Genomic DNA, 55,758 nt, shown 5'->3' on the forward strand with positions numbered 1-55,758 from the left:
CCTATCAGGCGAAAGTGGGGCAGGGCGTGTCCGGCGTGCAGTTTCGGCGCGCCACGCTCAAACTGGAGGTCGAGCCGCAAATCATGCCGGACGGCAGAGTGGTGCTGGACCTCGACGTCGCCAAGGACAGCGTCGGCGAGCAGACCGACGCCGGGCCCGCGATCAACACCAAACACGTGCAAACGCGCGTCGAAGTCGAAGATGGTGGTACGGTGTCGATCGGCGGAATTTACGCGACCGACGACCGGGACGATGTGACGCGAGTGCCGGTCCTGGGCAAAATACCGGTTTTAGGCGCGCTTTTCCGCCATCGGGCCCATCGGGACCAGCGCAGTGAGCTGGCAGTTTTCATCACGCCGCGCGTCGTTCAGACAAATTAGGGGCACGCTGCCGCCGCTCTCCAGCGGCGGCCTGCAGGCTCGACAAGGCAGCCGCTTTGCCAGTAAGCTGCGGCACGAACCATACCGGATTAGCCAGAGGAACACCGTTGCAAGCGCGGGACGCACACGCCAATGTATTTTTTGTAGGGCTCATGGGGGCAGGCAAAACCACCGTGGGCCGGGCCATTGCGCGCCGTCTCGATCGCCCGTTCTTCGATTCCGACCATGAAATCGAGGCGCGTACGGGCGCGCGCATCCCGGTGATCTTCGAGCTGGAAGGCGAAGCGGGCTTTCGCGATCGCGAAGCGCACGTGATTTCCGACCTGACCGGGCGCGACAATATCGTGCTCGCCACAGGCGGGGGCGCGGTGCTACGGCCGGAAAACCGCGAAGCGCTGCAAAATCGGGGCGTGGTGATCTATTTGCGCGCCAATCCGCACGATCTGTGGCTGCGCACCCGGCGCGACAAGAATCGCCCGCTGTTGCAGACTGAAGATCCCAAAGCGCGCCTCGAGGCGCTATACGAAGTACGCGATCCGCTATACCGGGAATGCGCGCACTTCGTGATCGAAACTGGCCGGCCTTCGGTCAACGGACTCGTCAACATGGTTCTGATGCAGCTCGAGATGGCCGGCGTCGCCAAACATCCTGCGTCATAATGGACCGTATGATTACCGTCAATGTCGAACTGGGCGAGCGCGCCTACCCCATCCATATCGGTGCCGATCTGATCGGCCAGACCGCATTGTTCGCGCCGCATATCGCCGGCAGTTCGGTCACCATCGTCACGAACACCACGGTCGACCCGCTGTACGGCGATAAGCTGCGTGCCGCGTTGGCGCCGCTCGGCAAGCAGGTCTCCACGGTCGTTTTGCCCGACGGCGAAGCGTACAAGAACCTCGAAACCCTCAACCTGATTTTCGACGCGCTGCTGGGCTCGCGCGCCGACCGCAAGACCACGCTGATTGCCTTGGGTGGTGGCGTGATTGGCGACATGACGGGGTTTGCCGCGGCCTGCTACATGCGCGGCGTGCCGTTCATCCAGGTGCCGACTACCTTGCTGTCGCAGGTGGATTCGTCGGTGGGCGGCAAGACGGGTATCAACCACCCGCTCGGCAAGAACATGATTGGCGCGTTCTACCAGCCGCAGGCCGTGATCGCCGACATCGGCGCGCTGCGCACGCTGCCGGCGCGCGAACTGGCAGCAGGCGTCGCTGAAGTGATCAAGACCGGCGCGATTGCCGACGCCGGTTTCTTCAGCTGGATCGAAGCGAACGTCGAGGCGCTCAATCGCTGTGAGCCCGCAGCGCTGGCCGAGGCGGTCAAGCGCTCGTGCGAGATCAAGGCGTCGGTCGTAGCGCAGGACGAGCGTGAAGGCGGACTGCGCGCGATCCTTAATTTCGGCCACACCTTCGGCCACGCAATCGAAGCCGGGCTCGGCTACGGCGAATGGCTGCATGGCGAAGCGGTCGGCTGCGGGATGGTGATGGCGGCGGACCTGTCCGTGCGCATGGGCTATCTCGACGAAGCGGCGCGCAAGCGTCTGGTCAACGTGATCGTTGCCGCACATCTGCCCACCCGTGCGCCTGCGCTCGGCGAGTCGCGTTATGTCGACCTCATGCGGGTCGACAAGAAGGCTGAAGCCGGCGCGATCAAATTCATTCTGCTGAAGCGTTTCGGTGAGACGCTGATCACCCAGGCGCCTGACGCCGAGGTGCACGCCACGCTGGCCGCCGCCGTCTAGACCGACACTCGGCAGAGGCTTTGCAGCAAGGCAGCACGTACGAGCGTCACGAGGCGCCGCCCATGTTTCGGAGAATCCGGTGACTGACAGGCGCAGCGACGATGTAAAGCATGACCCGGCAGGTGCGCCAGTGAGCGGCGTGCCGTCGCAGGAAGCACTCGAAGCGCATCTCGCGCCGTATGCGGCGCGGTCTGCTCAATCGCGCGGCCGCCGCTATCCCGAAGCCGCGCCCAGCGCACGCACTGAATTCCAACGCGATCGCGACCGCATTGTCCATTCGACGGCGTTTCGCCGGCTCGAATACAAAACGCAGGTATTCGTGAATCACGAAGGCGATCTGTTTCGCACGCGACTCACCCATAGCCTGGAAGTCGCGCAGATCGCCCGCTCGGTGGCTCGCAACCTGCGTGTCAACGAAGACCTCGTTGAAGCCATTTCACTTGCGCACGATCTCGGGCATACGCCGTTCGGCCACGCGGGTCAGGACGCGCTGAACGAATGTATGCGCGAGCATGGCGGCTTCGAGCACAATCTGCAAAGCCTCGCGGTGGTCGACGATCTGGAGGAGCACTACGGCGCGTTCAACGGCCTGAATCTCTGCTTCGAAACGCGGGAGGGCATTCTCAAGCACTGTTCGCGTGAGAATGCGCGGCGCCTCGGCGCGCTCGGCGAGCGTTTTCTGGAGGGGCGGCAGCCTTCCATCGAAGCGCAGATCGCCAATGTCGCTGATGAGATCGCGTACAACAACCATGACGTCGACGACGGCTTGCGCTCCGGTCTGCTCACGGTGGAGCAGCTTGCCGAAGTGGAGCTATGGCAAACGCACTACGTGGCGGCGCGCGGCGACTTTCCGCAGATAGAAGGGCGCCGGCTGATTCACGAGACGGTGCGCCGCATCATCAATACGTTGATCGTCGACCTGATCGATACGACTTCGCTCAATCTCGCAAAGCACGCGCCGGCTTCGCTGGACGCTGTGCGCGCCGCACCGCCGCTGGTCGCGCATAGCGAAGCAATCGCCGCGCAGGCGGCGGCGCTCAAGCGGTTTCTGTTCAAAAACCTGTACCGGCACTATCGCGTGATGCGCATGGCCAATAAGGCGCGCCGCGTGGTGGCCGGTCTGTTCGATGCGTTCACCGAAGATTCGCGGCTGTTGCCACCCGGTTATCAATCGACTGACGCGTCGCAGCAACCACGCCTGATCGCCCATTACATTGCGGGCATGACCGATCGATACGCGGTGAAGGAGTATCAGCGGCTGTTCGTGATCGACGACAACTGAGCGGGTCTGCGCCGGCGGGCGTCGGCGCAAAAAGGCCGCCGCGATGGCGGCCCGTCGCGCCGCTCGTTACAACAACCCGCCTAGCGCAGCCGCGACGCGAACAGCGCACCCGCGATCAGCGCAACGCCGCCGACGATCGCAATCGTCTGCCAGGGGTTTTCGTGCACGTAGTCGTCGGCGTCGGCGATCGCCACTTCAGCGCGCTCGCGCATGGCTTCGCGGGTGTCGTTCAGGCGCTCGCGAGCGGTGTCGAGCTGCTTGCGCAGTTTGCTGCGCAGCGCCACTGCATCCGCCTGAGTGCCGTCCGCCAGAGTGGATTCGAGTTCTGACATCAGCGTGCGCAGTTCACCTGCGATATCTTCGGCCGCGTGGCGGCTATGGCGAGCGATACGCCGCGCACGGCGGCTGGTGGTGGTCCAGGATTCGCCGAGGGCGTCTCGCGTGTTCGGAAGTGTTGTCATGGTCGCTCCGTCGATGAGGATGAAAAAGGTCCCACGCTGGCAGAGAGACACACGTCGCCACGCGGGAAACACTTCGAGAGCGCAACTTCGGTGCCAAACCCAAAGTCCCTATGCACCGTGGCGCGGCGCTCCATTCCTCAGCAGATATTGCACGAGCCGGCCCGCTTGCTGGTCAAATTTACAAACGCGCACTCGCACCTGCCCCGCCGGACGATCGTGGCACACCGCGAACAGCCCTTCGACGCTCACCCAATGAAAAACGCCGTCATTGGATCATGACAGCGTTGTCCAAGCCGCGAAAATTCGACTACCCTAACTAAACGGCCCCAATTTCGAAACGCGTTAGAAACGGTAACCGATGTTGACGTAGGTAACGATCGGGTTCAGCTTGATCTTGGTTTGCGATTGCACATTCAGCGTGCCGACCGGCGTGTTTGCGGCGGTGCTCAGCTTGGCGGTCGTGCTGAGCGGCAGGTACGACACCGAGACGCCCGCGAACCAGTGCTGGTTGAACGCATAGGTGAAACCCGCATTAAACACCGGCTCCCACGAACTATCCGTACTGACGCTGGTCGGACCATGCAGTACGTTTGCCTCGAATACGCCATTGGTGATCTTTTCGTCGGTGAACCAGATGCGGCTTACACCAACGCCAAGATACGGGCGGAACGTGGCGGTCGGGGCGTTGAAGTAGTACTTGAACAGCAGAGTCGGGCTCCACTGTTTCGCCTGACCGAGCTTGCCGAATTGGGAGAGGCTGCCCGAGCCTTCAAGGTCGAACGAAGGCGGATAGCCGATCACGAATTCGGTGGCGATGTGATCGGTGATGAAGTAGCCAGCGGTGAAGCCAATAGTGTCGGCTGAACTCAGCGATGCGCCGGTGTTGGCTTCGGTGATATTGGTCGGGCTGCCGCCAATGCTTGTCACTTTCAACGGGTCGCTACTCGATTGAGGCGCAAGATGGAACCAGCCTGTCGTGACGTAAAAGCTTCCGGCCGATTGCGCGTGCGCTGCCGTTGTCATGCAGGCTAGCGCCGCGATCCCCGTTACGGCCTGTTTTAATTTCATATGTGCTCCTCCAAAAAAGGCCCGCTCATTATGACTACAACGTTTGAAACAAACCATACGCGGCGGTTAGAGCTTTCTCCCTAGGCTCCGCGCGGTTTCTGGCTTAGCCGCGCTGCGCCGAACCCCGGGCGCACGCGGTTCTTCGGACCTTCGGGTATGTACCAACGCGACTATTGGATACTCCAGCATGGCACGGCTTGCACGTCTCTATGTCCCTGACCAGCCGCAGCACGTCATCCTCCGTGGACTCGATCAGCAGCCCGCATTCGTCGACGACCAGGACTACGAGCTTTTCATCGACTGTTTAAAAGCGGCTTCACGCGACCATCACCTGTCCATCCACGCGTACGCGTTGATGCCTGGCTCCGTTCAACTGCTCGTTACGCCCACGGAGGAGTCGAGCCTGCCGAAGGCAATGCAGGCGGTGGGGCGCCGCTACGTGGCGCACTTCAACCGGCGATACGCGCGCCGCGGCACCCTGTGGGAGGGCCGCTACCGCGCCACGGTCATTGAAGGCGAGCGGTATTTCCTGCTGGCGAGCCGCGTGGTCGAGATGTCGCCGGTGCGCGCCGGGCTTGTAAGCGCGCCCGAGGACTACCGCTGGTCGAGCTACCGCCATCACATCGGCCTCACGCTCGACAGCCTGATCACCGACCACCCGTTGTACTGGTCGCTCGGCAACACGCCGTTCGAACGGCAACGTGCCTACCGTGAGCTGTGCGAGCAACCGCTCGACGAGCGTGAAGCCAGTCAGCTTCAGCAGGCCACCCTGAAAGGCTGGGTTCTGGGGAGCGACACCTACCGCGAATGGGCGGCGCGGGCCGCCAACCGGCGCGTTTCGCCGCTGCCGCGCGGGCGGCCGCGCAAGGTCCGCGAAACGCCGCAGACGCAATAAAGCGTTCCGCATCAAAGGGCTACACCCGAAACGGCATCTTCGCATGCCGTTTTCTTTTGCACCTTTTTGATATGGCACCAATAAAAAATAGCCGCAATGCACCAACTTGATAATTGGGGTTCGAACATCACGTTTTATTTGCTATTACGTTGATTCGTCGCGTATATTCCGAATTCCGGCACTTTTGGCACGCGTAGCATTCAAGCGTACTGAGTCGCCGACGCGGTTGCGGTCCGCACTGCGGCAATAGAAAAACGGTTTTAACGGCCTGTCCGGCCCCTCACAGACGGTGTCCCCATGAACGACCACCAGCAACCGACTCATCCGGTTCCCGCCGCGCAAGGTCTGTACGACCCGCAAAACGAACATGACGCCTGCGGCGTCGGCTTCGTCGCTCACATCAAGGGCAAGAAAAGCCACGAGATCATCGAGCAAGGCCTGAAGATTCTCGAGAACCTCGACCACCGGGGCGCCGTCGGCGCCGATCCGCTGATGGGCGACGGCGCGGGCATCCTGATCCAGATTCCGGACGGTTTCTATCGTGAGGAAATGGCCAAGCAGGGCGTCGTGCTGCCGCCGAACGGCGAGTACGGCGTCGGCATGGTCTTCCTGCCGAAGGAACATGCATCGCGTCTCGCCTGCGAACAGGAGCTGGAACGCACGGTGAAGGCCGAAGGCCAGGTCGTGCTGGGCTGGCGCGACGTGCCGGTCGACCACACCATGCCGATTTCGCCCACCGTCAAGGCGAGCGAGCCGCTGATCCGCCAGATCTTCATCGGCCGCGGCAAGGACATCATGGTGACCGACGCGCTCGAGCGGAAGCTGTACGTGATCCGCAAGACCGCGAGCCACCGCATCCAGGCGCTCAAGCTCAAGCACGGCAAGGAATACTTCGTGCCGTCGTGCTCGGCGCGCACGGTCGTCTACAAGGGGCTGCTGCTGGCGGGCCAGGTCGGCGTGTATTACCGCGACCTGCAGGACGAGCGCACGGTGTCGGCGCTGGCGCTGGTGCACCAGCGCTTCTCGACCAACACGTTCCCTGCGTGGGAACTGGCTCACCCGTACCGCATGATCGCCCACAACGGCGAAATCAACACGGTGAAGGGCAACGTCAACTGGCTGAACGCCCGCACCGGCGCGATCGCGTCGCACGTGCTCGGCGACGATCTGCCGAAGCTGTGGCCGCTGATCTACCCGGGCCAATCCGACACGGCATCGTTCGACAACTGTCTCGAACTGCTGGTGATGGCCGGCTACCCGCTCGTCCACGCCGTGATGATGATGATCCCGGAAGCGTGGGAACAGCACACGCTGATGGACGACAATCGCCGCGCGTTCTACGAATACCACGCCGCGATGATGGAGCCGTGGGACGGCCCCGCTGCGATCGCCTTCACCGACGGCCGTCAGATCGGCGCGACGCTCGACCGTAACGGTCTGCGTCCGGCGCGCTACATCGTTACTGACGACGACCTGGTCATCATGGCCTCGGAAGCGGGCACGCTGCCTATCCCCGAGTCGAAGATCGTCAAGAAGTGGCGTCTGCAGCCGGGCAAGATGTTCCTGATCGACATGGAGCACGGCCGCATCATCGACGACAAGGAACTGAAGGACAATCTCGCCAACGCCAAGCCGTACAAGAGCTGGATCGACGCCGTGCGTATCAAGCTCGACGAAATCGAGGCGAAGGCCGAAGACGTCGCGACGGAACGCCGCGAAGCCGCTGCTTTGCTGGATCGTCAGCAGGCGTTCGGCTACACGCAGGAAGACCTCAAGTTCCTGATGGCGCCGATGGCGCAAGCCGGCGAAGAAGCCGTCGGTTCGATGGGCAACGACTCGCCGCTGGCGGTCATGTCCAACAAGAACAAGACGCTCTATCACTACTTCAAGCAGCTGTTCGCGCAAGTCACGAACCCGCCGATCGACCCGATCCGTGAAAACATGGTGATGTCGCTGGTGTCGTTCGTCGGTCCGAAGCCGAACCTGCTGGACACGAACAACATCAACCCGCCGATGCGCCTCGAAGTGTCGCAGCCGGTGCTCGACTTCAAGGACATCGCGAAGATCCGCGCGATCGATCAGTACACCGGCGGCAAGTTCAGCTCGTACGAACTGAACATTTGCTACCCGGTAGCCTGGGGCAAGGAAGGCATCGAAGCGCGCCTGGCTTCGCTGTGCGCGGAAGCCGTCGATGCGGTCAAGTCCGGCTACAACATGCTGATCGTGTCGGACCGCAAGACCGACCGCGACAACGTCGCAATCCCGGCATTGCTGGCCACCGCCGCGATCCACACGCACCTCGTCCAGCACGGTCTGCGCACGAGCGCGGGCCTCGTCGTGGAAACCGGCTCGGCGCGCGAAACGCACCACTTCGCGTTGCTCGCGGGTTACGGCGCGGAAGCCGTGCACCCGTACCTCGCAATGGAAACGCTCGGCCAGCTCGCGGCCGGCCTGAAGGGCGACCTGTCGGCGGAAAAGGCGGTCTACAACTTCACCAAGGCAGTCGGCAAGGGCCTGATGAAGGTCATGTCGAAGATGGGCATTTCGACCTACATGTCGTACACCGGCGCGCAGATTTTCGAAGCGGTCGGTCTGTCTGAAGGCCTGGTGTCGAAGTACTTCAACGGCACCTCGTCGAAGGTCGGCGGTATCGGCCTGTTCGACGTCGCGGAAGAAGCGATCCGTCTGCATCGCGACGCGTTCGGCGACAACCCGGTGCTCGCGAACATGCTCGACGCGGGCGGCGAGTACGCCTATCGCGTGCGCGGCGAAGAACACATGTGGACGCCGGATGCGATCGCCAAGCTGCAACACTCGGCACGCAGCAACTCGTACCAGACGTACAAGGAATACGCGCATCTGATCAACGATCAGACGAAGCGCCACATGACGTTCCGCGGCCTGTTCGAATTCAAGTTTGATCCGACCAAGGCGATCCCGCTCGACGAAGTGGAATCGGCGAAAGATATCGTCAAGCGTTTCGCCACCGGCGCCATGTCGCTGGGCTCGATCTCGACCGAAGCCCATGCAACGCTGGCTGTGGCGATGAACCGCATCGGCGGCAAGTCGAACACCGGCGAAGGCGGCGAGGACGTGAATCGTTATCGCAACGAACTGCGCGGCATTCCGATCAAGAACGGCGACACCATGAAGTCGGTGATCGGCGACGAAGTGATCGTCGACATTCCGTTGAAGGACGGCGATTCGCTGCGCTCGAAGATCAAGCAGGTGGCGTCGGGCCGTTTCGGCGTGACGGCGGAATACCTCGCGTCGGCTGATCAGATCCAGATCAAGATGGCGCAAGGCGCGAAGCCGGGCGAAGGCGGTCAGTTGCCGGGCCACAAGGTGTCGGAATACATCGGCAAGCTGCGTTACTCGGTGCCGGGCGTCGGACTGATTTCGCCGCCGCCGCACCATGACATCTACTCGATCGAAGATCTGGCGCAGCTGATTCACGATCTGAAGAACGCCAACTCGGCGGCCAGCGTGTCGGTGAAGCTGGTATCGGAGTCGGGCGTCGGTACGGTTGCGGCCGGTGTCGCCAAGGCGAAGGCCGATCACGTCGTGATCGCCGGCCATGACGGCGGCACGGGCGCGTCGCCGCTGTCGTCGGTGAAGCATGCCGGTACGCCGTGGGAACTGGGTCTGGCGGAAACGCAGCAAACGCTGGTGCTGAACCAGCTGCGCGGCCGTATCCGCGTGCAGGCCGACGGTCAGATGAAGACCGGCCGCGACGTCGTGATCGGCGCGCTGCTCGGCGCGGACGAATTCGGTTTCGCGACGGCGCCGCTCGTCGTCGAAGGCTGCATCATGATGCGCAAGTGCCACCTGAACACCTGCCCGGTCGGCGTCGCGACGCAAGATCCGGTGCTGCGTGCGAAGTTCCAGGGCCAGCCGGAACACGTCGTCAACTTCTTCTTCTTCGTTGCGGAAGAAGCGCGCGAAATCATGGCGCAACTGGGCATCCGCAAGTTCGAGGACCTGATCGGTCACGCCGAACTGCTCGATATGAAGAAGGGCGTCGAACACTGGAAGGCGAAGGGTCTCGACTTCTCGCGCGTGTTCTATCAGCCGCAGGTTTCGGCTGAAGTCGCACGCAAGCACGTCGACGTGCAGGACCACGGTCTTGATCGCGCACTGGATCACGTGCTGATCGAGAAGGCGAAGGCCGCCATCGAGAAGGGCGAGCACGTCTCGTTCATTCAGCCGGTGCGCAACGTGAACCGTACGGTCGGCGCGATGCTGTCCGGCACGATCGCGAAGAAGTACGGCCACGACGGCCTGCCTGACGACACGATTCACATCCAGTTGAAGGGCACCGCAGGCCAGAGTTTCGGTGCGTTCCTCGCGAGAGGCGTGACGCTGGATCTGGTTGGCGACGGTAACGACTACGTAGGCAAGGGCCTCTCGGGCGGCCGCATCATCATCCGTCCGACCAACGATTTCCGCGGCAAGTCCGAAGAAAACATCATCTGCGGCAACACGGTGATGTACGGCGCGATCGAAGGCGAATCATTCTTCCGCGGCGTTGCGGGCGAGCGTTTCTGCGTGCGTAACTCGGGCGCGACGGCGGTTGTCGAAGGCACGGGCGACCACGGTTGCGAATACATGACGGGCGGCACGGTGATCGTGCTCGGCGAAACGGGCCGTAACTTCGCGGCCGGGATGTCGGGCGGTATCGCTTACGTGTATGACCCGGACAACACGTTCGCGGGCAAGTGCAACAAGTCGATGGTCGCGCTCGATCCGGTTCTCCAACAGGCGGAACAGGAACGCACGGTCGACAAGGGCTTGTGGCACAGCGGCACAACCGACGAAGCCCTGCTGAAGGGTCTCATCGAACGTCACTTCCAGTTCACGGGTTCGCCGCGTGCGAAAGCGTTGCTGGAAAACTGGGATGCGTCGCGCCGTCAGTTCGTGAAGGTGTTCCCGACCGAATACAAGCGCGCGCTGGGCGAAATGGCAGCGAAGAAGGCGAACAAGGAAGTCCTCGCCGCTTAACGCCTTCGCTGATCATCAGCACAGCAGACGTCACACTTAGCCGTACCCGCCGCTCGACTACTCGATCATTCGACGCGCGGCGGGTGTAGATCACCTCACCTGATACAGATAGAGAAGAGAACCACATGGGCAAGGCAACCGGTTTTCTCGAGTTCGAGCGCCGCCACGAGGCGTACGAAGCTCCGCTCACGCGTGTGAAGCACTACAAGGAATTCGTCGCGGCACTGACTGACGACGAAGCCAAGATTCAAGGCGCACGTTGCATGGACTGCGGCATCCCGTTCTGCAACAACGGCTGCCCGGTGAACAACATCATCCCGGACTTCAACGACCTGGTGTTCCATCAGGACTGGAAGACCGCGATCGAAGTGCTGCACTCCACGAACAACTTCCCCGAGTTCACGGGCCGCATCTGCCCGGCGCCGTGCGAAGCGGCGTGCACGCTCGGCATCAACGACGACGCGGTCGGCATCAAGTCGATCGAACACGCGATCATCGACAAAGCGTGGGCCGAAGGATGGGTCGCGCCGCTGCCGCCGAAGCACAAGACCGGCAAGAAGGTCGCGGTAGTCGGATCAGGCCCCGCCGGTTTGGCCGTCGCGCAGCAACTCGCGCGCGCGGGGCACGATGTCACTGTGTTCGAGAAGAACGACCGCATCGGTGGTTTGCTGCGTTATGGTATTCCTGACTTCAAGCTGGAGAAGTGGCTGATCGACCGCCGCATGCGCCAGATGGAAGCCGAAGGCGTGACGTTCCGCGCCAACGTGTTCATCGGTAAGGCGGATTCGCTGCCGGCATACATCGGCAACACCGCGAAGGAAACCATCACGCCGGCCGAGCTGAAAGAGCAGTTCGACGCGGTCGTGATCGCCGGCGGTTCGGAAACGCCGCGCGATCTGCCGGTGCCGGGCCGCGAGCTGGAAGGCATTCACTACGCGATGGAATTCCTGCCGCAGCAGAACAAGGTCAACGCCGGCGACAAGGTCGCGAACCAGTTGCTCGCCAAAGGCAAGCACGTGGTCGTGATCGGTGGCGGCGATACGGGTTCGGACTGCGTCGGTACGTCGAACCGTCATGGCGCGAAGAGCGTCACGCAATTCGAACTGCTGCCGCAACCGCCGGAAGAAGAGAACAAGCCGCTCGTGTGGCCGTACTGGCCGATCAAGCTGCGCACGTCGTCGTCGCATGACGAGGGCTGCTCGCGCGATTGGGCGGTGGCGACCAAGCGTCTCGAAGGCAAGAACGGCAAGGTCGAGAAGCTGATCGCCGCGCGCGTCGAATGGAAGGACGGCAAGATGCAGGAAGTGCCGAACTCGGAATTCGAAATGAAGGCCGATCTGGTGCTGCTGGCCATGGGCTTCACGCAACCGGTGTCGCCGGTGCTCGAAGCATTCGGTGTCGACAAGGACAACCGTGGCAACGTGCGTGCGTCGACTGAAGGCGACAAGGCGTATTACACGTCGGTGGACAAGGTCTTCACCGCGGGCGATATGCGCCGTGGCCAGTCACTGGTTGTGTGGGCGATCCGCGAAGGCCGTCAGTGCGCACGTTCGGTCGATGCGTTCCTGATGGGTCATTCCGAACTGCCGCGCTAACGTAACGTCTCCGGCTGGTTTCCGCGTCTTCAACGCGCAAACCAGCCACTACTTGCAGGATGTGGTGGAGACGACAAAGCGGTAAAAACAAAGCCGGGCACCTGAGAGGGTGACCCGGCTTTTTAATTGTTACTTCCGATAGCGCGCCAACGTCAGCCCTTCCAGATCGATCTCCGGCGTGCGCTGCGTAATCAGATCCGCGACCACGCGGCCTGAGCCCATCGACATTGCCCAGCCCGTCGAGCCGTGCCCGAGATTCAGCCACAGATTGTCCACACCAGATGGCCCGAGCAGCGGTGCGCCGTCGGGCGTCATTGGCCGGCGACCCACCCAAAAGTGTGCGGAGGTCGGATTGGCCGCATGCGGAAACCAGTCCTTGAGCACTTTCATCAGCGTCTGCAAGGCCTGCTCTCGCAAGGTCGTCTGGCGGTTGCCGAGCTCCGCGGTGCCGGCCACGCGCAGGTTGTTGCCAAAGCGCGTGATCGCCGTCTTCAGTGACTCGTCCATCAGTGCCGCATGCGGGGCTTTTTCATCGTCGGTGACCGGCAGCGTCGCCGAATAGCCTTTGACCGGGTAGAGCGGCACCTTCACACCGAGCGGCGCGAGCAGTGCCGCACTGTCGACGCCTAGCGCCACCACGACCGCATCCGCTTGCAATGTCTCGCTACCGCGTTCGCTCTCGACATGCACCGCGCGCACCGTGCCGCCTCGCACATCGAGCGAACTGACCCGCGTGTCGAAGCGAAACTGCACGCCGTTGCGCTCGCAGATCGCGCGCAACTCGCGGGTGAAGCGGGCGCAATCGCCGGCTTCGTCGTCGGGGAGATAGAGACCTGAGAGCGGCGTCTGACGTGCCCAGCGCAAACCCGGCTCGATCTCGACGCACTGCGCTGCACTGACTTCACGATGCGCGATGCCCGCGTCGCGCAGGACCGCCAACGCCGGTTGCGCGAGCTCGACGTCGTACTCGCTGCGGAACAATTGCAGATAGCCCTGGCTGCGGCCATAGTCGAACGGGTGACGGCCGCGGAATTCGTGCAGGCACTCGCGGCTGTAATAAGCGATGCGCTGCATGCGCTGCTTGTTGACGCGAAACCGTTCGAGGTCGCATTCACGCAGCCAGCGCGCGATCCAACGCCATTGAGCCGGATCCAGGGTGGGGCGGAAAATCAGCGGCGAGGCGGGCTCGAAGAGATACTTGAGAATCTTCGCCGGCATGCCGGGCGCAGCCCACGGTGTTACATAGCCCGGCGCGATCACGCCGGCATTGCCGAAGCTGGTGGAGAGCGCGACGTCCGGCTCGCGCTCGATCACGGTGACGTCGCAGCCTTGCTGGCGCAGATAAAACGCGGTGGCGACGCCAATGACGCCGCCGCCCAGAACAATCGTTTTCATGGTTGTGTACAGCGATTTCAGGCGGCAGGGCTGGTCGCGCCGAGCACTTTGCCCTTGGTTTCCGGCAGACACACCGCGGCGACAATCACCAGCAGATAGCCCGAACCGGCGACGATACCCATCGCCTTAACAAGCGTCATGGTTTGCGACAGTGTACCCACCAGGATCGGAAAGAACGAGCCGAGACCGCGGCCCAGGTTGTAGCAGAAGCCTTGGCCCGAGCCGCGGATCGCATTCGGATAGAGCTCCGACAAATACGCACCAACGCCCGCGAAAATTCCTTGCACGACGATACCGAGCGGGAAGCCGAGCGCGAGCATCATGCCGTCGGTGATCGGCAGCATTGTGTAGACCATGCCGAGCACGAACGAGCCGATCGCGAACAGCACGAACGACGCGCGCCGGCCGATCTTGTCGCACAGAATCGCCCCGACGATATAGCCGGTGAACGAGCCGACGATCAGCACGATCAGATAGCCGCTGGTATTGAAGACCGACAGATGGCGCACGGTTTTCAGATAGGTCGGCAGCCAGGTGGTGATCGCGTAGTAGCCGCCGAGCATGCCGGTGCACAGCACGCTGCCGAGCAGGGTGGTTTTGAGGTGAGGGACGGAGAAGATCTGGAGGAAGTGCGAGGTATCGAAACCGCTGTCGCGCGCGCGGCGTGTTTCGAGAAAGATGTCAGGATCGCTGACATTGCGGCGAATGTAGAAGATCCACAACGCCGGCAACAGGCCGATCCAGAAGCAGGCGCGCCATGCGACCTGTTCCGGCAGCAGCGCGAAGAACGCCCAATAGATGATGGCCGCCGCGGCCCAGCCCACGGACCAGCTGCTCTGCACGGTGCCGACAGCTTTCGCGCGATGTTGAGGTGAACGGATGGTTTCAGCCATCATGATCGTCACGACCGACCATTCGCCGCCGAAGCCGATGCCTTGCAGCGTGCGGGTGGTCAGCAACTGCCAGAACGAGTGGGTGAAGCCTGACAGGCAGGTGAAGATCGCAAAGGTGGCAATGGTCCACTGGAGCACACGGACGCGTCCGTAGCGGTCGGCCAGAATGCCGGCGAGCCAGCCGCCGATCGCCGACGAAATCAGCGAACTGGTCGCGATCATGCCGGCTTCGCTTTTGGTCATGCCCCACGTTGCGATCAGCGTCGGGATAAGGAATGAGTAGATCATGAAGTCGAACGCGTCGACTGCGTAGCCGCCGAAGCCAGCGTAGAGGGTGCGGCGTTCGCGCTGGGTCAGTTCGGTGAACCATTGGAGAGAGGGCATGTTTTTTTGTGTTCTCCAGGCGGTTTTTGCCTTCCGGCGGCTTGATCGGGGGTTTTTTGTATTCTAAGGGGATGAGGTGTTGTGCGGCCAGTTGTGGTCAAAAATGGCGATGGAGTAAGCAATTTCATTCCGGTTCATTACCAACTACTACGAAGTAACCCGAAAAAAATTATTCGCCGTTAAACTGCGCCGGCAGCACTCAAGCTGGGAAAGTCCTATTCACGTCCGCACCCGTCATCCTTAATGTACGCAACCGCAAAAACCTGCTCGCCATCCCGTCGCTCCGCGAGTATGCCTTTGCGGGCTTATCAATCGCGCCGCGCATTCCTGAAATCTTCGGCAAGCGTGTTGCTGCTCTCCGGCATGGGCAGTTCGCTGCTGTCGGCTTGCGGGGGCGGAAATCTGGACGCCGATCAGCCGGAAACACCGCGCCTCGCCTCGGTAAGTAACTTCCGCGATGTGGCGGGCGCGGCTGCCGGCTATCCCACGGTTGACGGCAAACAGATGCGCCGCGGCGCTTTTTACCGCGCGAACACGCTGACCTTGAGCGCCGCCGACACGATCACGATCGACAAACTCGGCATCGCCTCGGTCTACGATCTGCGCACGCCCGGCGAAATCGCGCGTACCGCGGATATCCTGCCGGCCGGCGCGACATCGCAAGCGCTCGACGTGCTGGGTGTCAGCGACTTTGTCGCGCCAACCTTCGATACGGCAGCTGCCGCCGTCGCTTTCATGGAGGCTGAGGCGCGCGCCTATGTCACCGGCGCCGCCCAGCGAGTCGGCTACGGCGAGCTCCTCACGCGACTCGCCAACGGCGCCGGCGCGCAACTTTTTCATTCCAATGCGGGTAAGGATCGCGCCGGTTGGGTTGCGGCTCTCCTGCTCAGCATTGCCAACGTGCCGCTCGACGTCATCATGCAGGACTATCTGCTGAGCAACGTCTATCTGGCCCAGTCGATCGCGGCGCAGACCGAGACGATACGCGCGCAAAGCGGCGACCTGGTCGCTGCGAGCGAGTCGCCTCTGCTCACTGTCCAGGACAATTATCTGCAAGCGGGGTTCGACCAGGTGCAGGCGAGCTACGGCACGATGGCGAGCTATCTGACACAAGGCCTCGGCCTGTCTCAAGCGACCATTGACGCGTTGCACGACCGCCTCGTCGTCTGACTCGCGCTCACCGCGCCTGGTGCGCTGGTACGCCTGTTATTGCGCGGACCACACCGGCAGGTACAAACGAAAAAAAGTCCGCCCCAAATAAGCGGGCGGACAGAGAAGGGCGGCATCGAGGTTGCCGGGGGCGACTATAAGGCCGCAACCATCACGAAAGGCCATCTGGTAAGGGCGCGTAAGTGCCCATGCTCAACGCCGCTACACCCTTCCCGATCATCCTTACGCGTGTGCCGGCCCAACCGGCAATTCGATCCGTACTTCCAGGCCGCCTTGCACGTGATTGCGCACATGGCAGCGTCCGCCGCGATCGTGCGCGAGGCGCGCGACAATCGCGAGCCCCAGGCCGCAATGACCTTCGCCTCCACGGGCGGCGTCGAGCCGCACGAACGGTTTCATCGCCGCCGCGATGCGGTCGTCGGGAATGCCTGGGCCGTGGTCGCGCACGCTGATGACCCAACGGCTGTCATCGCGCGCCGTGGCGATATCCACCGGCGGTGAGCCGTGCTCGAGCGCGTTGTCGACAAGGTTCGTGACCAGCCGGTCGAGCAAGGTGCGCGGCAGCGTGAACGACGAACCGGCGCGCAGATCGAGCGTGAAGAGCGGTGTCTCGGCGCTGTCGCCGGCGGAAAACTGTTCCTGCAGGAATTCGTCGACTTCGACTGGCGGGCCGGTGTCGGCGGACTGGCCCGCAAACTCCAGAAACTGCTGGACGATGTTGGTCAGCGAGTCGACGTCGCGGATCAGGCCGGCCCGTTCGCTTTCCGCAACCAGGACGCTCGCACGCAGCTTGAGCCGCGTGAGCGGCGCTTTCAGGTCGTGCGCGACGCCGGCCAGCATCACCGCCTGGTCGTCTCCGGCCTCGTTCAGGCGCCGCATCATGTCGTTGAAGGAGCCGATCAGATCGCGTAGTTCGCGCGGGCCTTGAACGGTCACGGGCTCCGGCCGGCCGCCCGAACCGAACTCGCGGGCGGCATCGGCCACGCGCGACAGCGGTCGCTGCATCTGCCAGACCGCGAACAGCGACAGAATCAGCGCGGCCGCCAGCATCGAGACGGATTCGATCACGAAGCGCGGGCGCGGCGGCACGTCTACCGGCACGACAACCCAGTTCGATTTGCCGGGGAACAGCACCCATAGCTGCGGCGGGCGCAGGTCGTCGACGGCGATCTGCGTGCCGGGCGGCAGGTTCTCGCGCAAGTGCCGGCTCAATTCGACCAGCGGACGCTGATCCGGCGTGCGCAGGTGGACGCTCGACGGCATGTTCCAGGTGGGCACGAGGTGCACCCGCATGGCTGGCGCGAGCGCGGCGCCCTTCATTGGCTCGCCGTTGATGGCCTGCAGCACGAGCAGAATGCCGCGTGCGAAGCCGTCGATTTCGTGGCGCGGCGGCTGCATTACCACCAGTACGAACCACCCGGCCTGAATTGCGAACAACACCGCTGCCGACAATAACGCCATTCTGCCGAACAGCGTGTTCAGCGGGTTTCTCATGCGCTTGAGGCAGCCTCGTCGGCGAACGGTGTGCCGTCGGCGTCGGGCACGAATACGTAGCCCTTGCCGCGCACAGTCTGCACGTAGCAGGGATTGGACGGGTCGTCTTCGATCACGCGGCGCAGGCGCCAGATCGGCACGTCGAGGCTGCGATCGCGAAAGGCGAGATTGTCGCGATGCACGAGATCGTGGATCAGCACGCGCGACAGCACTTTGTACGGATTGTTGACGAAAATCTTTAGCAGGGCGAACTCGCTGTCGCGCAGCGGCAGCTTCGAGTCGTCGCGCGACAGTGCGCGCGTGGCGAAGTCGAGTTCGAACGGCCCGAAGCGATATGGCTTGCGGGCTTCCGGCGCGCTCGTGGTGGACGGCCCGCGGCGGCGCAGCACCGTATGGATACGCGCGAGCAGTTCGCGTGGGTCGAACGGCTTGGTCAGGTAGTCGTCCGCACCGAGCGAAAGCCCGACGATGCGGTCGGCCACCGTACCGCGCGCCGTCACGAAAATCACCGGAATGTCGTCGCCGGCGGCACGCAGCGCGGTGAGCGCGCGTAAGCCGTCGGTGTTCGGCATCATGATGTCGAGCACGACGACCGACGGCCGTTCACGTTCGAGCCGGCGTTGCAAATGGGTGCCGTCATGCAGCACTGACGCGTCGAAGCCGTTCGTCTGCAGAAACTTGCAAAGCAGATCGCGCACTACCGGGTCGTCGTCGACGATAAGGACCTGTGGATTCATAACGAAATTTTAGACTGGCACGCGCGGCGCGCGATCGACTGTTTTCTTACCAATGCTTACCCAGGCCCGCGCCGTGCCCGCCGGTCCGGGCGTGAGGCCCGCCACCAAAGGCTCACGGCATATTTCACGGCCGCCCTATCCAACAACGCGCCGGCAATGCACCGGCAACGCGCCGGCAACCCAACCGTAAGGCGTTGGCCCATCTGCCCATGCGCAGCGCGGCGTGGAACTCATTTTGCACCGCTTGAATTTCTTCGGGGAAAGAATCTGTGCGCAATTGCTACTGACGGCAAGGGGGCGCAACGGGTCGTAAGAACCGTGGAAAAGCGCGCGTTCCTTCGCGCATCGCCACTACGTGCGCGGCGAGATGATTCGTCGTGCAGTACGTTGCGCCGCATGCCGAAAACAGCCTAACGCCTTGGGCCCACGGCAGGCGGCGTGAAATCGAAACCTAGCGCCACGCGAGGCTCATCATGACCGTTCATAGCAATCTCAGCTCAACCCGCTTTTCTTCGCTCGCGCCCACGCCGCCAGCGGAAAAACCCGCAGCCCCGACCAACTCGCTGGCCACGCCGCAGACCAGGGAAGCCGCTAGCGAGGCGCCTCCTTCGCTGCCGGCGGGGCTGGTCGGGCATCACGTCAACACGACTGCTTGACGCACCGAGGCCCGTGTGTCGACCTCGAGCATTCCTGAGCGTTTCATCCGTGTCGCTGCGTGGTTGACGCTGGGCGCGGCGCTGCTGCCACTCGGTGGCTGCGCCGTCGCCGCGCTGCCGTGCCGCCTGACGTCGGCCACACTGAAAATCATCCCGGTCGTCGGCCATGCCGCGGCCACCCCGTTCGACATGTGTTCATCCGCGATCGACTGAATCATGACACTCAAACGGTTTGCCTGCGTGGTGGCGCTGCTGGGCGGCGCGTTCTCGATGCTCGCTGCGGCGCAGCCCGTCGTGCGCGAAGCGAACGCGGCTAACGCCGCTAACGCAGCGTCGAAGGCCGCTTCCGCTGACGCACGTCGGCGCTCGCAGGACGCACCGTTTGCGTTTCGCGGTATTGCGCTCGGCATCACGCTCGACGAATTCCGCGCGGGTTCGACCGTGCGCGCTACGCCGATTGGCAGCGTGCCCGTCTGCGAGACGGACGTGCAGGCAGGCGCGCTCGGCATGCGGTTGAAATCGCGCGAGAGTCTGACGGTGGCTTGCCGCTGGGCGCATCGCGCGGACGACGGCTGGGCGGTGTCGCAAGCCGTTGTCGACGGCGCGCCGTCGCTGGAACACGTGCTGCGCTTTGCGCGTGTCGACGGCCAGAGCGCGCTGCGTCTGTACGAGATTTCCTTTGTGATCGACGAAATTACCGCCGAAGACTTGCGCGACGCACTCGCGGACCGCTATGGCACGCCGCGTCTGGTGACGCAAAGCGTGTCGTCATCGGGCGCGCTGCCGGTCTACGTATGGGAAAACGCGGTGAGTTCGATCACGTTGTGTTTTCTGCCAGGCACCCGCAACGGCACGCTCACCTATTTGCTGAAAGGCTCGGACGCATGGGTGAAATCGGTCGTGCGGCAATGGCAGGCGAGCGGCGCCGAGGCGGGGTGATGTCAGGCCTCATCTGTCGCGCTGATTGCGGTCCCATGCGCGGCTCAGATTGCATTGTTGAACTCAGCGTCGGCATCAGGCACGACCGCAAAGTCCGTTTTTTTACCCGGCCGATCCGGCCAAGGAGCATGCATGACTGCGCTACGTCTCACTGTCGCGCTGGGCGCGGCGGCCTGCCTCGCGGCTTGCGGGAGCGGCCAACAGCCGTCAATCGTCGAAACGCCAATGTCGCCGCCGCTCGCGTCGGCGCCGCTGAACGTCAACACGCAAGGTGCGATCTATCAGGCCGGCGCGCCCTTGCTGCTCTACGAAACCCCGCGTGCGCAGCATATCGGCGACGTGCTGACGATCCGCTTGTCGGAATCCTACAGCGGCAACAACAGCGCGACCGCCGCCGCGAGCCGTTCGAGCAGCATCACCGCGACCGCCGCCGATCAGTCGACCAATGCCGCCGCGCGGCTTGCGAGGCTATTCAACATCGGCTCGGCCAGTACTGAATACAAGGGACAGGGCAGCCTCACCGACATCAGCGGCATGACCGGCACGCTGGCCGTGACCGTGATCGGGACGATGTCGACCGGCAATCTGGTGGTGTCGGGTGAGAAGGTGATCGCGATGAGCGGCAATCGTGACCGCCTGCGTTTGTCGGGCATCGTCAATCCGAAGGATATCGAAGCAGGCAATTACGTGGCGTCCAGCAAGGTCGCGAACGCGCGCATCGAGCAGGCCGGCGTGGGGATGGTGTCCGACTCCACCACGATGGGCTGGCTGCAGAGAATGTTTCTGAGCGTGCTGACGTTTTAGCGGCGTGTGCGTGAGATGCGCGAGATGCGTGACACGCCGCGCAGGTTTTCTCAAGTCCGATGCCTCGCGCCGGGTGCTCCCCGGCAAGCATCACGCAAGCGGCGGCGCGTCGCGCTCCGCAGCGCCGATTTCACCGTCCGGCACGAACACGTAGCCGCGTCCCCAGACGGTCTGCACATAGCGAGGCTCGGACGGATCCACTTCGATCAGCCGCCGCAAACGCCAGATCGAGACGTCGAGACTGCGATTGCGATGCACCTCGCTATTGCCGTGCAGTTTCTCCAGCAACTGCGCGCGCGTAAGTACGGTCATTGAGTGCGTGACGAACACCTTAAGCATCGCGAATTCGCTCGAACGCAGCGGAATCCGCTCACCGTCGCGGCGCAATTCGCGCGCCGGAAAATTCACCTCGAAACGACCGAAGCGATAGGGCGCGCGGTGTTCCGGCGCGCTCGGCGCAATCGTGCCGCGTCGGCGCAGGACCGTGCGAATCCGCGCGACCAGCTCGCTCGGTTCGAATGGCTTGCCGAGATAGTCGTCGGCGCCGAGTTCGAGGCCGATCACGCGGTCGATCGGATCGGCGCGTGCGGTCAGCAGGATCACAGGAATATCGTCGCCGGCGACGCGTAATGCGCGCAGCGCGCTAATGCCGTCGAGCTCCGGCATCATGATGTCGAGCACGACCAGCGCGGGACGTTCGTCCTGCAAGCTACGCTGCAGCGCCATGCCGTGTTCGAGCGTGGACACCTTGAAGCCACGCCCCACCAGATATTCGCTGACGAGCTCACGTACGACGGGGTCGTCATCGACGACCAGAATGGATTGGTTCATCCAGGTCATCTTAGTGATCCACGCGAGCGGCGCAAAGCGCGAAACGCTTTCGAATCCTTTCCCGTGTAAGAGAAAGCAAGCAGGCCTTGCGCCTAGTTCGCCAGCGATGTCTGGATGGTCTGCATCGGTTGCCGGGCCAGTTGGGTCTGATCGACCACCATCTTGTCGATCAGGCCATTGAGTTTGGTTGAGGCGGTAGAGAAGCGGTCGGTGTTGAGGCCGCCGGTCTGGTAACGCGCGGTGACGAGAATGCGACCGTGCTGGATTAACGTCAGATCGATGATCGACAGATACTGGATCGTTTCGTCGCTGAACGAACGGCGGCCGTAATCGATTGCGGCGTTGTAGACGAGGCGCGCCTCGCACCCGGCGGGTGAGGTGCCCGGATTGTAGACGTCCGAACGAATGCCGTGCCGGTCAAGCGCAAGCTGCAGCGCCGGCACGAAATCGCCGACCGTCACAGTCTGATTTACTTCGATGCAGACGTTATGCACGTCCGCCGGGCGGCCATTGATGAAGGTCGGCGACGAGTAGTTCGCCGCGATCGCGTAGCCGGCCTGAATCACGGAGCCGGTGGCGTCGGCCGCCGAGATCAGCGTCCACGCGCAGCCGTTCAGACCGCAGGCAAGGGTGGCCGAAGCGGCAAGCCACGCACAAGGCCGCCGCAACATGACCCACGCGGCCATTGGGGCCCGCGTGAAAGCGTAAGCGCGCAAGCTTGGCATAGAGGTCATGATGCGGTGCCTGGTGGCGGTGAGGAAGTGCGGCGAATGACAACGGGTCCCAGCGGAAACGCAGCGGAGCGTGGCAAAAACGGCCCACGCTCAGCGCGTGACGCGCAGGCGCAGCTCGTTTTGCCCTTGCACGCTGGCCGTCACGTTCACGCGCCGGTCTTCGGTGGTCACGATGAAATGCTGACGCGTCGGCGTGTTGACGTCGTGCACCACGTTCGGAAAGCAGGCGGCGATATCGGCGCCGAATTCTTCGAGCGGATCGTTGACGACACCGTCGGCTTGCCAGTGTGCGCGCCAGTGGCAATCGTAGGCATGCGTGTTGGCGCGGCAGTCGTCCATGGCCGATACGCCCGGCAGTTGCGCGGCAGGTTGCGCGTGCAGCTGCTTGAAGTCGGGTGCGTCGACGATGTGTTTGAGCGCGGGGCAAACATCCGCCGGCTCATTGGGCTGGGTGGCTTGCGCAGCGTACGCGGCGCTCGTGAGCAGCAGGGCTGCGCCAAGCGCAAGCGCTGCGCGCTGGGTCAAAGGATAGAAGCGGCGATCGAATGACATGTGCGGAGAGTCCAGTAGCAGTAAGGGGCGGGGCGGGCGGCGCGTGGTACGGCCCGCACGACTATCGTCGCTGCTACAGGGGATTTTCAAAGGGCGGAACAGCTTGCCCGCTTCGCAAATGCTTTCGAACTGTTCTCGCGTGTTTCCGGATGTTGCGGCGCGCTGCCTAACCGAGCGTCAGGCCGCCGTCGATATGAATCACCTGGCCGGTGATGTGACGCGCTTCGTCGGAGAGCAGGAAGGCGATCAGCGCGGCGATATCCGCGGGTTCGGCGACGTGGCCGAGCGGCGTCGCTTCGGCGGCGCGCGTCCACACCGATGCATTATCGGCACTTGGGCCGCGATCTTTACGGGTATAGCCGGGCGCGACGCAGTTGACCGTCACGCCATGCGGCGCAAGTTCGGCGGCGGCGGTTTTGGCCAGTGACTCGATCGCCGCTTTCGCCGCAGCCGTTGCGGCGAACGGCGCATCCACGCGATAGCGATGCGCGACGAAGGAACTGAGCGCGACCACGCGACCTCGCTTCGAGGTTTCCAGAGCGGGCGTCGCACGCTTGACGAGCGCGGCGAACGCGGCCGGCATGGCGGCGAAGGCAGCGCTGAACACATCCGCATCGAGTGCGTTGAGCGTTTGCCGTTGCGCGTGGCCAGCGTTCGCTACCAGCTGATCAAGCGCGCCGAAGCTCGCGAGCGTTTGATGAATCACGTGTTCCGCAGCGCCGCGTTCGGCGAGATCGCCGAACACCGTCGCGCAGCGCGCGCCGTTCGCGCCGCAATCGGCGGCCACTTGTGCAAGACGCTGGCGCGCTTCGTCGTCGGCGCCGCGTGCATGCAGCATCAACGCGGTGCGCGGCGCGGCGATGCGCCGGGCCAGTGCGGCGCCGATGCCGGAGCCCGCGCCGGTGATCAGGACAACCCGATCGGGGCCGGCGTCAGCCATGCCAGTCGTGCTGCTTGCGTCACCGGCGCTGCTCATGTCGCTCGAGTTGCTCATGCTGTTCACGCGGCGATCGGTTCGCCCGAGCGCTCGACGTCGAGCGTTTCGTCATGGAACGCCGCAAGCGATTCGCGATGTGCCACGCTGACGATCGCCGCCTGCGGCAGCCGCTCGGTGAATACATGATAGAGGCGTGCCTCGTTTTCCGAGTCGAGCGCGCTGGTCGCCTCATCGAGGAACAGGTAGTCCGGTTTGTGCAGCAGCACGCGCGCGCCGGCGAGACGCTGTTGTTCACCCGGCGAGAGAATGCGCGTCCAGTGCCCCGATTCCTGCAGACGGTCGGCGTACTCCGACAGGCGGCAGGTGATCAGTGCTTCGCGGCATTCGTCGTCGGTGTAGGTGTCTGCAGAAGACGGATAGGTGAGCGCCGCCTTCAGCGTGCCGATCGGCATGTAGCTGACCTGCGGGATGAACATCATGCGCGCGTTGACCGGTGCGTCGATCGAGCCGTCGCCGAACGGCCACAAGCCGGCGAGCGCACGCATCAGCGTGCTCTTGCCGGAGCCGGACGGACCCCGCACCAGCCAGCGCGAGCCCGGCTTGATCGCGATATCGCGGATGCGCGACAACGGGTTGCCGTTCGGCAGCGCAAGCTGGAGGCCTTCTGTTGTGAGCTGGTCTTCGTCGACGAAATGCAGATTGATGCCGCCATGCGCGGTAGCGGGGGACACCGATTCCTTCAGACGCGGCGCATGCACGATGCGCTTGAATTCACGCAACCGGTTCACGGTAGCGCGCCATTCAACGAGGCTGCCGTAACTATTGATGAACCACGAAAACGAATCGCTGACGGTACCGAATGCGCTCGAGATCTGCATCAGTACGCCGAACGTGAAAGCGCCCGCAAAGTAGCGGGGTGCGGCGACCACCAGCGGAAAGATGATTGCAATCTGGCCGTAGAAGGCCGTCACGAAGGTGAGCCGCTTGGTGTACTTCATCACCTGCCACCAGTTGTCGCGGATGCGGCCGAACAAGGAGTGCGTGTTCTTCTTCTCCGTCTCCATGCCGTCGTAGAAGGCGATCTGCTCGGCGTTTTCACGCAGACGGATCAGACCGAAACGGAAATCCGCCTCGACTTTTTGCGCCTGGTAATTGATCGACACGAGCGGATGGCCGACCTTCTGGATAATCACTGAGCCGACCACCGCGTATAGCGCTGCGGCCCACACCATGTAGCCCGGAATCTGCACCGGCATGCCGCCGAGCGAAACGGTCAGCGCACCGGCCAGCGACCACAGGATCGTCATGAACGAGACCAGCGTGACGACCGTGGACAGCAGATCGAGGGTCAACGAAAGCGTGCTGGTGGCGAGCGATTGCAAGTCGTCGCTGATCCGCTGGTCGGGGTTGTCGGCGAGCCGGTCGCGTTCGATCCGGTAGAAAGCGCTGTCGTGCAACCATTCGTTGAGATAACGCGTGGTCAGCCACTGGCGCCAGCGGAAGCCGAGCATCTGGCGTAGATAGCGGCCGTACACGGCAAGGATGATGAAGCCGAATGCGAGCCCCGAGAACACCATCAGCAGGTGCGGGAAATCGTGCACGTTCTTCGTTTGCAGCGCGTTGTAGAAGTCGGCGCTCCAGCGGTTCAGGCGCACGTTGATCCACACGATGAGCAGGTTTATCACGACGATCGTGATGAGCAGCGCCCATGCCGTTTTTCGTTCTTCGGAAACCCAGTAAGGTTTGATCAGGCTCCATGCGGAGACTTTTTCGTCCGGCGGCAGCGCGGGGCTGGAAGCGGTATTCGGTGTCATGAGCATCCTGGTGAAGTGCTGGCCCGCGTCGGGCGGCCCCAGTCGGGCCGGCCCAACGGCGGGTTTGCGGTGCGTGCCCCGGGCGTCGTGCTCGACGAACGCACGTCCGGGTGAGCGACCGATTCTGGCGCGAAGCCCTTAAGTGAAAATTAATTTCCGCTCTGAGCTCCCGCCTCGATGCCGCTGGCGCGCGGGCGGCCAGGCATGTCACCCGCGCACCAGTGGCATCCGGTCCTGGCATTGTGCCAGAGCGCTGCATCCGGCCGTATTGATGAATCGAAAGATAGTGACGGATCAACGGCGTGTGACGCCGGAGGCCGTTGGTTTGCGGGCGCCGCGCCTTTTATGGTCTAATGACCTTCGACGAAACAGGGGTGCTTTGCCCACAGGCAGCGTGATTTTCACGCAGCGGCGGCGAGGCTGAGAGAGACCCTTTGCACCCGATCCGGGTAATACCGGCGCGGGAAGTTTCCGGAAGCAGCCAGTCTTCCATTCCCCGCCGGGCGGCGTCCGTCATTGGACGTGCTTATTGCCCGGCCGGCCTCACCCGCCGGTTTCGTCCTGGGTACGTGCGTTTTTTTGCCGTACGGAAAGGACTCGATGACCGCCTATTCTTCAGACATGTGTTTTGCTCTTCACCGCGTTTTCGTCGGTTGTGTCGGCGCGCCGTGCTGCTTGAGCGTTGCTTGCCGCTGTAACTCGGAGTGCGTGCGATGAATCGTTTAGCTCAACCCGATTTCGCCGTGCTCGGCGGTGGGCTGTGCGGACGCCTCGTTGCGTGGCGTCTTGCCGGTGAAGGACATCGCGTGGCGCTCTATGAGCGCGGCGATGCCGCGGGTACGCAAGCGGCAGCCTGGGTCGCCGCCGCGATGCTGGCGCCGCTCGCCGAAGCCGCAAGTGCCGAATTGCTGATCACCCGTCTGGGCGCAAGTTCGCTCGACACCTGGCCGCGCGTGCTGGCCGAATTGCCCGAACCGGTGTTTTTCCAGCGCAATGGCACGCTGGTCGTATGGCATCACGCCGACCGCACCGAAGCGCCGCTGTTCGAACGCCGGGTGCGCTCAAACGCGCCTGCCGAGTTGCTCGACGGCGGCTTCGTGACGCTGGCGGGCGCTCAACTCGGCGCCGCCGAGCCCGCATTGGCGGGCCGCTTCAACCAGGGCTGGTTGCTGCCGCGCGAAGGCCAGCTGGATAACCGTCAGGTGTTGACCGCGCTCGCCGCGGGACTTGCCCAGCGTGGTGTCGAAACGCACTGGAACACGCCGGTCGACGATCATGCGCTGCCGGCTGCCTGCATCACGATCGACTGCCGGGGGTTGGGCGCGAAGCCGGTGCTGCCTACGTTGCGTGGCATTCGCGGTGAAGTCGCCCGCGTGCATGCGCCGGGTATCAAGCTGACGCGGCCGGTGCGCCTGCTGCATCCGCGCTACCCGCTGTATATCGCGCCGAAGCAGGACGATCTCTACGTGATCGGCGCGACCGAAGTCGAAGGCGAGGACATGTCGCCCGTCAGCGTGCGCTCGGCGCTCGAGCTGCTGAGTGCGGCGTTTTCCGTGCATCCTGGCTTCGGCGAGGCACGCATCCTCGAACTGAATTCGCAGTGCCGCCCGACTTTGCCGGACCACCGTCCGGCCTTGCTGTGGGATGGCGCGCAGACATTGCGCGTGAACGGCCTGTACCGGCACGGCTACATGATCGTGCCCGAAGTTGCCGACGAAGCTGTGCGCTTCGCCGCAGCGCTGCTCGACGGCCGCATCGGCGACGCCGATGCTTTCGCCGACTGGCAAAATGCCGCGCGCTGGAGCGAGCTGTTTCAACTGGACGCCACGCGGGAGCCGGCATGAGCGTTGCGCGCCTGCGGGTGAAATAACCGCGGGCAAACAAGGGCGCCGTGCCGTTACCGCTATCGATTGAACCGTATTCGAACACCATGGACATTCATATCAATCAGAAGCCGTTGTCGTTGCCCGAAGGCGCGACTGTCGCCGATGCGCTCGCCGCGTTCGGCGCGCGTCCGCCATTTGCGGTCGCACTGAACGGCGATTTCGTCGCGCGCACCCAACATGCGGCGCGCTCGCTGCAGCCGGGCGACAAGCTCGATGTCGTGCAACCCGTGGCCGGCGGTTAAGCCCCGCGCCACGCCTTGCCGGAGACCAGGATTATGCAAATGACTGCCCCCCAAACCGCCGACGCGCTCACGCTCTACGGCCAGACTTTCGCGAGCCGTGTGTTGCTCGGCACCTCGCGCTATCCATCGCTGCAATCGCTGTCCGATTCGATCGACGCGGCGCAGCCCGGCATGGTGACCGTCGCGCTGCGCCGGCAGATGAACGAAGGCGGCGCCGAAGCCGGCTTCTTCGATCTGCTCAAGCGCCACGGCGTGCCGCTGCTGCCCAATACGGCCGGTTGCCTGACCGTCGGCGAGGCGGTGACGACCGCGCATATGGCGCGTGAAATCTTCGAAACCGAGTGGATCAAGCTCGAACTGATCGGCGACGACTACACGTTGCAACCTGATCCGGTCGGCCTGATCGAAGCCGCTACGCAGTTGATCAAGGATGGTTTCAAGGTGCTGCCGTATTGCACCGAAGATCTGGTGATCGGCCGTCGCCTGCTCGATGCGGGCTGCGAGGCGCTGATGCCGTGGGGCGCGCCGATCGGCACCGGCAAGGGCGTGATCAATCCGTACGGCCTGCGCGTGTTGCGCGAACGCCTGCCCGACGTGCCGCTGATCGTCGATGCCGGCCTCGGCGTGCCGTCGCACGCAGCGCAAGTGATGGAGTGGGGCTTCGACGGCGTGCTGCTGAACACCGCCGTTTCGCAGGCAACGCATCCTGACGCGATGGCGCGCGCCTTCGCACTGGGCGTCGAAGCGGGCCGCCAGGCTTTTCTGGCGGGGCCGATGGCCGAGCGCGAAAGCGCGCACGCGAGCACGCCGGTGGTCGGCATGCCGTTCTGGCATCAAGACGGGAGCGCCGCATGACGCAAACTTTGCCTTTGACGGGCCGCGACCTCTTCTGGCCGCCCGCCGATGAACTCACCGAAGCCGCCGAGCGGATCCGCGCCCGCCTGGGCGAGTGGCCGCCGACGCATGCGCCGTGGCGCATCTGCCTGACCGCGCCGGACGAGCCGAACGGCGGCGACCTGATCATCGTCGCCGACGCGCAGCAGCATGGCGAGCAGGTGGCGCGCTGGCAGGTGCAGGGCGCGGGCGTGATCGTCGCCGCCGAGAACGCGGCGACGCTGCATCTGGGCGGCGAGAAATACAGTCTGGAAGGCCATCTGGCGGAAGACTGGATTCCCGCGCTGGCGGCATTTCTGGACTGCGGCTTCGATCCACACGACGCGCTGGTGCTGGCGCTGGCGTGGCGCGACGGCGACGAAACCAAAGCGGACGACGCCTTTCCTGCCGATATCACGCACTTCCCGCGCCTCGCCGGCCTGCCGGCCGCGCCGGCGCAAGCGTTCGCGCGTTGCCCCGACCGGCTCGGTCTGTACCCGGTGCTGCCGACCGCGGAATGGGTCGAACGGGTGGTGGGTTTTGGCGTGAAAACGGTCCAGTTACGCCGCAAATCGGCCGAACCCGCCGACGAACTGAAGCGCGAAATCGCCCGCTGCGTCGCCGCGGGCCGTGAGCACGATGCCCAGGTTTTCATCAACGATCACTGGCAAGCCGCGCTGGAAGCGGGCGCTTACGGCGTCCACCTCGGTCAGGAAGACGTGCATACGGCCGATCTGTCGGCACTTGCCGCCGCCGGCATCCGCCTCGGTCTGTCAACGCACGGTTTCTACGAGATTCTGAAAGCGCTGCACTTCCGGCCAAGCTACATTGCGTTGGGCGCGGTGTTCCCAACCACCACCAAGGTCATGCCGACCGCGCCGCAGGGCCTGAAACGTCTGGCGCGGTATGTCCGCCTGCTCGACGGCGTCGTGCCGCTGGTGGCGATCGGCGGAATCGACCTGCAGGTGCTGCCGGACGTGCTGGCGACCGGCGTGGGCTGCGCGGCCGTGGTGCGCGCTGTGACCGAGGCGGCCGACCCGGCTGCCGCGGTTTCTGCGTTGCAACATGCGTTTACGCAATAATCGCCACGTTCAGTAAAGGGACAGGGCACCTCACGGCAGCATTTCCATGATGGCCCTATAATTCGGCCTTCCGTGTAAAAGGACTGTCAGTTTCGTGTCTTCCTCCCCCGAGACCTTACTCGAGCTGCGCGACGTCGACTTCGGTTATGGCGACCGGCTCGTCCTGTCGAACCTGAATCTGCGCTTCAAGCGCGGCCAGGTCGTCGCGGTTATGGGCGGCTCGGGTTGCGGCAAAACCACAGTGCTGCGCCTGATCGGCGGTCTGGTGCGCGCGCAGCGCGGCCAGATCCTGTTCCAGGGCCAGGACATCGGCGCACAAACGCGCGACGGCCTCTACGCGCTGCGCCGCAAGATGGGCATGCTGTTCCAGTTCGGCGCGCTGTTTACCGACATGTCGGTGTTCGAAAACGTCGCTTTTGCGCTGCGCGAGCACACCGACCTCCCCGAAGAACTGATCCGCGACCTCGTGTTGATGAAGCTCAACGCGGTCGGTTTGCGCGGCGCGCGAGATCTGGCGCCGTCGGAGATTTCGGGCGGTATGGCGCGACGCGTGGCGCTCGCCCGGGCGATTGCGCTCGACCCCGAGTTGATGATGTACGACGAGCCATTCGCCGGTCTCGATCCGATCTCGCTCGGCATCACCGCGAACCTGATTCGCGCGCTGAATCAGGCACTTGGCGCGACGTCGATCCTTGTCACGCACGATGTGCCAGAATCGTTCGCGATTGCCGATTACGTCTATTTCCTCGCCAACGGCGGGGTGCATGCTGAAGGCACGCCGGCTGAGCTGCGCGCGTCGACCGATCCTACGGTGCGCCAGTTCATCGACGGCGCGCCGGATGGCCCGTTCAAATTCCACTATCCCAGCCAGACGCCGCTCGCGGCGGACTTCGGCATCGGCGGAGGTCAGTCATGATCAGTTCGATCGGCCGCTCGGTGCTCGACGGGCTGGGCACGGCCGGCTACGCCACGCGGTTCTTCTTCCGGCTGCTGCTCGAGTTTTTCCCGTTGCTGCGCCGCCCGCGCCTTGTCACGAAGCAGATCCACTTCGTGGGTAATTATTCGCTGGTGATCATCGCCGTGTCGGGGCTGTTCGTCGGCTTCGTGCTCGGCTTGCAGGGTTATTACACGCTGAACCGTTACGGTTCCGAACAGGCGTTGGGCCTGCTGGTCGCGCTTTCGCTGGTGCGTGAACTCGGGCCGGTGGTCACGGCGCTCCTGTTTGCGGGCCGCGCCGGCACGTCGCTCACGGCCGAGATTGGCCTGATGAAGGCGGGCGAGCAATTGACCGCGATGGAAATGATGGCGGTGGACCCGGTCAAGGTCGTTGTCGCGCCGCGCTTGTGGGCGGGCATTATTTCCATGCCGATCCTGGCCGCGATTTTCAGCGCGGTCGGCGTGTTCGGCGGTTATGTGGTGGGTGTGCTGCTGATCGGCGTCGATGCCGGCGCGTTCTGGTCGCAGATGCAAGGCGGCGTCGATGTCTGGCGCGACGTGGGCGCCGGGGTCATCAAGAGCGTGGTGTTCGGCCTCGCGGTGACCTTTGTGGCGCTGTTTCAGGGCTACGAAGCCAAGCCGACGCCGGAAGGCGTGTCGCGCGCCACGACCAAGACGGTCGTGTACGCATCGCTTGCGGTGCTCGGCCTCGATTTTCTGTTGACCGCACTGATGTTCAGCTAAAACTGCGCTGCACGTTTTCGCTCGGCGGGCGCGCCTCGGTTTGCGCGTGACGGGAGCGGGAGCAGCGTGGCGGATTCACTTTGGGATGACGATGAAAAAGACTGCTCTCGACTTCTGGGTCGGCCTGTTCGTGGTGTTGGGTTTCGTGGCGTTGCTGTTTCTCGCGCTGAAGGCCGGCAACATGAGCTCGTTGTCGTTTCAGGCAACGTACCCGGTCAAGCTCAAGTTCGACAATATCGGCGGACTGAAGGCGCGCGCGCCGGTGAAGAGCGCGGGCGTGACGGTCGGCCGGGTAGCCTCGATCGGCTTTGACAGCAATGCGTATCAGGCTGTCGTCACGATCGATATCGACAAGCAATACCCGTTTCCGAAAGACACGTCGGCCAAGATCCTGACCTCGGGTCTACTGGGCGAGCAATACATCGGGCTCGAACCCGGTGGCGATAGTGAGATGCTTAAAGCGGGTGACACGATCTCAATGACACAATCGGCGATCGTGCTGGAAAACCTGATCGGACAATTCCTGTATAGCAAGGCCGCTGACTCGGGCGCATCCAAGCCGGGCGCGGGTTCGGCCACACCTGGGGCCGCCCCTGCCACGGCACCCGCGCCGGCGGCGCCGACTCTGCCCGCCTCTGGCGCGGCCGGTCAATAAGGAGAATAAAAATGCAGACCCTACGCAAACGAGGCGTGCGCACCGTCCAGATAGCGACCTTTGCGCTCGCGACCGCTACGCTCGTCGGCTGCTCGACCGTGCAGACGCCAACCAAGGGCGACCCACTCGAGGGCTTGAACCGCACCATCTTCACCGTCAACGACAAGCTCGACCAGTACGCGTTGAAGCCGGTCGCGAAGGGCTACGTGTTCATCACGCCGCAGCCGGTGCGCGACAGCGTGACCAACTTCTTCTCGAATATCGGCGACGTCTACATCGCGGCGAACAATCTGCTGCAGTTGAAGATCACCGATGGCGTCGAAGACATCATGCGGATCGTGATCAATACGGTGTTCGGCGTCGGCGGCCTGTTCGACGTGGCGACGCTCGCCAAGCTGCCCAAGCATGACAACGACCTCGGCCTGACACTCGGCCACTACGGTGTGCCGGCGGGTCCGTACCTCGTGCTGCCGCTGTTCGGGCCGAGCACGCTGCGCGACGCGGTCGGCTCGATCGGCAATTACTATGTGAATCCGCTCAGCTACATTCATCCGGACGGCCTGAGCTGGGCGCTGTACGGCCTGAACGTGGTCAACACGCGTGCGAATCTGCTGAACGCGAGCGACGTGCTGGAAGGCGCCGCACTGGATAAGTATTCGTTCGTGCGCAACGCGTATCTGCAGCGCCGCCAGTATCTGCTGTCGGATGGCAAGCAGTCGCAGTCTCTGCCGAACTACGGCGATGAAGCACCGCTGCCGAAGTACGACGACGTCGACAGCGGCGCGGCTGCGGCGCCTGCAGGGACGCAGGGTGCTGCCGCGAAAGCATCGGGTGCCTCCGGCGCGGCCGCCGCAACGCCGCCGCAAGCCGCTTCGGCGACTGGCGCAACCACGGGCGCAACCGGCACGGCGGCTGCACCTGAAGCCGCTTCGGGCAGCTCCGAAACGCCGCCGCTCGACCTGAACGGCGGCCCGGAAACGACGCAGATTCCGGCCGGCCAACTGGTTCCGCCGACGCGTTTTAACTTCCCGTCATTCAAATTGCGTTGATCGTGTGGCCGTAACACCTCGATACGACTCTCGCAGTTTGCGCATGGATTGCTGCTGAACTCGCGTGTTAATGTCGGCTCAAACGGTTGCACTATTTTTAAGGCAAGCAAGGTTCGATATGAAAAAACTATTCCTGATTCCGTTGTTCGCAGCGCTGTTTTCGTTCGCCAGTGCCGGTGCATCGGCGCAAGCGGTGGACTCCAATTCGCCGGACGGCCTGATCAAGACCGTCACGCAGCAGGTGATCGACGCAGTGCGCGCCGACAAGTCGATCCAGCAAGGCGACATTTCGCACATCACGCAGCTCGTCAACGAGAAGATCCTGCCGTACACCGATTTCCGCCGCACCACGCAACTGGCGATGGGCCGCAACTGGCGCACTGCGACGCCGGAGCAGCAAAACGCCGTGGTCGAGCAGTTCAAGATGCTGCTGATCCGCACGTATTCGGGCGCGTTGGCTCAAGTGCGCGACCAGCAGATCCAGTACAAGCCGTTCCGCATGAACCCGGACGACACCGACACGGTGGTGCGCTCGGTGGTGATGAACAACGGCTCGCCGATCGAACTCGACTATCGTCTGTACAAGACGCCGAACGGCTGGCGCGTGTATGACATCAACGTGCTCGGCGCGTGGCTGATCCAGGCGTATCAGCAACAGTTCAACGAGCAGATCCAGCAGAAGGGCGTGGACGGACTGATCCAGTTCCTCACGCAGCGTAACCAGCAACTCGCCGCGGGCAAGCAGTCGTGAGCGAAGTGCTGAATGCCGTCGCAAGCCGCTTTGAAAGCGGCGCGACGCTGACCCACGAGAGCGCGAAAGCCGCGCTCGAGGCGGGTTTGCAGCGCATCGCTGCTGGCGCGACCGGCGTGGATTGCGCGCCGCTCGCGCAATTCGACTCGTCCGCGCTGGCCGTCCTGCTCGCATGGGAGCGTGCCGCCCAGGCGCGCGGAACCGCCTTCGAGATCGTCAACCTGCCGGCTGGTCTCGCCAGCCTTGCACAAGCCTACGGCGTCGACACCCTCATCTCGACGCGACATTGACGCTCCCCTAGCGTCACTTCCAATCGCCCCGGCCGAGCCGGGGCCACCGATTTTTGCCCTATAATCAAACGTTTTTCGGGGCATATTACCGGCCCCAATTTCGTCCCTTCCAGCACTTTTGCGCCCCCTCGGGGCTCCTTTAGGCGCCGCGACGCACGCGGCCCACAGTCATGTCAGCCATAGAAATTCGTAACGTCAAGAAGCGCTACAAAGACTTGCAGGCGCTCAAGGGCGTCAGCCTCACGGTGGAAGAAGGCGAGTTCTTCGGACTGCTCGGTCCGAACGGCGCGGGCAAGACAACGCTCATCAGCATTCTCGCCGGCCTCGCGCGCGCCGATGAAGGCAGCATCGCGGTACGTGGCCATGACGTAGTCAGCGACTTCCGCGACGCGCGCCGCGCGCTCGGCGTGGTGCCGCAGGAGCTCGTGTTCGATCCCTTCTTCACGGTGCGCGAAACCTTGCGCATCCAGTCCGGCTACTACGGGTTGCGCAACAACGACGCGTGGATCGACGAGATCATGGCCAATCTCGATCTCACCGAAAAAGCCGACGCCAACATGCGCGCGCTGTCGGGCGGCATGAAGCGCCGCGTGCTCGTGGCGCAGGCGCTCGTGCACCGGCCGCCGGTGATCGTGCTGGATGAGCCGACCGCGGGTGTCGACGTCGAGTTGCGTCAAACCTTGTGGAAATTCATCTCGCGCCTGAATCGCGAAGGCCACACGATCGTGCTGACCACGCACTATCTGGAAGAAGCCGAATCGCTGTGCGACCGCATCGCGATGTTACGGCGGGGCGAGGTTGTCGCGCTCGAGCGCACCAGTACGCTGCTGCAGCGCTTCGCCGGCATGCAGCTGTTCCTGCGTTTTACGCAAGGCGCGTTGCCGGCCGAGTTGCGTCCGCTCGAAGTGGAAAGCGGCGCGGGCAACGGCAATGGCCGTCAGCATCTGCTGCGGCTCGCGAGCTATGACGATGTCGAGCGGATTCTCGCGCTGTGCCGCGCGGCGGGCTGCGCATTCGAAGAAATCGAGGTCCGCAAAGCCGACCTCGAAGATGTGTTCGTTCAGGTGATGAACGGTCCGGAAGTGATCGAGGGGCTGGCATGAGTGGTTTTCGAACGCTGTTTTACAAGGAAATCCTGCGTTTCTGGAAGGTGTCGTTCCAGACCGTGCTGGCGCCGGTTATCACCGCGCTGCTGTATCTGACGATTTTTGGCCACGCGCTGCGCGGTCACGTTCAGGTCTATCCGGGCGTCGAGTACACGAGCTTTCTGATTCCCGGTCTCGTGATGATGAGCGTGCTGCAGAATGCCTTTGCGAACAGCTCGTCCTCGTTGATCCAGTCGAAGATCACGGGCAACCTGGTGTTCGTGCTGCTGCCGCCGTTGTCGCACTACGAGATGTTCGGCGCGTATGTGCTTGCTGCCGTGGCGCGGGGTCTTGCGGTCGGCTTCGGCGTGTTCATTGTGACGATCTGGTTCGTGCCGGTCAGCTTCAGCGCGCCGCTTTACATCATCGCGTTCGCGATTTTTGGCGCGGCGATCCTGGGCACGCTCGGTTTGATCGCCGGCATCTGGGCCGAAAAGTTCGATCAGCTTGCTGCATTTCAAAACTTTCTGATTATGCCGCTCACGTTCCTCTCGGGCGTGTTCTACTCGACGCATACGCTGCCACCGGTGTGGCGCGAAGTGTCGCGGCTCAATCCCTTTTTCTACATGATCGACGGCTTTCGCTACGGTTTCTTCGGGATGTCGGATATCAATCCGCTCGTGAGCCTTGCGATCGTTGCCGGTTTCTTTGTGGTGCTGGCCGTGGTGGCGATGCGCATGCTCGCCTCCGGCTACAAACTGCGCCACTGATCAGGAGCATCTCTCATGTTGCCGACTCCCGAACAGGTCAAGCAATACATCGCGGCTGGGCTCGCTTGCCAGCATCTCGAAGTCGAAGGCGACGGTCAGCATTTCTTTGCGACCATCGTTGCCGAGAGTTTCGAAGGCAAGCGTCTGATCCAGCGCCATCAACTCGTGTATGCGGCGCTCGGCGACCGCATGCGCGAAGAAATCCACGCGCTCAGCATGAAGACGCTGACGCCCGCCGAATGGCAGAACGCGTAATCTGGAAATTTAGTGCGAATTACTCAAGAAGGACGCGACGCCGGTAGCGGCGCGTCGAACACAGTCAAAGCGGGCCCGGCTGAAGTCCGGGTCAATCAGGAACTGACAGGCATGGATAAACTCGTCATTGAAGGTGGCTACCCGCTGTCGGGTGAAGTCGTCGTCTCAGGTGCCAAGAACGCGGCGTTGCCGATCCTGTGTGCGAGTCTGCTGAGCGCGGAGCCGGTGCATCTGGAGAACGTGCCCGACTTGCAGGACGTGCGCACGATGCTCAAGCTGCTCGGCCAGATGGGCGTGCAGATCGAGAGCGGCGAGGGCCGCGTGTCGCTGGATGCGTCGAAGGTCGACAATCTCGTCGCGCCGTACGAAATGGTCAAGACCATGCGTGCGTCGATTCTCGTGCTCGGCCCGCTGGTCGCGCGCTTCGGTCACGCTCGCGTGTCGCTGCCGGGCGGCTGCGCAATCGGTGCGCGTCCGGTGGATCAGCACATCAAGGGTCTGCAGGCCATGGGCGCCGAGATCACGATCGAGCACGGCTTCATCGAAGCGCGTGCGAAGCGTCTGAAGGGCGCGCGCATCGTGACCGACATGATCACCGTGACGGGTACCGAAAACCTGCTGATGGCAGCGGTGCTGGCTGAGGGCGAAACCGTCATTGAGAACGCCGCGCGTGAGCCGGAAGTGGGCGACCTCGCGCATCTGCTGGTCGAGATGGGCGCCAAGATCGAAGGCATCGGCACCGACCGTCTGGTGATCCAGGGCGTCGACAAGCTGCATGGTGCAAAGCACACGGTGATTCCGGATCGTATCGAAGCCGGCACGTTCCTGTGCGCGGTCGCGGCTGCCGGAGGCGATGTGACGCTGCGCAAGGTGCGTCCGCTGATTCTCGAAGCCGTCACCGAAAAGCTGCGTGAAGCCGGCGTCACGATCGAAGAGGGCGACGACTGGATGCGTGTGCGCATGGACAAGCGTCCGAGCGCGGTGAGCTTCCGCACGTCCGAATATCCGGCGTTCCCGACCGACATGCAGGCGCAGTTCATGGCGCTCAACACGCTCGCGGACGGTACCTCGCAAGTCGTCGAGACGATCTTCGAGAACCGCTACATGCACGTGCAGGAATTGAACCGCCTCGGCGCGAGCATCACGATCGACGGCAACACCGCGCTCGTGACCGGCGTCGAGAAGCTGTCCGGCGCGAAGGTGATGGCAACCGACCTGCGTGCCTCGGCGAGCCTCGTGATCGCCGCGCTGCGTGCCGAAGGTGAAACGCTGATCGACCGTATCTATCACCTGGATCGCGGCTACGACCGGATGGAAACCAAGCTCAACGCCATCGGCGCCAGGGTGCGCCGTATCTCGGGGAGCCAGGCATGAGTTCGATGCCGCAAACGTCGTCGTCGCCGGCCGTGAGCGCACCGCTCACGCTGGCTTTGTCGAAAGGGCGTATCTTCGAAGAGACGCTGCCTCTGCTCGCGGCGGCCGGCATTGAAGTCGCCGAAGATCCGGAAACCTCGCGCAAGCTGATTCTGCCCACCACCGACGCGAACGTGCGCGTGATCATCGTGCGCGCGACCGACGTGCCGACCTACGTCGAATACGGCGCAGCCGACTTCGGGGTGGCCGGCAAAGACGTGCTGCTCGAGCACGGCGGCAGCGGGCTATATCAGCCGGTCGATCTGGATATCGCGCGTTGCCGCATGTCGGTCGCGGTGGCGGCCGGTTTCGATTACGCGAACGCGGTGCGCCAGGGCGCACGTCTGCGCGTGGCGACCAAGTACGTTGAAACGGCACGTGAGCATTTTGCCGCCAAGGGTGTGCACGTCGACCTGATCAAGCTATACGGTTCGATGGAACTGGCGCCGCTGGTCGGTCTCGCCGACGCGATCGTCGACCTGGTGAGCTCGGGCAATACCTTGCGCGCCAACAATCTTGTCGAGGTGGAAGAGATCATGCAGATTTCGTCGCGCCTCGTTGTGAACCAGGCCGCGCTGAAGCTCAAGCGCGCGGCGCTGCGGCCGATCCTCGATGCGTTCGAACGCGCGTCGAAGGCCGGCGCCGCGGCCTGAAAAGTTTGACCGCGCTCGTTTGACCACGCTTATTTGACACGATTTAGCGCGCCTTACCGAAACGGATACCCGTATGTCTATCAAGATTCGCAAACTCGATTCCAGCGCTCCCGACTTCCAGAAGTCGCTGCATGCGGTGCTCGCGTTCGAGGCGAGCGAAGACGAAGCAATCGAGCGCTCGGTCGCGCAGATTCTGAACGACGTGAAGGCACGCGGCGATGCTGCGGTGCTCGAGTACACGAACCGCTTCGACCGTGTCGAGGCGAAGAGCGTCGCGGCGCTCGAGTTGCCGATGTCCGAACTGGAAGCGGCGCTCGAAAGCCTGGAGCCTAAGCGCCGCGCGGCGCTCGAGGCGGCGGCGGCGCGCGTGCGCGGTTATCACGAGAAGCAGAAGATCGAGTGCGGCAGCCATAGCTGGCAGTACACGGAAGCCGACGGTACCGTGCTTGGCCAGAAGGTGACGCCGCTGGATCGCGCGGGCATCTATGTGCCGGGTGGCAAGGCGGCGTATCCGTCGTCGGTGCTGATGAACGCGATTCCGGCTCGCGTGGCCGGCGTGCGCGAAATCGTCATGGTCGTGCCCACGCCGGACGGCGTGAAGAATCCGCTGGTGCTGGCCGCTGCCTTGCTGGGCGGCGTGGATCGCGTGTTTACGATTGGCGGCGCGCAGGCGGTGGGCGCATTGGCGTATGGCACGGAAACGGTGCCCGCGGTCGACAAGATCTGCGGCCCGGGCAACGCTTATGTCGCGTCGGCCAAGCGCCGCGTGTTCGGCACGGTCGGTATCGACATGATCGCCGGGCCGTCGGAGATTCTCGTGCTGTGCGACGGTACGACAGACCCGCGCTGGATCGCGATGGACCTGTTCTCGCAAGCCGAGCACGACGAGCTCGCGCAATCCATCCTGCTATGCCCGGACGATGCATTCATCGCCCGCGTACGCGATGCGATCAACGAACTGCTGCCGACCATGCCGCGCCAGGACGTAATCCGCGCATCGCTCGAAGGCCGCGGTGCGTTGATCAAGGTGCGCGATATGGCCGAAGCCTGCGCGATCGCCAACGACATCGCGCCGGAACACCTCGAAATCTCCGCGCTGGAACCGCATCAATGGGGCCAGCTGATCCGCCATGCCGGCGCGATCTTCCTCGGCCGCTACACCAGTGAAAGCCTCGGCGACTACTGCGCGGGACCGAATCACGTGCTGCCTACGTCGCGTACCGCACGGTTCTCGTCACCGCTGGGCGTCTACGATTTCTTCAAGCGTTCGAGCGTGATCGAGGTCAGTGCGGACGGCGCGCAGACGCTTGGCGAGATCGCCGCCGAGCTCGCTTACGGCGAAGGCCTGCAGGCGCATGCCCGCAGCGCCGAATACCGGATGCGGCAGAACGGCTAAGCGCGGCTGACCGCGACGAGCCGGAATACGGAGCAGGCGGGCATCGAACCGGTGTCCGCGAACGCTGCCGACGGATTACGCGCGGTTTCCCGTTAAATAACGACAATACAGACCAACCTGGGGCAGTCCGCAAGCCGCCGATACATCGATACCTGGCCGGCGTCTCCCGTGCGGCCCGGTCCACTGACTTATGACGACACCTCAAGACATCATCCGCCGCGACGTGCTCGCGATGACGAGCTACCCGGTTCCGGACGCCACGGGCTATATCAAGCTCGACGCCATGGAGAATCCGTTCTCGCTGCCGCCGGTGCTCGCCGCCCATCTGGGCGAGCATCTGGCCGGCGTCGCGCTGAACCGCTACCCGGCGCCGCGTCCGGAAGCGCTGATCGAAAAGATCAAGCGCGTGATGGGCGTGCCCGCGGGTTGCGACGTGCTGCTCGGCAACGGCTCGGATGAAATCATCAGCATGGTGTCGGTGGCGTGCGCGAAGCCGGGCGCCAAAGTGCTCGCGCCAATGCCGGGTTTTGTGATGTATCAGATGTCGGCGAAGCTGGCGAATCTGGAATTCATCGGCGTGCCGCTGAATCCCGATTTCACGCTCGACACCGAAGCGATGCTGGCGGCGATCGCCGAGCACGAGCCGGCGGTCATCTATCTGGCCTATCCGAACAACCCGACCGGCACGCTGTACGACGACGCGGATATGGAGCGCATCATCGCTGCGGCGAACAAAAGCCTGGTGGTGATCGACGAGGCCTACCAGCCGTTCGCGCAGCAAAGCTGGCTGCCGCGCGCCGATGCGTTCGACAACGTCGTCGTCATGCGTACGGTGTCCAAGCTCGGTCTGGCCGGCATCCGCCTGGGTTATCTGGTCGGCAAGCCCGCCTGGCTCACCGAATTCGACAAGGTGCGCCCGCCCTACAACACCAACGTACTGACGCAAGCCGCTGCGGATTTTCTGCTCGACCACGTCGACGTGCTCGACGCCCAGGCCGAGCAACTGCGCGAAGAACGCACGAAACTTGCGAAGGCCGTGGCCCAATTGCCGGGCGCCGAAGTGTTCCCGAGCGCCGGCAACTTCCTGCTGGTGCGGGTGCCTGACGCATCCGTTATGTTCGAAACGCTGCTGGCAGCACGGGTTTTGATCAAAAACGTGAGTAAAATGCATCCATTGCTGGTCAATTGCGTGCGTTTGACCGTCGGTTCGCCCGAAGAAAACGCCCAATTGATCGCCGGACTGAAACTCGTGTTGCACTGAACGGCGTGCTGAATGGCCGCGTGAGCGCTTTTCCGTACTGCGAAAAGCGCGCGCGGTCCGCCGTGTTCCCATCCCACACTACTATCGCTTTCTAGCTAGATTCGAGGAATTACCATGCGCCTTGCGGAAGTCGTTCGCAACACAAGCGAAACGCAGATCCGTGTGAAGATCAATCTGGACGGCACCGGTCAGCAGAAGCTGGCCACCGGTGTGCCGTTTCTTGATCACATGCTCGACCAGATCGCACGACACGGCTTGTTCGATCTGGACATCGAAGCGCATGGCGACCTCGAAATCGACGACCACCACACGGTCGAAGACGTCGGCATCACGCTCGGCCAGGCTGTCGCGAAGGCAATTGGAGACCGCAAGGGCATCCGCCGCTACGGTCATTCTTACGTGCCGCTCGACGAAGCGCTGTCGCGCGTTGTGATCGATTTTTCCGGTCGTCCGGGTCTCGAATTCCATGTGCCGTTCACGCGCGCGCGCATCGGCACGTTCGACGTCGATCTCTCCATCGAATTTTTCCGCGGCTTCGTCAATCACGCCGGCGTCACGCTGCACATCGACAACCTGCGCGGCCTGAACGCCCATCATCAGATGGAAACGGTGTTCAAGGCCTTCGGGCGTGCATTGCGCATGGCCGTCGAGATGGACGAACGCGCGGCGGGACAGATTCCGTCGACCAAGGGCAGCCTTTAAGCGCTCATTTACCAGCCTCGTGACCAGGACCGGCTGCGCTTGCCCGCACCCGGTGTGCGATGGATATTCTGAAGTCGTTTATTTCGCTGCTGGCGTTGATCAACCCGGTTGGCGCCATCCCGTTCTTCATGAGCCTGACGGCGCATCAGGGCGACGCCGAGCGGCGTAGAACGATCCGTATCGCGGCGATTTCGGTGTTCTGCGTGATTGCGGTGACCACGCTGCTCGGACAGCAGATCATCAGCTTCTTCGGCATTTCGGTCGGCTCGCTCGAAGTGGGCGGCGGAATCATCATGCTGCTGATGGCCATCAACATGCTGAACGCGCAGATCGGCAACAGCCGTTCGACGGCGGAAGAGCGCGATGAGGCCGAGCAGAAGGACAACATCGCGGTTGTACCGCTGGCGATTCCGCTGCTGACCGGTCCGGGCGCGATCAGCACCACGATCATTTATGCGGCCAGCTCGGCGCACTGGTACGACCGGCTGAGTCTCGTTGCGATCGGCGCGGTGCTGGCGGTGATCTGCTTTTTTTCGCTGCGCCTTGCTGAACCGATTGCCCGTTGGGTCGGTCGCACGGGTATCAACATCGGCACGCGGCTCATGGGTTTGATGTTATCGGCGCTGGCGGTGGAATTCATCGTCGATGGATTGAAGGCATTGCTGCCTAACTTGAAATGAAAACTTCGATAGCGATTGTGGATTACGGAATGGGCAACCTGCGCTCGGTTGCTCAGGCATTGCGCAAAGCCGCGCCGGAAGCGGACGTGGCGATCGTCGACCGGCCCGAAGCGATCCGCTCGGCCGACCGCGTGGTGCTGCCCGGCCAGGGCGCCATGCCGGACTGCATGCGCAGTCTGGCCGAATCCGGCCTGCAGGAGGCGGTCATCGAAGCCTCGCGCAGCAAGCCGCTGATGGGCGTGTGCGTCGGCGAGCAGATGCTGTTCGACTGGAGCGCCGAGGGTGATACGCCCGGCCTCGGCTTGTTGCCCGGCAAGGTGCTGCGTTTCGACCTGGAAGGCCAGGTGCAGGACGACGGCTCGCGCTTCAAGGTCCCGCAAATGGGCTGGAACCGCGTGCGCCAGGCGCAGCCGCATCCGTTGTGGGACGGCGTCGCCGATAACGCGTTCTTCTACTTCGTGCACAGCTATTACGTCGCGCCGGACAACGCCGCCCATACCTCGGGCGAAACGGTGTACGGTGTGCCCTTTACCTCGGCGGTGGCGCGGGATAACATCTTCGCGACCCAATTCCACCCGGAAAAGAGCGCCGAAGCGGGGCTGCGCGTGTATCGCAACTTCGTGCACTGGAACCCGTGAGCGCCTTTCTTCATCCTGTTGCCCAACGCCGTTCCGCCACACGCGGAACGTCGGCCGTGCGCCACAACCGCAGCAAGACGATTTCGCTTCACTACGGCGCTCCGCAAGGGCGTCGAAAGAGTTGTACTAAACTAGCGAAACGGCGTTATGGCGGGCTGGCTTGTCAGCCGCTGCCGCCGACCTTCAACCACCTCCCAGACAACACCCGATTGCTATGCTGCTGATTCCCGCCATCGACCTGAAAGATGGTCACTGTGTACGCCTCAAACAGGGCGATATGGACCAGGCGACGATATTTTCCGAGGAACCGGCGGCGATGGCCCGACATTGGGTCGATCGCGGCGCCCGCCGTCTGCACCTCGTCGACCTGAATGGCGCGTTCGCCGGCAAGCCGAAAAATGAAGACGCGATTCGCGCGATCATCGAGGAAGTGGGCGGCGAGATTCCCGTCCAGCTGGGCGGCGGCATCCGCGATCTGAACACGATCGAGCGTTATCTGGACGACGGTTTGTCGTACGTCATCATCGGCACGGCTGCGGTGAAGAATCCCGGCTTCCTGCAGGATGCATGCACGGCTTTCGGCGGCCATATCATCGTTGGCCTGGATGCGAAAGACGGCAAGGTCGCCACCGACGGCTGGAGCAAGCTGACCGGCCATGAAGTGGCTGATCTGGCGCGCAAGTTCGAGGATTACGGCTGCGAGTCGATCATCTACACCGACATCGGCCGTGACGGCATGCTCCAGGGCATCAACATCGAAGCGACGGTGCGTCTCGCCCGCGCGGTGAAGATTCCGGTGATCGCGAGCGGCGGTTTGTCGAACCTGACGGACATCGAGTCGTTGTGCGAAGTCGAGGACGAAGGCATCGAAGGCGTGATTTGCGGCCGGGCGATCTACTCGGGCGATCTGGACTTCGCGGCGGCGCAAACTCTCGCGGACCGGTTGCGCGAATCGGACGACGCTTAAGGCTCCAGGTTCGAAGCGTCGCGATCGGCTCGGAGTCGACGCGGCCGCGGACCTGGAACGGACTGGAAGCGGCGGACACAACCGCGCGTCCCGAAAGCGCGTCAAGCCGCTTGCTGGTGTCTTCGGCACATTTCCGGCTTCCGGCCTGACGCGGCGAGCAGCGCCGGCACAGTGCCGCTCGTGAAGATTCAGGCGAGCGGCCTCATCAGCGGTATTGGCAGAATTGCACGATTATGGCTCTAGCTAAACGCATCATCCCCTGTCTCGACGTCACGGCTGGCCGCGTGGTCAAGGGCGTCAACTTCGTCGAACTGCGCGACGCGGGCGACCCGGTCGAAATCGCGCGCCGCTACGACGATCAGGGCGCCGACGAACTCACCTTTCTCGACATCACCGCCACCTCCGACCAGCGCGATCTGATCCTGCCGATCATCGAAGCAGTTGCCTCCCAGGTGTTCATTCCGCTGACGGTCGGCGGCGGCGTGCGCGCGGTCGAAGACGTGCGGCGGCTGTTGAACGCGGGCGCGGACAAGATCAGCATGAACTCGTCGGCGGTCGCGAATCCGCAACTCGTGCGTGACGCGACGGACAAATACGGCTCGCAATGCATCGTCGTCGCTATCGACGCGAAGCGCGTGTCCGCGGACGGCGAAGCGCCGCGCTGGGAAGTTTTCACGCATGGCGGCCGCAAGGCCACCGGCCTCGAAGCCGTCGAATGGGCGCGCAAGATGGCCGAACTGGGCGCGGGCGAAATCCTGCTGACCAGCATGGACCGCGACGGCACCAAGAGCGGCTTCGATCTCGCGCTCACGCGGGCGGTGTCCGATGCGGTATCGATTCCGGTGATCGCCTCGGGCGGCGTCGGTTCGCTGCAGCATCTGGCCGACGGTATCAAGAGCGGCCACGCGGACGCCGTGCTCGCCGCCAGCATCTTCCACTACGGCGAACACACCGTGGGCGAGGCCAAGCGCTTTATGGCCGATCAAGGCATTTCGGTGAGGTTGTGACGTGGTGAATTCCTCGGCAGTAGAGTGGCTGGACAAGGTCAGGTGGGACGCGAACGGCCTCGTGCCGGTGATCGCGCAGGAAGCGTCGACCAACGACGTCCTGATGTTCGCGTGGATGAACCGCGAAGCCCTGGCGAAAACCATTGAATTGGGCCGTGCGGTGTACTTCTCGCGTTCGCGCCAACGCTTGTGGTTCAAAGGCGAAGAGTCCGGCCACGTGCAGCATGTGCATGAAGTGCGGCTCGATTGCGACGAAGACGTCGTACTGCTGAAGGTCGAGCAGGTGTCGGGCATTGCGTGCCACACCGGCCGCCACTCGTGCTTTTTCCAGAAATTCGAAGGCACGGTTGAAGATGGCGACTGGGTCGCCGTCGATCCCGTGTTGAAAGATCCCGAACACATCTACAAATGACGCAATCCACGCAATCCACCGAATCGGCTTCGTCCACGAAGGACACGCTGCTGCGCCTTGCGGCCATCATCGACAGCCGCAAGGGCGGCGATCCGGACGTCTCGTACGTGTCGCGCCTGTTCCACAAAGGCGATGACGCGATTCTCAAGAAGATCGGCGAAGAGGCCACCGAAGTCGTGCTGGCCGCCAAAGACACGCGTCACGGCGGCGCGCCGAAAGCGCTGGTCGGCGAAGTGGCGGACCTCTGGTTCCACTGCCTCGTGATGCTGTCGCATTTCGACCTGAGCCCGGCGGACGTGCTCGCCGAACTCGAGCGTCGCGAAGGCCTGTCGGGCATCGAGGAAAAGGCGCTGCGCAAGAGCCGTGAGCGCGAAGAGAACGGCGACTGATTGTCGCCACCTTGTCCTTACCTTGTCAGCCGCGTCTTGAAGTGGCGAACGTCGGCACCCACATTGCACTGAACGAACAGGATCGCATCCTCGGGAGGACGCAAGCATGGAACAGTCGCAAGGAAATTATCCGCCGCCGGTCTACCGCAACGCGATCGAGCCTGAGCGCGAACGCAGTCTGCGCACGCTCACGCATGTGCTGTACGCGCTGTACGCGGTTCACTGGCTGACGGGTGGTCTGACGATTCTGATCGCGATCATCATCAATTACGTGAAGCGGCCCGATGTGGTGGGCACGCCTTATGAAGCGCATTTCGAGTGGCAGATCCGTTCGTTCTGGATGGCCTTGCTGGGTTATGCGATCGGCGGCGTGCTGCTGTTCGTGGTGATCGGCATTCCGGTCCTGTGGGCCGTCAGCATCTGGATGTTGTACCGTATTATCAAAGGCTGGCTGTATCTGTACGATAACAAGCCGCTCGCGAACCCGCGTGGCTGGTTCTGAGCTGGGTCCAGCTGCGGCCGGGCCCGGATATGAGCCGTACCGCGCCACGCTTCGCGCTCTAGCCATACTGTTGCAGGAATACGATGAGCCACGACCCGAACTGCCTTTTCTGCAAGATCGCCGCCGGCGAGATTCCGTCGACCAAAGTCCATGAAGACGACGAATTCGTTGCCTTCCGCGACATCCGTCCGGCCGCTGAAACTCACGTGCTGGTGATTCCCCGCAAACACATCGCCACGCTGTCGAATTGCACCGAAAGCGACGCACCGCTGCTTGGTAGAATGCTTGTTCTGGTGGCGCGTTTGGCCGACCAGCTGGGTGTGGCTTACACCGGCGGCGAAACGGGTTTTCGTACGGTCATCAATACGGGTCCGGGCGGCGGCCAGGAGGTGTATCACCTGCATGCGCACATTCTCGCCGGACCGCGTCCGTGGCAGCGCATGGGCTGATAGAGCGGGCTGATAGAGCGGGCTGACTGAGCTAGCTGACTAAGCAGGCTGACTGAGCAGACTCGGAAATAACCGCAGGCTGCGAGGCGCGCGGCGAGTTTTGGCCGCCGACAATAGCAGGGCCGTTTTTTTGCTGCACTGTAACGACGCCGACCCGATCGTCGGGTCAGAATGGCACACCATGTCGCGGGTTGAATCGAAACAGCTCGCGGCAACGTATAGATGGAGCGTACGCGCTTCGATTCACGCCGCAAGGCGCACGAGTTTTGCCGCATCACGTGCGGTGTCGGGGTTAAGGAGAGTAGTCATGGGTTCGTTGAGCATTTGGCATTGGCTGATCGTGTTGCTGATCGTGGCGCTCGTGTTCGGCACGAAGAAGCTGCGCAATATCGGTACCGATCTGGGTGGCGCGGTGAAGGGCTTCAAGGAAGGCATGAAGGAAGCCGAAACACCCGCAGGCGAAGCGCAGCAGCGCGAACTGCCGCGCAACGGCGCGGTAGATGTGGATGCGAAGGAAAAGACGCCGCGTTCCGGCGATTACCGCTAAGCCGCGGCCCAACCGCGTTACTGACGGACACTTCACTTCATGCTGGACCTCGGTCTAACCAAGATGGCGCTGATCGGCGTCGTCGCGCTGGTCGTACTCGGGCCTGAGCGCCTGCCTCGCGTTGCCCGCACGGCCGGCGCGCTGTTCGGCCGCGCGCAGCGGTATATCAACGACGTCAAGGCCGAAGTCACCCGCGAAATCGAACTCGACGAATTGCGTCGCATGAAGACCGAGTTCGAAGCGGCGGCCAGCAACGTCGAAACCTCCGTTCAGGACAATCTGCGCAAGCACGAAACCGAACTGAACGACGCGTGGAATAGCGGCACGTCGGTGTCGCCGAGCATTGCCGGCGGCGCGCTTGAAGACGTCAGCAATTCGCCGTGGCAGACCAGCACGCCACCGTCAGGCCCCAAACGCAAGAACTGGCGCGTCAAGCAGACGGCGATGCCGACCTGGTACAAGCGCGCCACCACGCGCCGCACGCGTGTGCAGTCGGGCGCGGCGCGCGTGGCGCGGCATACGCCGGCCACCATGCGTCGTCCGACGCGGTTCTTCTGATGATCAGAACGACAATCTCTAACCGAGGGCCGGTGTGAGCGACCCCCAGCAAACCCAGGACGAAGGCACTGAAGAGACCTTCATTTCCCACCTCGTTGAATTGCGCGACCGTATCATTCGCGCCGGCCTGGCCGTCATCGTGGTGTTTGTCGGGCTCGTGTATTGGGCGCCGGATATCTTCCGGCTGCTGGCGCGGCCCTTGATGCAGAATCTGCCGAAGGACGGCAAGATGATCGTCACGGATGTGACCGGCTCGTTCTTCGTGCCGATGAAGGTGACCATGCTCGTCGCCTTCGTGATCGCGCTGCCGATCGTGCTGTACCAGATCTGGGCGTTCGTCGCGCCGGGTTTGTATCAGCATGAGAAGAAGCTGGTCGGGCCGCTGGTGGGCAGCAGCTACACGCTGTTCCTGTGCGGCATGGCGTTCGCGTACTTCGTGGTGTTTCCGACCATCTTCCGCGTGATGGCGCACTACAACGCGCCGCTAGGCGCGGAGATGACTACGGATATCGACAACTACCTGAGCTTCGTGCTCACCATGTTCCTTGCGTTCGGCGTGACGTTCGAAGTGCCGATTGTCGTGGTGCTGCTGGTCCGCATGAACGTGCTGACCATCAAGAAGCTCAAGGAAATCCGTCCGTATGTGATTGTGGGCGCGTTCGTGATTTCAGCGGTGGTGACGCCGCCGGACGTGTTCTCGCAGCTGATCCTGGCAATTCCGCTGATCGTGCTGTACGAGGCGGGCATCATTGCGGCGCGGTTGATCGTCGGCAAGCAGAAGCCTGTGATTGCGGAAGATAGTCCGCCGGGTTGAGCGGCAGCGCAGAGAGACAAACAAAAAGGGCAGTCCATCACGGACCGCCCTTTTTGTTTTGCTGTCCTCCCACCACTGGGCCGCCATCTATCTCTTCTCAACCGCCGTCGTCGTCCTGCTGATCGCCGCCGCCGTTGTCTTCGGCTGGTTGCTTCGGCGGAGGCGGGCGCTTGCCGATCGTCACCTCCAGATCCATCTCGTGGCTCTTGCGTACCAGATGAACCTTCGCCGCCGTGCCCGGTTTGATCTGCGCGATGACATTCAGCAGGCGCGTGGTGTCGGTAATCTCCTGGCCGTTCACGCTGACCAGGATGTCACCCGGCTTGATGCCCGCACGGTCGGCCGGGCCGTTCTTCAGCACGCCCGCGACAATCGCGCCCGACTTCTGCTCGAGCCCGAACGATTCGGCGATTTCCGGCGTGACGTCCTGCGGCTCGACGCCGATCCAGCCGCGCGTGACCGAGCCCGTCGTGATGATGCTCTCCAGCACGCTGCGCGCGGTCGAGACCGGAATCGCAAAGCCGATGCCGAGCGAGCCGCCTGAGCGCGAATAGATGGCGGTATTGATGCCGAGCAGATTGCCGTTCACGTCGACCAGCGCACCGCCCGAGTTGCCCGGGTTGATGGCCGCGTCAGTCTGAATGAAGTTCTCGAACGTATTGATGCCGAGGTGATTGCGCCCCAGCGCGCTGACAATGCCCATGGTCACCGTCTGGCCGACGCCGAACGGATTGCCGATTGCCAGCACCACGTCGCCCACGCGGGTCTGGTCCATGCGGCCGAGTGTGATGGTGGGCAGGTTGGTCATGTTGACCTTCAGCACGGCCAGATCGGTCTCAGGATCGACGCCGATCACCTTCGCATTGGTGGTGCGGCCGTCGGCGAGCGCGATTTCGATCTGATCGGCGCCGTCCACGACGTGCTGGTTCGTTAGAATGTAACCTTCCGAACTCACTATCACCCCAGAGCCGAGATTCGACGCGGGTTGCTCCTGCTGCTTGCCTTTGTTCTTGTCGCCAAAGAAGTAGCGGAACAGCGGATCTTTCGCGCGCGGATCGGGTGGCAGCGAGCCATCCTTGCTGGAGAACACATTGACGACCGCGGGCATGGCCTTTTGCGCGGCGTCCGCATAGGACGCCTGTGCAGGACCCGTGCCGATGCCTGGCGCCACTTCCCGAAGGGCGACGATCGGTTCGGCGAGTTGCTTGCCGAATTGCCCTTGACGCTGGAGCCACTGCGGTTTAAGGGTCGCAATGATGAACATCAGCGCCAACAGCACAGTCACCGCTTGGGCAAAGAACAGCCAAAAGCGTCTAAGCATCTGAAGACTAGAGGTTTATATGGATCGGATCGAACTTGAATTGTACTTGAACAATCTCCTTGAAACCGCGCGCTTCAAGGACTATTGCCCCAATGGATTGCAGGTGGAAGGCCGGCGCAGGATCAATAAGCTCGCGACCGGCGTGACGGCTTCGGTGGCCTTCCTCGAGGCCGCGCTCGACTGGGGCGCGGACGCGGTGCTGGTCCATCACGGCTACTTCTGGCGCAACGAGGCGCCGCAGATCACCGGCCGCAAACACGCACGGCTGAAGCTGCTGATCGCCAACGACCTGAACCTGTTCGCCTATCACCTGCCGCTCGACGACCATCCCGAGTTCGGCAACAACGCGCAGATCGGCCAGAAGATGGGCTGGATCAGCGACGCGCGCTTCGGCGAGAACGATCTCGGCTGGCTCGCCACGTTCCCGATGCCGATCACGCTCGCGCACTTCACCGCGCAAGTCGAGCAGACGCTCGGCCGCACGCCGCTCGTGTTCGGCGACCCGGATCGCGAACTGCGCCGCGTGGGCTGGTGCACGGGCGCCGCGCAAGGCATGTTCGACGCCGCGATCAATGCCGGCGCCGATGTCTACCTGACCGGCGAAGTGTCGGAATCGGTGATGCATACCTCGGCGGAAAGCGGCGTGGCGTTCCTCGCGGCCGGTCATCACGCCACCGAACGTTTCGGCGTCCAGGCGGTGGGCAAGCATCTGTCCGAGCAGTTCGATATCGAACACGTGTTTATCGATATCCCTAATCCCGTCTGAATTGAAAATCGGCATTAGATGAGAAAAAGGCACGAATAACGCAGAGGGTGCTTAAAAGGAGGTGCGAAAAAGTTTGCGATCCGTACGGAGAAACCCTGAGTTATCAAGGGCTTCGCACGGTTTTTGGCAATGGGGCCTTGTAAATGCCGACTCCATTCGCGCAAACTAGCGGCGGTAGAAGCGACGTGAAGGAAAAATCCAACTCAGAAGTGGGGCGTGTAATGCGAGACAAGGAAGATGAACGCGTCGACGGCGGCCGCCGTACCTGGCTGATAGCGACGACCGTAGCAGGTGGCATAGGAGGCGTTGCCACTGTCGTACCCTTTGTTAGTTCGTTTGCACCATCTGAAAAGGCCAAGGCGGCAGGCGCCCCGGTCGAAGTCGATATCAGTGATCTCAAGCCCGGCGACATGAAGACCGTCGCCTGGCGCGGTAAGCCCGTCTGGATCATCAACCGCACCGACAGAATGCTGGCCGATGTCCAGAAAGCCGATAACGAAGTAGCGGATCCCCACACCAAGAATCCTTTTTCGATGCCGTTGCCGGAGTACTGCAACAACGAATTCCGTTCGCGCACCGATCACAAGAATCTTTTCGTCGCCGTTGCCGTGTGCACCCATCTGGGCTGTACGCCGACGCCGCGCTTCCAGGAGGGCGCGCAGCCCAATCTTCCGGACGACTGGCCAGGCGGCTTTTTGTGCCCCTGCCACGGCTCGACCTATGACATGGCCGGCCGCGTCTTCAAGAACAAACCTGCGCCGCAGAACCTCGACATCCCGCCTTACATGTTCACGTCGGCCACCGGCCTCGTGATCGGCAAGGACGAGAAAGGAGAAGCGTAATGGCGATCGAACATGAAGTAGAGACGACCGGGCTGGTCGGCTGGATCGACCGGCGCTTTCCGCTGACGTCTACCTGGAAGAAGCACGTTTCCGAGTACTACGCGCCGAAGAACTTCAACTTCTGGTACTTCTTCGGTTCGCTCGCGTTGCTGGTGCTGGTCAATCAGATCGTCACCGGCATCTTCCTCACCATGAACTACAAGCCCGACGCGACGCTCGCGTTCTCGTCGGTCGAGTACATCATGCGCGAGGTGCCGTGGGGCTGGCTGATCCGCTATATGCACTCCACGGGCGCTTCGATGTTCTTCGTCGTCGTGTACCTGCACATGTTCCGCGGGCTGATGTACGGTTCGTACCGCAAGCCGCGCGAACTGGTCTGGATCTTCGGCTGCGCGATCTTTCTGTGCCTGATGGCCGAGGCGTTCTTCGGCTACCTGCTGCCGTGGGGCCAGATGTCGTTCTGGGGCGCGCAGGTGATCGTAAACCTGTTCTCGGCGATTCCGTTCATCGGACCAGACCTGTCGCTGTGGATTCGCGGCGACTACGTCGTCTCGGACGTCACGCTGAACCGCTTCTTCGCGTTCCACGTGATCGCGATTCCGCTGGTGCTGATCGGGCTGGTGGTTGCTCACCTGGTGGCGCTGCACGAAGTGGGGTCGAACAACCCGGACGGTATCGAGATCAAGGCGAAGAAGGATCCGGACGGCATTCCGCTCGACGGCATCCCGTTCCATCCGTACTACTCGGTGCACGACTTCATGGGCGTGACGGTGTTCCTCGCGATCTTCGCGGCGATCATTTTCTTCGCGCCGGAGATGGGTGGGTACTTCCTCGAAGCGAATAACTTCATTCCCGCCAATCCGCTGCAAACGCCGCAGGAAATTGCGCCGGTGTGGTACTTCACCGCCTTCTATGCGATGCTGCGCGCCACCACCGATCCGTTCAAGATCGTGTTGATGATCATCATCGCGCTGCTCGGTTTGTTCGCGCTGGTGCGCGCACGCGGCAAGTGGAAGCTCGGTTTGCCGGTGCTCGCGGTGCTGGTGGTTCTGGCCATGGCGTTCACCGAATCGAAGTTCTGGGGCGTGGTGGTGATGGGCGGCGCGGTGATCTCACTGTTCTTCCTGCCGTGGCTCGACCGCTCACCGGTGAAGTCGATTCGTTACCGGCCGTTTTTTCACAAGGTGTTCTACGGGATCTTCGTGCTCGCTTTCCTGACGTTGGGCTTCCTCGGCACTAAACCGCCGTCGCCTGCCTCGACGTTGATTGCCCAGATCTGCGCGCTGATCTATTTCGCGTTTTTCCTCGGTATGCCCGTCTGGACGCGGCTTGGCACGTTCAAGCAGCCGCCCGAACGGGTGCGGTTCAAGCCCCACTAATCGCGAGCCCGGAGAACACGAAATGAAAAAACTGCTTTCGACGTGCGCGCTGATCGGCGCGACACTGCTCGCGGTGCTGGCCGGACCGGCGCACGCGGACGAGAATTTCCCTCTCGACCGCGCGCCCGATAACGCGGAGAATTTTGCTTCGTTGCAGCATGGCGCCCAATTGTTTGTAAACTACTGCCTGAATTGCCATAGCGCGAATCTGATGCGCTATAGCCGGCTGACCGACCTCGGCATTACGCCGAGCGAAATCCAGTCGAACCTGCTGTTCACCACGGACAAAATCGGCAACACCATGACCGTGGCGATGCGCCCGGACGACGCGAAAGCGTGGTTCGGCGCGAGTCCGCCGGATTTGTCGGTGGAAGCGCGGGCGCGCGGCAAGGACTGGCTCTACACGTACCTGCGCAGCTTTTATCGCGACAATACGCGGCCAACCGGCTGGAACAATCTGGTGTATGAAAACGTGAGCATGCCTCACGTGTTGTGGCAGCTTCAGGGGCAACGTACCGCGAAGTTCGGTGACGAAGTCGACGAAAAAACAGGCGAAACGGTGCACAAATTTGTCGGCTACCAACAGGTCACGCCGGGGACGATGTCGCCGGTAGATTATGATTCTGCTGTGGCCGACCTCGTGTCGTACCTGTCATGGATGTCCGAACCGACGCAGAAAACCCGCAAACAGCTTGGCGTGTGGGTGCTGCTGTTCCTCGGCGTCCTGAGCTTTTTCGCCTGGCGACTGAACGCCGCGTACTGGAAACATATCAAATAATCACGCCGTCACCCGGCGTGGGGCCGGCGCCAGGAAAAACCTGTTGAACGGTTTTTCCGCGCGCTGGCCTTTCAGCTTTTTGAGGAAACGTAAACATGATGGTTCTGTATTCCGGCACAACTTGCCCGTTCTCCCAGCGCTGCCGGCTGGTGTTGTTCGAAAAGGGCATGGACTTCGAGATCCGCGACGTCGACCTGTTTAACAAGCCGGAAGACATCGCTGTGATGAATCCGTATGGTCAGGTGCCGATTCTCGTTGAACGGGACCTGATTCTGTATGAATCGAACATCATCAACGAATATATCGACGAGCGCTTCCCGCACCCGCAACTGATGCCGGCCGATCCGGTTCAGCGCGCCCGCGCCCGTCTGTTCCTGCTGAACTTCGAAAAGGAACTGTTCGTTCACGTCGGCACGCTCGAAAATGAAAAGGGCAAGGCCGCAGAGAAGAATCACGAGAAGGCACGTCTCGCGATCCGCGATCGCCTGACCCAGCTCGCACCGATCTTCCTGAAGAACAAGTACATGCTCGGCGAAGAGTTCTCGATGCTGGACGTCGCGATCGCGCCGTTGCTGTGGCGTCTGGACCACTACGGTATCGAGCTGTCGAAGAATGCAGCACCGCTGATGAAGTACGCCGAGCGCATTTTCAGCCGCCCGGCTTATATCGAAGCGCTGACACCTTCGGAAAAGGTGATGCGTCGTTGAGTTTGGCTTTGGGGTGAGGGCGCCGCGTCTCGATTGTTTTCCGTGCGCGCCCAAACCCGGTAAGAGGACTGTTGATGCAAGAGATTTCAACCAAGCCTTATCTGCTGCGCGCGCTCTACGAGTGGTGCACGGATAACGGCTACACGCCGCATATCGCGGTCCGGGTCGACAATCAGACGCGCGTGCCGCGGCAGTTCGTGCGCGATAACGAGATCGTGTTGAACATCAGCTTCGAGGCGACCAGCCAGTTGCAGATGGGCAATGAATGGATCGAGTTCAGCGCGCGCTTCTCCGGCAAGTCGCACAAGATTGAAGTGCCGATCGCCAATATTCTCGCGATCTACGCGCGGGAAAACGGGCAGGGCATGGCGTTCCCGGTCGAGTCGGCAGGCGGCGAGGCGCAGGATTCAGGCGCCGACGCGGAACTGGCGGACGAGACGGAAGCACCGGCCGCGCCCGTCAGCGTGGCGCCGCGTGCGGTCGAAACGTCGTCCGCCGCTGATGCCGCCAAAGCGGAAAGCGCGACGGACGGCCCGCAGCCTGACGATGATGGATCAAAAGGTGGCGGAAGGGCTCGCCTCAAGATCGTGAAATGAAGTAGAATCACGGCCTCATGCCGGCTTAGCTCATCAGGTAGAGCGCTTGACTTGTAATCATGAGGTGGCGGGTTCGAGTCCTGCAGCCGGCACCAGTAGTGCGAAAGCGGGTTTCTGAATAACTTCAGAAACCCGCTTTTTTATTTGCGGCGGGGATTTCGCAGCCCGAACGAGGGACGGGAACGGCGCATTTTTGCCAGATCTCATTCACCTTGTCGATTGTGGACATTTTAGTCTACGAGTCTCCTTCAAACCGCAGCAAAGTGCGATGGCATCAGCCCTGTGCGGGCAGCCGCCCACAGATACCGTCCCGCGAACCCGACCGGGAGAGGTACTATTCGGGCACCAGTCGGCATCACGATCAGTCACTCCGGCGGGCAACGCCCCCGAGACGCGAGTTTTCACCGCGTCACTCCTGCAACACAGACCCCACCTTCATCATGACCAGCCCCGCAACCATCACCTGGCCCGAAGCCGACGGCCCCCGCACTGCGCGTTGGCGCTCCGAAGCTGCGGTGCCGCCGCCCAGGCGCGTTGTCGTCGCCGATGACCGCACGACCGCCGACTCCGCCTATCGTCTCGCGTGCGAAGGCACCG

General features: G+C 62.8%; 60 protein-coding genes, 1 tRNA gene and 1 riboswitch (2 of these 62 cut by a window edge). Of the genes, 49 read left to right on the plus strand and 12 right to left on the minus strand.

Annotated features, from left to right (window positions below; genetic code table 11):
* The 4 genes from R8871_RS32595 to R8871_RS32610 form a co-directional block, all read left to right on the plus strand.
* A protein-coding gene (locus R8871_RS32595) for a type IV pilus secretin PilQ (RefSeq protein WP_175054096.1) crosses the window boundary here: on the plus strand, positions 1 to 380 show its 3' portion. Its footprint begins 1,237 nt before the window's first position; the window shows 380 of its 1,617 coding nt (coding positions 1,238-1,617); its start codon lies off the left edge, out of view; its stop codon occupies positions 378 to 380.
* 107 nt (positions 381 to 487) lie between these two features.
* Positions 488 to 1,039: a shikimate kinase gene (locus R8871_RS32600; protein ID WP_093643398.1), complete on the plus strand. Its 552-nt coding sequence runs from the start codon at positions 488 to 490 to the stop codon at positions 1,037 to 1,039.
* An 8-nt stretch (positions 1,040 to 1,047) separates the two neighbouring features.
* Positions 1,048 to 2,124, plus strand: a complete 1,077-nt coding sequence (gene aroB, locus R8871_RS32605; protein WP_456095320.1) for a 3-dehydroquinate synthase — start codon at positions 1,048 to 1,050, stop codon at positions 2,122 to 2,124.
* A gap of 79 nt (positions 2,125 to 2,203) precedes the next feature.
* Complete coding sequence (locus R8871_RS32610; RefSeq protein WP_175054098.1) at positions 2,204 to 3,406, plus strand: deoxyguanosinetriphosphate triphosphohydrolase; 1,203 nt, start codon at positions 2,204 to 2,206, stop codon at positions 3,404 to 3,406.
* An 80-nt stretch (positions 3,407 to 3,486) separates the two neighbouring features.
* Here the strand turns inward: R8871_RS32610 and R8871_RS32615 are convergent, their stop codons facing one another.
* Together R8871_RS32615 and R8871_RS32620 are read right to left on the minus strand one after the other, a co-directional pair.
* A complete protein-coding gene (locus R8871_RS32615; RefSeq protein ID WP_175054099.1) occupies positions 3,487 to 3,867 on the minus strand; it encodes a DUF883 family protein in 381 nt (126 codons plus the stop codon).
* A gap of 342 nt (positions 3,868 to 4,209) precedes the next feature.
* On the minus strand, positions 4,210 to 4,935 hold the full coding sequence (locus R8871_RS32620) for an OmpW/AlkL family protein (protein WP_175054100.1): 726 nt from the start codon (positions 4,933 to 4,935) through the stop codon (positions 4,210 to 4,212).
* Positions 4,936 to 5,122: 187 nt separating this feature from the next.
* Here R8871_RS32620 and R8871_RS32625 point away from each other — a divergent pair, with 187 nt between their 5' ends.
* The 3 genes from R8871_RS32625 to R8871_RS32635 all read left to right on the plus strand — a co-directional run bounded on the left by R8871_RS32625 (position 5,123) and on the right by R8871_RS32635 (position 12,426).
* A complete protein-coding gene (locus tag R8871_RS32625; RefSeq protein WP_054036587.1) occupies positions 5,123 to 5,830 on the plus strand; it encodes a transposase in 708 nt (235 codons plus the stop codon).
* 297 nt (positions 5,831 to 6,127) lie between these two features.
* The gene (locus R8871_RS32630) at positions 6,128 to 10,831 is read left to right on the plus strand and encodes a glutamate synthase-related protein (RefSeq protein ID WP_175054101.1); all 4,704 of its coding nucleotides are present in this window, start codon (positions 6,128 to 6,130) and stop codon (positions 10,829 to 10,831) included.
* A 125-nt stretch (positions 10,832 to 10,956) separates the two neighbouring features.
* Positions 10,957 to 12,426, plus strand: coding sequence for a glutamate synthase subunit beta (locus tag R8871_RS32635; protein WP_175054102.1), 1,470 nt, complete (start codon positions 10,957 to 10,959; stop codon positions 12,424 to 12,426).
* A 129-nt stretch (positions 12,427 to 12,555) separates the two neighbouring features.
* Here the strand turns inward: R8871_RS32635 and R8871_RS32640 are convergent, their stop codons facing one another.
* Both R8871_RS32640 and R8871_RS32645 read right to left on the minus strand, forming a co-directional pair.
* Entirely contained in the window at positions 12,556 to 13,821 is a 1,266-nt protein-coding gene (locus R8871_RS32640; RefSeq protein ID WP_175054103.1) for a D-amino acid dehydrogenase, read from the minus strand.
* Positions 13,822 to 13,838: 17 nt separating this feature from the next.
* Entirely contained in the window at positions 13,839 to 15,098 is a 1,260-nt protein-coding gene (locus R8871_RS32645) for an MFS transporter (RefSeq protein ID WP_175054104.1), read from the minus strand.
* Positions 15,099 to 15,341: 243 nt separating this feature from the next.
* Here R8871_RS32645 and R8871_RS32650 point away from each other — a divergent pair, with 243 nt between their 5' ends.
* Positions 15,342 to 16,268 (plus strand): tyrosine-protein phosphatase, encoded by a 927-nt coding sequence (locus R8871_RS32650; protein WP_175054105.1) that lies wholly within the window; start codon positions 15,342 to 15,344, stop codon positions 16,266 to 16,268.
* A 222-nt stretch (positions 16,269 to 16,490) separates the two neighbouring features.
* On the opposite strand, the gene R8871_RS32655 is transcribed toward R8871_RS32650, so the two are convergent.
* A complete protein-coding gene (locus tag R8871_RS32655) occupies positions 16,491 to 17,762 on the minus strand; it encodes an ATP-binding protein (protein WP_175054106.1) in 1,272 nt (423 codons plus the stop codon).
* Positions 17,759 to 18,499: a response regulator gene (locus R8871_RS32660; protein ID WP_093643412.1), complete on the minus strand. Its 741-nt coding sequence runs from the start codon at positions 18,497 to 18,499 to the stop codon at positions 17,759 to 17,761. The genes R8871_RS32655 and R8871_RS32660 overlap by 4 nt, the downstream gene beginning before the upstream one ends.
* Before the next feature lie 473 nt (positions 18,500 to 18,972).
* Here R8871_RS32660 and R8871_RS32665 point away from each other — a divergent pair, with 473 nt between their 5' ends.
* The 4 genes from R8871_RS32665 to R8871_RS32680 all read left to right on the plus strand — a co-directional run bounded on the left by R8871_RS32665 (position 18,973) and on the right by R8871_RS32680 (position 20,898).
* The gene (locus R8871_RS32665) at positions 18,973 to 19,155 is read left to right on the plus strand and encodes a hypothetical protein (protein ID WP_175054107.1); all 183 of its coding nucleotides are present in this window, start codon (positions 18,973 to 18,975) and stop codon (positions 19,153 to 19,155) included.
* Positions 19,156 to 19,200: 45 nt separating this feature from the next.
* Positions 19,201 to 19,368, plus strand: coding sequence for a DUF6726 family protein (locus R8871_RS32670; protein WP_321207320.1), 168 nt, complete (start codon positions 19,201 to 19,203; stop codon positions 19,366 to 19,368).
* 3 nt (positions 19,369 to 19,371) lie between these two features.
* Positions 19,372 to 20,094, plus strand: a complete 723-nt coding sequence (locus R8871_RS32675) for a hypothetical protein (RefSeq protein ID WP_175054109.1) — start codon at positions 19,372 to 19,374, stop codon at positions 20,092 to 20,094.
* Positions 20,095 to 20,226: 132 nt separating this feature from the next.
* The gene (locus R8871_RS32680; protein WP_175054110.1) at positions 20,227 to 20,898 is read left to right on the plus strand and encodes a flagellar basal body L-ring protein FlgH; all 672 of its coding nucleotides are present in this window, start codon (positions 20,227 to 20,229) and stop codon (positions 20,896 to 20,898) included.
* A 90-nt stretch (positions 20,899 to 20,988) separates the two neighbouring features.
* Here R8871_RS32680 and R8871_RS32685 read toward each other — a convergent pair whose 3' ends face one another.
* The 5 genes from R8871_RS32685 to R8871_RS32705 form a co-directional block, all read right to left on the minus strand.
* Entirely contained in the window at positions 20,989 to 21,729 is a 741-nt protein-coding gene (locus R8871_RS32685) for a response regulator (RefSeq protein ID WP_175054111.1), read from the minus strand.
* A gap of 92 nt (positions 21,730 to 21,821) precedes the next feature.
* A complete protein-coding gene (locus R8871_RS32690) occupies positions 21,822 to 22,463 on the minus strand; it encodes a hypothetical protein (protein WP_175054112.1) in 642 nt (213 codons plus the stop codon).
* Between the two features lie 90 nt (positions 22,464 to 22,553).
* On the minus strand, positions 22,554 to 23,015 hold the full coding sequence (locus R8871_RS32695; RefSeq protein WP_175054113.1) for a hypothetical protein: 462 nt from the start codon (positions 23,013 to 23,015) through the stop codon (positions 22,554 to 22,556).
* A 166-nt stretch (positions 23,016 to 23,181) separates the two neighbouring features.
* Positions 23,182 to 23,955, minus strand: a complete 774-nt coding sequence (locus R8871_RS32700; protein WP_175054173.1) for an SDR family NAD(P)-dependent oxidoreductase — start codon at positions 23,953 to 23,955, stop codon at positions 23,182 to 23,184.
* Positions 23,956 to 24,014: 59 nt separating this feature from the next.
* Positions 24,015 to 25,766, minus strand: coding sequence for an ABC transporter ATP-binding protein/permease (locus R8871_RS32705; protein ID WP_175054114.1), 1,752 nt, complete (start codon positions 25,764 to 25,766; stop codon positions 24,015 to 24,017).
* Positions 25,767 to 26,126: 360 nt separating this feature from the next.
* Positions 26,127 to 26,250, plus strand: a riboswitch (TPP riboswitch).
* Between the two features lie 229 nt (positions 26,251 to 26,479).
* Between R8871_RS32705 and R8871_RS32710 the strand changes: the two genes are divergently transcribed.
* The 29 genes from R8871_RS32710 to tatC all read left to right on the plus strand — a co-directional run bounded on the left by R8871_RS32710 (position 26,480) and on the right by tatC (position 48,772).
* Positions 26,480 to 27,610 carry an FAD-dependent oxidoreductase gene (locus tag R8871_RS32710; RefSeq protein ID WP_175054115.1) on the plus strand — a complete coding sequence of 377 codons (1,131 nt, stop codon included), beginning with the start codon at positions 26,480 to 26,482 and terminating at the stop codon, positions 27,608 to 27,610.
* 86 nt (positions 27,611 to 27,696) lie between these two features.
* Entirely contained in the window at positions 27,697 to 27,894 is a 198-nt protein-coding gene (thiS, locus tag R8871_RS32715; RefSeq protein WP_175054116.1) for a sulfur carrier protein ThiS, read from the plus strand.
* 39 nt (positions 27,895 to 27,933) lie between these two features.
* Positions 27,934 to 28,749: a thiazole synthase gene (locus R8871_RS32720; RefSeq protein WP_054036603.1), complete on the plus strand. Its 816-nt coding sequence runs from the start codon at positions 27,934 to 27,936 to the stop codon at positions 28,747 to 28,749.
* Positions 28,746 to 29,849, plus strand: a complete 1,104-nt coding sequence (gene thiE / locus R8871_RS32725; RefSeq protein ID WP_175054117.1) for a thiamine phosphate synthase — start codon at positions 28,746 to 28,748, stop codon at positions 29,847 to 29,849. The genes R8871_RS32720 and thiE overlap by 4 nt, the downstream gene beginning before the upstream one ends.
* Before the next feature lie 94 nt (positions 29,850 to 29,943).
* Positions 29,944 to 30,765, plus strand: coding sequence for an ABC transporter ATP-binding protein (locus tag R8871_RS32730; protein WP_175054118.1), 822 nt, complete (start codon positions 29,944 to 29,946; stop codon positions 30,763 to 30,765).
* A complete protein-coding gene (gene mlaE, locus R8871_RS32735; RefSeq protein WP_120289236.1) occupies positions 30,762 to 31,529 on the plus strand; it encodes a lipid asymmetry maintenance ABC transporter permease subunit MlaE in 768 nt (255 codons plus the stop codon). The genes R8871_RS32730 and mlaE overlap by 4 nt, the downstream gene beginning before the upstream one ends.
* 91 nt (positions 31,530 to 31,620) lie before the next feature.
* Positions 31,621 to 32,184, plus strand: coding sequence for an outer membrane lipid asymmetry maintenance protein MlaD (gene mlaD, locus R8871_RS32740; protein ID WP_175054119.1), 564 nt, complete (start codon positions 31,621 to 31,623; stop codon positions 32,182 to 32,184).
* Positions 32,185 to 32,195: 11 nt separating this feature from the next.
* Entirely contained in the window at positions 32,196 to 33,233 is a 1,038-nt protein-coding gene (locus R8871_RS32745) for an MlaA family lipoprotein (protein ID WP_175054120.1), read from the plus strand.
* A gap of 118 nt (positions 33,234 to 33,351) precedes the next feature.
* The gene (locus R8871_RS32750; protein WP_054036609.1) at positions 33,352 to 33,984 is read left to right on the plus strand and encodes an MlaC/ttg2D family ABC transporter substrate-binding protein; all 633 of its coding nucleotides are present in this window, start codon (positions 33,352 to 33,354) and stop codon (positions 33,982 to 33,984) included.
* The gene (locus R8871_RS32755; protein ID WP_175054121.1) at positions 33,981 to 34,274 is read left to right on the plus strand and encodes an STAS domain-containing protein; all 294 of its coding nucleotides are present in this window, start codon (positions 33,981 to 33,983) and stop codon (positions 34,272 to 34,274) included. The genes R8871_RS32750 and R8871_RS32755 overlap by 4 nt, the downstream gene beginning before the upstream one ends.
* 170 nt (positions 34,275 to 34,444) lie before the next feature.
* On the plus strand, positions 34,445 to 35,377 hold the full coding sequence (locus tag R8871_RS32760) for an ABC transporter ATP-binding protein (protein WP_175054122.1): 933 nt from the start codon (positions 34,445 to 34,447) through the stop codon (positions 35,375 to 35,377).
* Positions 35,374 to 36,129: an ABC transporter permease gene (locus R8871_RS32765; protein ID WP_093643443.1), complete on the plus strand. Its 756-nt coding sequence runs from the start codon at positions 35,374 to 35,376 to the stop codon at positions 36,127 to 36,129. Before R8871_RS32760 ends, R8871_RS32765 begins: the two co-directional genes overlap by 4 nt.
* Before the next feature lie 15 nt (positions 36,130 to 36,144).
* On the plus strand, positions 36,145 to 36,384 hold the full coding sequence (locus R8871_RS32770; RefSeq protein ID WP_054036615.1) for a BolA family protein: 240 nt from the start codon (positions 36,145 to 36,147) through the stop codon (positions 36,382 to 36,384).
* Positions 36,385 to 36,402: 18 nt separating this feature from the next.
* Positions 36,403 to 37,758: a UDP-N-acetylglucosamine 1-carboxyvinyltransferase gene (gene murA, locus R8871_RS32775; protein WP_407673242.1), complete on the plus strand. Its 1,356-nt coding sequence runs from the start codon at positions 36,403 to 36,405 to the stop codon at positions 37,756 to 37,758.
* On the plus strand, positions 37,755 to 38,450 hold the full coding sequence (hisG, locus tag R8871_RS32780; protein WP_093643445.1) for an ATP phosphoribosyltransferase: 696 nt from the start codon (positions 37,755 to 37,757) through the stop codon (positions 38,448 to 38,450). Before murA ends, hisG begins: the two co-directional genes overlap by 4 nt.
* Positions 38,451 to 38,523: 73 nt before the next feature.
* A complete protein-coding gene (gene hisD, locus R8871_RS32785; RefSeq protein WP_175054123.1) occupies positions 38,524 to 39,846 on the plus strand; it encodes a histidinol dehydrogenase in 1,323 nt (440 codons plus the stop codon).
* Between the two features lie 190 nt (positions 39,847 to 40,036).
* Positions 40,037 to 41,107, plus strand: coding sequence for a histidinol-phosphate transaminase (gene hisC, locus R8871_RS32790; RefSeq protein WP_175054124.1), 1,071 nt, complete (start codon positions 40,037 to 40,039; stop codon positions 41,105 to 41,107).
* Between the two features lie 114 nt (positions 41,108 to 41,221).
* A complete protein-coding gene (hisB, locus tag R8871_RS32795; protein ID WP_054036619.1) occupies positions 41,222 to 41,809 on the plus strand; it encodes an imidazoleglycerol-phosphate dehydratase HisB in 588 nt (195 codons plus the stop codon).
* A 59-nt stretch (positions 41,810 to 41,868) separates the two neighbouring features.
* The gene (locus R8871_RS32800; RefSeq protein WP_175054125.1) at positions 41,869 to 42,489 is read left to right on the plus strand and encodes a YchE family NAAT transporter; all 621 of its coding nucleotides are present in this window, start codon (positions 41,869 to 41,871) and stop codon (positions 42,487 to 42,489) included.
* A complete protein-coding gene (gene hisH / locus R8871_RS32805; RefSeq protein WP_175054126.1) occupies positions 42,486 to 43,127 on the plus strand; it encodes an imidazole glycerol phosphate synthase subunit HisH in 642 nt (213 codons plus the stop codon). Before R8871_RS32800 ends, hisH begins: the two co-directional genes overlap by 4 nt.
* A gap of 214 nt (positions 43,128 to 43,341) precedes the next feature.
* On the plus strand, positions 43,342 to 44,094 hold the full coding sequence (gene hisA / locus R8871_RS32810) for a 1-(5-phosphoribosyl)-5-[(5-phosphoribosylamino)methylideneamino]imidazole-4-carboxamide isomerase (RefSeq protein ID WP_074766046.1): 753 nt from the start codon (positions 43,342 to 43,344) through the stop codon (positions 44,092 to 44,094).
* A gap of 233 nt (positions 44,095 to 44,327) precedes the next feature.
* Entirely contained in the window at positions 44,328 to 45,101 is a 774-nt protein-coding gene (hisF, locus tag R8871_RS32815) for an imidazole glycerol phosphate synthase subunit HisF (RefSeq protein ID WP_063497498.1), read from the plus strand.
* 1 nt (position 45,102) lies between these two features.
* Complete coding sequence (hisI, locus tag R8871_RS32820; protein ID WP_175054127.1) at positions 45,103 to 45,513, plus strand: phosphoribosyl-AMP cyclohydrolase; 411 nt, start codon at positions 45,103 to 45,105, stop codon at positions 45,511 to 45,513.
* Complete coding sequence (locus tag R8871_RS32825) at positions 45,510 to 45,902, plus strand: phosphoribosyl-ATP diphosphatase (RefSeq protein WP_054036629.1); 393 nt, start codon at positions 45,510 to 45,512, stop codon at positions 45,900 to 45,902. Before hisI ends, R8871_RS32825 begins: the two co-directional genes overlap by 4 nt.
* Before the next feature lie 106 nt (positions 45,903 to 46,008).
* Positions 46,009 to 46,404 carry a DUF4870 family protein gene (locus R8871_RS32830; RefSeq protein WP_063497496.1) on the plus strand — a complete coding sequence of 132 codons (396 nt, stop codon included), beginning with the start codon at positions 46,009 to 46,011 and terminating at the stop codon, positions 46,402 to 46,404.
* A gap of 83 nt (positions 46,405 to 46,487) precedes the next feature.
* A complete protein-coding gene (locus R8871_RS32835; protein ID WP_012434499.1) occupies positions 46,488 to 46,853 on the plus strand; it encodes a histidine triad nucleotide-binding protein in 366 nt (121 codons plus the stop codon).
* A 307-nt stretch (positions 46,854 to 47,160) separates the two neighbouring features.
* Complete coding sequence (tatA, locus tag R8871_RS32840) at positions 47,161 to 47,400, plus strand: Sec-independent protein translocase subunit TatA (RefSeq protein WP_093643459.1); 240 nt, start codon at positions 47,161 to 47,163, stop codon at positions 47,398 to 47,400.
* A 39-nt stretch (positions 47,401 to 47,439) separates the two neighbouring features.
* The gene (tatB, locus tag R8871_RS32845) at positions 47,440 to 47,958 is read left to right on the plus strand and encodes a Sec-independent protein translocase protein TatB (protein ID WP_175054128.1); all 519 of its coding nucleotides are present in this window, start codon (positions 47,440 to 47,442) and stop codon (positions 47,956 to 47,958) included.
* Between the two features lie 34 nt (positions 47,959 to 47,992).
* The gene (gene tatC, locus R8871_RS32850) at positions 47,993 to 48,772 is read left to right on the plus strand and encodes a twin-arginine translocase subunit TatC (RefSeq protein WP_054036635.1); all 780 of its coding nucleotides are present in this window, start codon (positions 47,993 to 47,995) and stop codon (positions 48,770 to 48,772) included.
* A 97-nt stretch (positions 48,773 to 48,869) separates the two neighbouring features.
* Here the strand turns inward: tatC and R8871_RS32855 are convergent, their stop codons facing one another.
* Positions 48,870 to 50,093: a Do family serine endopeptidase gene (locus R8871_RS32855; RefSeq protein WP_054036636.1), complete on the minus strand. Its 1,224-nt coding sequence runs from the start codon at positions 50,091 to 50,093 to the stop codon at positions 48,870 to 48,872.
* Positions 50,094 to 50,112: 19 nt separating this feature from the next.
* Here R8871_RS32855 and R8871_RS32860 point away from each other — a divergent pair, with 19 nt between their 5' ends.
* The 8 genes from R8871_RS32860 to R8871_RS32895 form a co-directional block, all read left to right on the plus strand.
* Positions 50,113 to 50,859, plus strand: coding sequence for a Nif3-like dinuclear metal center hexameric protein (locus R8871_RS32860; RefSeq protein WP_153137564.1), 747 nt, complete (start codon positions 50,113 to 50,115; stop codon positions 50,857 to 50,859).
* A 221-nt stretch (positions 50,860 to 51,080) separates the two neighbouring features.
* Positions 51,081 to 51,701 (plus strand): ubiquinol-cytochrome c reductase iron-sulfur subunit, encoded by a 621-nt coding sequence (petA, locus tag R8871_RS32865; protein WP_120289276.1) that lies wholly within the window; start codon positions 51,081 to 51,083, stop codon positions 51,699 to 51,701.
* Positions 51,701 to 53,080, plus strand: a complete 1,380-nt coding sequence (locus R8871_RS32870) for a cytochrome b (RefSeq protein ID WP_175054129.1) — start codon at positions 51,701 to 51,703, stop codon at positions 53,078 to 53,080. The genes petA and R8871_RS32870 overlap by 1 nt, the downstream gene beginning before the upstream one ends.
* A gap of 22 nt (positions 53,081 to 53,102) precedes the next feature.
* Positions 53,103 to 53,858: a cytochrome c1 gene (locus R8871_RS32875; protein WP_175054130.1), complete on the plus strand. Its 756-nt coding sequence runs from the start codon at positions 53,103 to 53,105 to the stop codon at positions 53,856 to 53,858.
* Positions 53,859 to 53,953: 95 nt separating this feature from the next.
* Entirely contained in the window at positions 53,954 to 54,565 is a 612-nt protein-coding gene (locus R8871_RS32880) for a glutathione S-transferase N-terminal domain-containing protein (protein WP_006052302.1), read from the plus strand.
* 74 nt (positions 54,566 to 54,639) lie between these two features.
* Positions 54,640 to 55,161, plus strand: coding sequence for a ClpXP protease specificity-enhancing factor (locus R8871_RS32885; RefSeq protein WP_093643469.1), 522 nt, complete (start codon positions 54,640 to 54,642; stop codon positions 55,159 to 55,161).
* A gap of 19 nt (positions 55,162 to 55,180) precedes the next feature.
* Positions 55,181 to 55,256, plus strand: a tRNA-Thr gene (locus tag R8871_RS32890).
* A 345-nt stretch (positions 55,257 to 55,601) separates the two neighbouring features.
* Positions 55,602 to 55,758: the beginning of a methyltransferase gene (locus tag R8871_RS32895; RefSeq protein WP_175054131.1), read on the plus strand. The gene runs 968 nt beyond the window's last position; only the first 157 of its 1,125 coding nucleotides appear in the window; the start codon lies at positions 55,602 to 55,604; the stop codon falls past the right edge of the window.

The sequence above is a fragment of the Paraburkholderia sediminicola genome (assembly GCF_902859805.1).
GTDB lineage: Bacteria > Pseudomonadota > Gammaproteobacteria > Burkholderiales > Burkholderiaceae > Paraburkholderia > Paraburkholderia sediminicola.

Bases quoted from the DNA above. Each gene is read 5' to 3' on its own strand.
- aroB (WP_456095320.1), top strand. From the start codon at position 1,048: ATGATTACCGTCAATGTCGAACTGGGCGAGCGCGCCTACCCCATCCAT.
- R8871_RS32615 (WP_175054099.1), bottom strand. From the start codon at position 3,867: ATGACAACACTTCCGAACACGCGAGACGCCCTCGGCGAATCCTGGACC.
- R8871_RS32620 (WP_175054100.1), bottom strand. From the start codon at position 4,935: ATGAAATTAAAACAGGCCGTAACGGGGATCGCGGCGCTAGCCTGCATG.
- R8871_RS32625 (WP_054036587.1), top strand. From the start codon at position 5,123: ATGGCACGGCTTGCACGTCTCTATGTCCCTGACCAGCCGCAGCACGTC.
- R8871_RS32630 (WP_175054101.1), top strand. From the start codon at position 6,128: ATGAACGACCACCAGCAACCGACTCATCCGGTTCCCGCCGCGCAAGGT.
- R8871_RS32635 (WP_175054102.1), top strand. From the start codon at position 10,957: ATGGGCAAGGCAACCGGTTTTCTCGAGTTCGAGCGCCGCCACGAGGCG.
- R8871_RS32640 (WP_175054103.1), bottom strand. From the start codon at position 13,821: ATGAAAACGATTGTTCTGGGCGGCGGCGTCATTGGCGTCGCCACCGCG.
- R8871_RS32645 (WP_175054104.1), bottom strand. From the start codon at position 15,098: ATGCCCTCTCTCCAATGGTTCACCGAACTGACCCAGCGCGAACGCCGC.
- R8871_RS32650 (WP_175054105.1), top strand. From the start codon at position 15,342: ATGTACGCAACCGCAAAAACCTGCTCGCCATCCCGTCGCTCCGCGAGT.
- R8871_RS32655 (WP_175054106.1), bottom strand. From the start codon at position 17,762: ATGAGAAACCCGCTGAACACGCTGTTCGGCAGAATGGCGTTATTGTCG.
- R8871_RS32660 (WP_093643412.1), bottom strand. From the start codon at position 18,499: ATGAATCCACAGGTCCTTATCGTCGACGACGACCCGGTAGTGCGCGAT.
- R8871_RS32665 (WP_175054107.1), top strand. From the start codon at position 18,973: ATGACCGTTCATAGCAATCTCAGCTCAACCCGCTTTTCTTCGCTCGCG.
- R8871_RS32675 (WP_175054109.1), top strand. From the start codon at position 19,372: ATGACACTCAAACGGTTTGCCTGCGTGGTGGCGCTGCTGGGCGGCGCG.
- R8871_RS32680 (WP_175054110.1), top strand. From the start codon at position 20,227: ATGACTGCGCTACGTCTCACTGTCGCGCTGGGCGCGGCGGCCTGCCTC.
- R8871_RS32685 (WP_175054111.1), bottom strand. From the start codon at position 21,729: ATGAACCAATCCATTCTGGTCGTCGATGACGACCCCGTCGTACGTGAG.
- R8871_RS32690 (WP_175054112.1), bottom strand. From the start codon at position 22,463: ATGACCTCTATGCCAAGCTTGCGCGCTTACGCTTTCACGCGGGCCCCA.
- R8871_RS32695 (WP_175054113.1), bottom strand. From the start codon at position 23,015: ATGTCATTCGATCGCCGCTTCTATCCTTTGACCCAGCGCGCAGCGCTT.
- R8871_RS32700 (WP_175054173.1), bottom strand. From the start codon at position 23,955: ATGGCTGACGCCGGCCCCGATCGGGTTGTCCTGATCACCGGCGCGGGC.
- R8871_RS32705 (WP_175054114.1), bottom strand. From the start codon at position 25,766: ATGACACCGAATACCGCTTCCAGCCCCGCGCTGCCGCCGGACGAAAAA.
- R8871_RS32710 (WP_175054115.1), top strand. From the start codon at position 26,480: ATGAATCGTTTAGCTCAACCCGATTTCGCCGTGCTCGGCGGTGGGCTG.
- thiS (WP_175054116.1), top strand. From the start codon at position 27,697: ATGGACATTCATATCAATCAGAAGCCGTTGTCGTTGCCCGAAGGCGCG.
- R8871_RS32720 (WP_054036603.1), top strand. From the start codon at position 27,934: ATGACTGCCCCCCAAACCGCCGACGCGCTCACGCTCTACGGCCAGACT.
- thiE (WP_175054117.1), top strand. From the start codon at position 28,746: ATGACGCAAACTTTGCCTTTGACGGGCCGCGACCTCTTCTGGCCGCCC.
- mlaE (WP_120289236.1), top strand. From the start codon at position 30,762: ATGATCAGTTCGATCGGCCGCTCGGTGCTCGACGGGCTGGGCACGGCC.
- mlaD (WP_175054119.1), top strand. From the start codon at position 31,621: ATGAAAAAGACTGCTCTCGACTTCTGGGTCGGCCTGTTCGTGGTGTTG.
- R8871_RS32745 (WP_175054120.1), top strand. From the start codon at position 32,196: ATGCAGACCCTACGCAAACGAGGCGTGCGCACCGTCCAGATAGCGACC.
- R8871_RS32750 (WP_054036609.1), top strand. From the start codon at position 33,352: ATGAAAAAACTATTCCTGATTCCGTTGTTCGCAGCGCTGTTTTCGTTC.
- R8871_RS32760 (WP_175054122.1), top strand. From the start codon at position 34,445: ATGTCAGCCATAGAAATTCGTAACGTCAAGAAGCGCTACAAAGACTTG.
- R8871_RS32765 (WP_093643443.1), top strand. From the start codon at position 35,374: ATGAGTGGTTTTCGAACGCTGTTTTACAAGGAAATCCTGCGTTTCTGG.
- R8871_RS32770 (WP_054036615.1), top strand. From the start codon at position 36,145: ATGTTGCCGACTCCCGAACAGGTCAAGCAATACATCGCGGCTGGGCTC.
- hisG (WP_093643445.1), top strand. From the start codon at position 37,755: ATGAGTTCGATGCCGCAAACGTCGTCGTCGCCGGCCGTGAGCGCACCG.
- hisD (WP_175054123.1), top strand. From the start codon at position 38,524: ATGTCTATCAAGATTCGCAAACTCGATTCCAGCGCTCCCGACTTCCAG.
- hisC (WP_175054124.1), top strand. From the start codon at position 40,037: ATGACGACACCTCAAGACATCATCCGCCGCGACGTGCTCGCGATGACG.
- hisB (WP_054036619.1), top strand. From the start codon at position 41,222: ATGCGCCTTGCGGAAGTCGTTCGCAACACAAGCGAAACGCAGATCCGT.
- R8871_RS32800 (WP_175054125.1), top strand. From the start codon at position 41,869: ATGGATATTCTGAAGTCGTTTATTTCGCTGCTGGCGTTGATCAACCCG.
- hisH (WP_175054126.1), top strand. From the start codon at position 42,486: ATGAAAACTTCGATAGCGATTGTGGATTACGGAATGGGCAACCTGCGC.
- hisA (WP_074766046.1), top strand. From the start codon at position 43,342: ATGCTGCTGATTCCCGCCATCGACCTGAAAGATGGTCACTGTGTACGC.
- hisF (WP_063497498.1), top strand. From the start codon at position 44,328: ATGGCTCTAGCTAAACGCATCATCCCCTGTCTCGACGTCACGGCTGGC.
- R8871_RS32825 (WP_054036629.1), top strand. From the start codon at position 45,510: ATGACGCAATCCACGCAATCCACCGAATCGGCTTCGTCCACGAAGGAC.
- R8871_RS32830 (WP_063497496.1), top strand. From the start codon at position 46,009: ATGGAACAGTCGCAAGGAAATTATCCGCCGCCGGTCTACCGCAACGCG.
- R8871_RS32835 (WP_012434499.1), top strand. From the start codon at position 46,488: ATGAGCCACGACCCGAACTGCCTTTTCTGCAAGATCGCCGCCGGCGAG.
- tatA (WP_093643459.1), top strand. From the start codon at position 47,161: ATGGGTTCGTTGAGCATTTGGCATTGGCTGATCGTGTTGCTGATCGTG.
- tatB (WP_175054128.1), top strand. From the start codon at position 47,440: ATGCTGGACCTCGGTCTAACCAAGATGGCGCTGATCGGCGTCGTCGCG.
- R8871_RS32855 (WP_054036636.1), bottom strand. From the start codon at position 50,093: ATGCTTAGACGCTTTTGGCTGTTCTTTGCCCAAGCGGTGACTGTGCTG.
- R8871_RS32860 (WP_153137564.1), top strand. From the start codon at position 50,113: ATGGATCGGATCGAACTTGAATTGTACTTGAACAATCTCCTTGAAACC.
- petA (WP_120289276.1), top strand. From the start codon at position 51,081: ATGCGAGACAAGGAAGATGAACGCGTCGACGGCGGCCGCCGTACCTGG.
- R8871_RS32870 (WP_175054129.1), top strand. From the start codon at position 51,701: ATGGCGATCGAACATGAAGTAGAGACGACCGGGCTGGTCGGCTGGATC.
- R8871_RS32875 (WP_175054130.1), top strand. From the start codon at position 53,103: ATGAAAAAACTGCTTTCGACGTGCGCGCTGATCGGCGCGACACTGCTC.
- R8871_RS32880 (WP_006052302.1), top strand. From the start codon at position 53,954: ATGATGGTTCTGTATTCCGGCACAACTTGCCCGTTCTCCCAGCGCTGC.
- R8871_RS32885 (WP_093643469.1), top strand. From the start codon at position 54,640: ATGCAAGAGATTTCAACCAAGCCTTATCTGCTGCGCGCGCTCTACGAG.